This window comes from Kitasatospora sp. NPDC001095 (genome assembly GCF_053598615.1).
The window spans coordinates 1-53,085 of the sequence record NZ_JBSFKQ010000054.1 but is presented as its reverse complement, the minus strand read 5'-3'; the positions used below and the strand labels follow the sequence as shown (position 1 = coordinate 53,085).

43 protein-coding genes, 2 tRNA genes and 1 rRNA gene are annotated in these 53,085 nt (G+C 72.9%); 12 read left to right on the top strand and 34 right to left on the bottom strand.

From position 1 onward, the window contains the following. Nucleotides 1-146: 146 nt before the first annotated feature. The 4 genes from ACWDBB_RS30830 to ACWDBB_RS30815 form a co-directional block, all read right to left on the bottom strand. Complete coding sequence (locus tag ACWDBB_RS30830; RefSeq protein WP_392884317.1) at nucleotides 147-809, bottom strand: ATP-dependent Clp protease proteolytic subunit; 663 nt, start codon at nucleotides 807-809, stop codon at nucleotides 147-149. Nucleotides 810-866: 57 nt separating this feature from the next. Continuing rightward, a complete protein-coding gene (locus ACWDBB_RS30825) occupies nucleotides 867-1,487 on the bottom strand; it encodes an ATP-dependent Clp protease proteolytic subunit (protein ID WP_392884367.1) in 621 nt (206 codons plus the stop codon). A 267-nt stretch (nucleotides 1,488-1,754) separates the two neighbouring features. Next, nucleotides 1,755-3,137 (bottom strand): trigger factor, encoded by a 1,383-nt coding sequence (gene tig / locus ACWDBB_RS30820; protein ID WP_449792696.1) that lies wholly within the window; start codon nucleotides 3,135-3,137, stop codon nucleotides 1,755-1,757. Between the two features lie 303 nt (nucleotides 3,138-3,440). Beyond that, nucleotides 3,441-3,514: transfer RNA gene (locus tag ACWDBB_RS30815), tRNA-Pro, on the bottom strand. Nucleotides 3,515-3,705: 191 nt separating this feature from the next. On the opposite strand from ACWDBB_RS30815, the gene ACWDBB_RS30810 reads away from it, so the two are divergent. Continuing rightward, nucleotides 3,706-3,776, top strand: a tRNA-Gly gene (locus ACWDBB_RS30810). 83 nt (nucleotides 3,777-3,859) lie between these two features. Here the strand turns inward: ACWDBB_RS30810 and ACWDBB_RS30805 are convergent. Further along, a complete protein-coding gene (locus ACWDBB_RS30805) occupies nucleotides 3,860-4,417 on the bottom strand; it encodes a DUF6197 family protein (protein WP_449792695.1) in 558 nt (185 codons plus the stop codon). Between the two features lie 190 nt (nucleotides 4,418-4,607). Here ACWDBB_RS30805 and ACWDBB_RS30800 point away from each other — a divergent pair, with 190 nt between their 5' ends. Further along, nucleotides 4,608-5,399 (top strand): DUF6348 family protein, encoded by a 792-nt coding sequence (locus tag ACWDBB_RS30800; protein ID WP_449792694.1) that lies wholly within the window; start codon nucleotides 4,608-4,610, stop codon nucleotides 5,397-5,399. Nucleotides 5,400-5,456: 57 nt separating this feature from the next. Here the strand turns inward: ACWDBB_RS30800 and ACWDBB_RS30795 are convergent, their stop codons facing one another. The 4 genes from ACWDBB_RS30795 to ACWDBB_RS30780 all read right to left on the bottom strand — a co-directional run bounded on the left by ACWDBB_RS30795 (nucleotide 5,457) and on the right by ACWDBB_RS30780 (nucleotide 8,946). Then, nucleotides 5,457-5,654 carry a hypothetical protein gene (locus tag ACWDBB_RS30795; protein ID WP_359914825.1) on the bottom strand — a complete coding sequence of 66 codons (198 nt, stop codon included), beginning with the start codon at nucleotides 5,652-5,654 and terminating at the stop codon, nucleotides 5,457-5,459. Nucleotides 5,655-6,132: 478 nt separating this feature from the next. Further along, nucleotides 6,133-7,359 carry a PP2C family protein-serine/threonine phosphatase gene (locus ACWDBB_RS30790; protein WP_449792693.1) on the bottom strand — a complete coding sequence of 409 codons (1,227 nt, stop codon included), beginning with the start codon at nucleotides 7,357-7,359 and terminating at the stop codon, nucleotides 6,133-6,135. Between the two features lie 356 nt (nucleotides 7,360-7,715). Beyond that, a complete protein-coding gene (locus ACWDBB_RS30785) occupies nucleotides 7,716-8,201 on the bottom strand; it encodes a ribose-5-phosphate isomerase (protein ID WP_392884322.1) in 486 nt (161 codons plus the stop codon). Between the two features lie 145 nt (nucleotides 8,202-8,346). After that, nucleotides 8,347-8,946, bottom strand: coding sequence for a biotin transporter BioY (locus ACWDBB_RS30780; protein ID WP_449792692.1), 600 nt, complete (start codon nucleotides 8,944-8,946; stop codon nucleotides 8,347-8,349). Nucleotides 8,947-9,211: 265 nt separating this feature from the next. Here ACWDBB_RS30780 and ACWDBB_RS30775 point away from each other — a divergent pair, with 265 nt between their 5' ends. Next, nucleotides 9,212-10,639, top strand: a complete 1,428-nt coding sequence (locus ACWDBB_RS30775; RefSeq protein ID WP_449792691.1) for an amino acid permease — start codon at nucleotides 9,212-9,214, stop codon at nucleotides 10,637-10,639. Nucleotides 10,640-10,770: 131 nt separating this feature from the next. Here the strand turns inward: ACWDBB_RS30775 and ACWDBB_RS30770 are convergent, their stop codons facing one another. Beyond that, a complete protein-coding gene (locus ACWDBB_RS30770; protein WP_449792690.1) occupies nucleotides 10,771-11,403 on the bottom strand; it encodes a mycothiol-dependent nitroreductase Rv2466c family protein in 633 nt (210 codons plus the stop codon). Nucleotides 11,404-11,628: 225 nt separating this feature from the next. On the opposite strand from ACWDBB_RS30770, the gene pepN reads away from it, so the two are divergent. Further along, nucleotides 11,629-14,220, top strand: a complete 2,592-nt coding sequence (gene pepN / locus ACWDBB_RS30765) for an aminopeptidase N (protein ID WP_449792689.1) — start codon at nucleotides 11,629-11,631, stop codon at nucleotides 14,218-14,220. A 146-nt stretch (nucleotides 14,221-14,366) separates the two neighbouring features. On the opposite strand, the gene ACWDBB_RS30760 is transcribed toward pepN, so the two are convergent. Together ACWDBB_RS30760 and acnA are read right to left on the bottom strand one after the other, a co-directional pair. After that, nucleotides 14,367-15,674 carry a glycoside hydrolase family 18 protein gene (locus ACWDBB_RS30760; RefSeq protein ID WP_449792688.1) on the bottom strand — a complete coding sequence of 436 codons (1,308 nt, stop codon included), beginning with the start codon at nucleotides 15,672-15,674 and terminating at the stop codon, nucleotides 14,367-14,369. 171 nt (nucleotides 15,675-15,845) lie between these two features. Further along, nucleotides 15,846-18,491: an aconitate hydratase AcnA gene (gene acnA / locus ACWDBB_RS30755; RefSeq protein ID WP_449792687.1), complete on the bottom strand. Its 2,646-nt coding sequence runs from the start codon at nucleotides 18,489-18,491 to the stop codon at nucleotides 15,846-15,848. 697 nt (nucleotides 18,492-19,188) lie between these two features. Between acnA and ACWDBB_RS30750 the strand changes: the two genes are divergently transcribed. Together ACWDBB_RS30750 and ACWDBB_RS30745 are read left to right on the top strand one after the other, a co-directional pair. Beyond that, on the top strand, nucleotides 19,189-19,596 hold the full coding sequence (locus tag ACWDBB_RS30750) for a type II toxin-antitoxin system VapC family toxin (RefSeq protein ID WP_449792686.1): 408 nt from the start codon (nucleotides 19,189-19,191) through the stop codon (nucleotides 19,594-19,596). A 96-nt stretch (nucleotides 19,597-19,692) separates the two neighbouring features. Beyond that, complete coding sequence (locus ACWDBB_RS30745; RefSeq protein ID WP_449792685.1) at nucleotides 19,693-20,226, top strand: superoxide dismutase family protein; 534 nt, start codon at nucleotides 19,693-19,695, stop codon at nucleotides 20,224-20,226. A gap of 135 nt (nucleotides 20,227-20,361) precedes the next feature. On the opposite strand, the gene argF is transcribed toward ACWDBB_RS30745, so the two are convergent. The 3 genes from argF to ACWDBB_RS30730 all read right to left on the bottom strand — a co-directional run bounded on the left by argF (nucleotide 20,362) and on the right by ACWDBB_RS30730 (nucleotide 25,842). Further along, the gene (gene argF / locus ACWDBB_RS30740; protein ID WP_449792684.1) at nucleotides 20,362-21,363 is read right to left on the bottom strand and encodes an ornithine carbamoyltransferase; all 1,002 of its coding nucleotides are present in this window, start codon (nucleotides 21,361-21,363) and stop codon (nucleotides 20,362-20,364) included. A gap of 178 nt (nucleotides 21,364-21,541) precedes the next feature. Then, nucleotides 21,542-24,259 (bottom strand): polynucleotide kinase-phosphatase, encoded by a 2,718-nt coding sequence (locus ACWDBB_RS30735; protein WP_449792683.1) that lies wholly within the window; start codon nucleotides 24,257-24,259, stop codon nucleotides 21,542-21,544. Further along, nucleotides 24,256-25,842, bottom strand: a complete 1,587-nt coding sequence (locus ACWDBB_RS30730; protein ID WP_449792682.1) for a 3' terminal RNA ribose 2'-O-methyltransferase Hen1 — start codon at nucleotides 25,840-25,842, stop codon at nucleotides 24,256-24,258. Before ACWDBB_RS30730 ends, ACWDBB_RS30735 begins: the two co-directional genes overlap by 4 nt. Before the next feature lie 141 nt (nucleotides 25,843-25,983). On the opposite strand from ACWDBB_RS30730, the gene dapD reads away from it, so the two are divergent. After that, nucleotides 25,984-26,988: a 2,3,4,5-tetrahydropyridine-2,6-dicarboxylate N-succinyltransferase gene (gene dapD / locus ACWDBB_RS30725; RefSeq protein ID WP_449792681.1), complete on the top strand. Its 1,005-nt coding sequence runs from the start codon at nucleotides 25,984-25,986 to the stop codon at nucleotides 26,986-26,988. Nucleotides 26,989-27,212: 224 nt separating this feature from the next. On the opposite strand, the gene ACWDBB_RS30720 is transcribed toward dapD, so the two are convergent. Beyond that, nucleotides 27,213-27,512: a DUF6087 family protein gene (locus ACWDBB_RS30720; RefSeq protein ID WP_449792680.1), complete on the bottom strand. Its 300-nt coding sequence runs from the start codon at nucleotides 27,510-27,512 to the stop codon at nucleotides 27,213-27,215. 135 nt (nucleotides 27,513-27,647) lie between these two features. Further along, nucleotides 27,648-29,804: an RNA polymerase recycling motor ATPase HelR gene (gene helR / locus ACWDBB_RS30715; RefSeq protein ID WP_449792679.1), complete on the bottom strand. Its 2,157-nt coding sequence runs from the start codon at nucleotides 29,802-29,804 to the stop codon at nucleotides 27,648-27,650. 465 nt (nucleotides 29,805-30,269) lie between these two features. Here helR and ACWDBB_RS30710 point away from each other — a divergent pair, with 465 nt between their 5' ends. Beyond that, entirely contained in the window at nucleotides 30,270-30,506 is a 237-nt protein-coding gene (locus ACWDBB_RS30710; RefSeq protein ID WP_449792678.1) for a hypothetical protein, read from the top strand. Here ACWDBB_RS30710 and ACWDBB_RS30705 read toward each other — a convergent pair. The 6 genes from ACWDBB_RS30705 to ACWDBB_RS30680 all read right to left on the bottom strand — a co-directional run bounded on the left by ACWDBB_RS30705 (nucleotide 30,452) and on the right by ACWDBB_RS30680 (nucleotide 36,095). Beyond that, on the bottom strand, nucleotides 30,452-31,168 hold the full coding sequence (locus ACWDBB_RS30705) for a DUF6099 family protein (protein ID WP_449792677.1): 717 nt from the start codon (nucleotides 31,166-31,168) through the stop codon (nucleotides 30,452-30,454). The genes ACWDBB_RS30710 and ACWDBB_RS30705 overlap by 55 nt on opposite strands. Before the next feature lie 165 nt (nucleotides 31,169-31,333). Then, on the bottom strand, nucleotides 31,334-31,708 hold the full coding sequence (locus ACWDBB_RS30700) for a nucleotide pyrophosphohydrolase (protein WP_449792700.1): 375 nt from the start codon (nucleotides 31,706-31,708) through the stop codon (nucleotides 31,334-31,336). Nucleotides 31,709-31,740: 32 nt separating this feature from the next. After that, nucleotides 31,741-33,246, bottom strand: coding sequence for an AAA family ATPase (locus tag ACWDBB_RS30695; RefSeq protein WP_449792676.1), 1,506 nt, complete (start codon nucleotides 33,244-33,246; stop codon nucleotides 31,741-31,743). A gap of 152 nt (nucleotides 33,247-33,398) precedes the next feature. Continuing rightward, on the bottom strand, nucleotides 33,399-34,238 hold the full coding sequence (locus ACWDBB_RS30690) for a putative RNA methyltransferase (RefSeq protein WP_449792675.1): 840 nt from the start codon (nucleotides 34,236-34,238) through the stop codon (nucleotides 33,399-33,401). 139 nt (nucleotides 34,239-34,377) lie between these two features. Then, the gene (locus ACWDBB_RS30685; protein ID WP_449792674.1) at nucleotides 34,378-35,193 is read right to left on the bottom strand and encodes an ATP-grasp domain-containing protein; all 816 of its coding nucleotides are present in this window, start codon (nucleotides 35,191-35,193) and stop codon (nucleotides 34,378-34,380) included. Next, nucleotides 35,190-36,095 (bottom strand): ATP-grasp domain-containing protein, encoded by a 906-nt coding sequence (locus ACWDBB_RS30680; protein ID WP_449792673.1) that lies wholly within the window; start codon nucleotides 36,093-36,095, stop codon nucleotides 35,190-35,192. The genes ACWDBB_RS30685 and ACWDBB_RS30680 overlap by 4 nt, the downstream gene beginning before the upstream one ends. Before the next feature lie 275 nt (nucleotides 36,096-36,370). On the opposite strand from ACWDBB_RS30680, the gene ACWDBB_RS30675 reads away from it, so the two are divergent. Then, nucleotides 36,371-37,240: a GNAT family N-acetyltransferase gene (locus ACWDBB_RS30675; RefSeq protein ID WP_449792672.1), complete on the top strand. Its 870-nt coding sequence runs from the start codon at nucleotides 36,371-36,373 to the stop codon at nucleotides 37,238-37,240. A 115-nt stretch (nucleotides 37,241-37,355) separates the two neighbouring features. On the opposite strand, the gene ACWDBB_RS30670 is transcribed toward ACWDBB_RS30675, so the two are convergent. The 4 genes from ACWDBB_RS30670 to ACWDBB_RS30655 form a co-directional block, all read right to left on the bottom strand. Beyond that, entirely contained in the window at nucleotides 37,356-37,751 is a 396-nt protein-coding gene (locus ACWDBB_RS30670; RefSeq protein WP_449792699.1) for a fic family toxin-antitoxin system, toxin component, read from the bottom strand. A 29-nt stretch (nucleotides 37,752-37,780) separates the two neighbouring features. Next, nucleotides 37,781-38,017 carry a toxin-antitoxin system HicB family antitoxin gene (locus tag ACWDBB_RS30665; RefSeq protein ID WP_355260484.1) on the bottom strand — a complete coding sequence of 79 codons (237 nt, stop codon included), beginning with the start codon at nucleotides 38,015-38,017 and terminating at the stop codon, nucleotides 37,781-37,783. Nucleotides 38,018-38,250: 233 nt separating this feature from the next. Next, nucleotides 38,251-40,884 carry a collagenase gene (locus tag ACWDBB_RS30660; protein ID WP_449792671.1) on the bottom strand — a complete coding sequence of 878 codons (2,634 nt, stop codon included), beginning with the start codon at nucleotides 40,882-40,884 and terminating at the stop codon, nucleotides 38,251-38,253. Nucleotides 40,885-41,051: 167 nt separating this feature from the next. After that, nucleotides 41,052-42,002, bottom strand: coding sequence for a LysR family transcriptional regulator (locus tag ACWDBB_RS30655; RefSeq protein ID WP_449792670.1), 951 nt, complete (start codon nucleotides 42,000-42,002; stop codon nucleotides 41,052-41,054). 326 nt (nucleotides 42,003-42,328) lie between these two features. On the opposite strand from ACWDBB_RS30655, the gene ACWDBB_RS30650 reads away from it, so the two are divergent. After that, nucleotides 42,329-42,523, top strand: a complete 195-nt coding sequence (locus tag ACWDBB_RS30650) for a hypothetical protein (protein ID WP_402417116.1) — start codon at nucleotides 42,329-42,331, stop codon at nucleotides 42,521-42,523. 138 nt (nucleotides 42,524-42,661) lie between these two features. Here the strand turns inward: ACWDBB_RS30650 and ACWDBB_RS30645 are convergent, their stop codons facing one another. Then, nucleotides 42,662-44,011: a class I SAM-dependent RNA methyltransferase gene (locus ACWDBB_RS30645; protein ID WP_449792698.1), complete on the bottom strand. Its 1,350-nt coding sequence runs from the start codon at nucleotides 44,009-44,011 to the stop codon at nucleotides 42,662-42,664. Between the two features lie 377 nt (nucleotides 44,012-44,388). Then, nucleotides 44,389-46,464 (bottom strand): APC family permease, encoded by a 2,076-nt coding sequence (locus tag ACWDBB_RS30640; RefSeq protein WP_449792697.1) that lies wholly within the window; start codon nucleotides 46,462-46,464, stop codon nucleotides 44,389-44,391. 248 nt (nucleotides 46,465-46,712) lie between these two features. Between ACWDBB_RS30640 and ACWDBB_RS30635 the strand changes: the two genes are divergently transcribed. Next, a complete protein-coding gene (locus ACWDBB_RS30635) occupies nucleotides 46,713-47,381 on the top strand; it encodes a potassium channel family protein (RefSeq protein ID WP_392884361.1) in 669 nt (222 codons plus the stop codon). Then, nucleotides 47,381-48,052, top strand: a complete 672-nt coding sequence (locus ACWDBB_RS30630) for a potassium channel family protein (RefSeq protein WP_359829049.1) — start codon at nucleotides 47,381-47,383, stop codon at nucleotides 48,050-48,052. The genes ACWDBB_RS30635 and ACWDBB_RS30630 overlap by 1 nt, the downstream gene beginning before the upstream one ends. Before the next feature lie 99 nt (nucleotides 48,053-48,151). On the opposite strand, the gene ACWDBB_RS30625 is transcribed toward ACWDBB_RS30630, so the two are convergent. The 5 genes from ACWDBB_RS30625 to rrf all read right to left on the bottom strand — a co-directional run. Then, a complete protein-coding gene (locus ACWDBB_RS30625) occupies nucleotides 48,152-48,880 on the bottom strand; it encodes a DUF3159 domain-containing protein (RefSeq protein ID WP_449792669.1) in 729 nt (242 codons plus the stop codon). A gap of 2 nt (nucleotides 48,881-48,882) precedes the next feature. Then, nucleotides 48,883-49,290 (bottom strand): OB-fold nucleic acid binding domain-containing protein, encoded by a 408-nt coding sequence (locus ACWDBB_RS30620; RefSeq protein WP_392884363.1) that lies wholly within the window; start codon nucleotides 49,288-49,290, stop codon nucleotides 48,883-48,885. 65 nt (nucleotides 49,291-49,355) lie between these two features. Then, nucleotides 49,356-50,036, bottom strand: coding sequence for a response regulator (locus ACWDBB_RS30615; RefSeq protein ID WP_049657530.1), 681 nt, complete (start codon nucleotides 50,034-50,036; stop codon nucleotides 49,356-49,358). A 119-nt stretch (nucleotides 50,037-50,155) separates the two neighbouring features. Next, nucleotides 50,156-52,744, bottom strand: a complete 2,589-nt coding sequence (locus ACWDBB_RS30610) for an ATP-binding protein (protein ID WP_449792668.1) — start codon at nucleotides 52,742-52,744, stop codon at nucleotides 50,156-50,158. Between the two features lie 258 nt (nucleotides 52,745-53,002). Next, nucleotides 53,003-53,085: ribosomal RNA gene (gene rrf / locus ACWDBB_RS30605) — 5S ribosomal RNA — on the bottom strand; the annotation flags it as partial.

The window sequence follows — 53,085 nt, the reverse complement described above, 5'->3', positions numbered from 1 at the left end:
GCCGAAGCTCCGCCCTTCCCATGGCTCGAACCGGTCAGTGGACCGCGAGGCCGGCGTCAGCGCGCGGTTGACCGGCGTCAGCGTGCGGTCAACCCCGCCCCGACGCGCCCCTCCCGACCCGCTCGCGGGCTGGGAGGGAGCCGACCTCAGGAGGTCAGCGAGGTCTTGCGGGTGGAGATGATCTGGTCGACCAGGCCGTACTCGACGGCCTCCTCGGCGGTGAGGATCTTGTCGCGCTCGATGTCGTCGCGCACCTGCTCCGCCGACCGGTTGGAGTGCTTGGAGAGCATCTCCTCCAGCTGCTCGCGCATCCGGAAGATCTCCTTGGCCTGGATCTCCAGGTCGGACACCTGGCCGCGGCCGGTCTCGGTGTACGGCTGGTGGATCAGGATGCGGGCGTTCGGCAGCGCCATCCGCTTGCCGGGGGTGCCGGCGGCGAGCAGCACGGCGGCGGCGGAGGCCGCCTGGCCCATGCAGACCGTGGTGATGTCCGGCTTCACGTACTGCATGGTGTCGTAGATGGCCGTCAGGGCCGTGAACGAGCCGCCGGGCGAGTTGATGTACATCTGGATCTCGCGGTCCGGGTCCATCGACTCCAGGCACAGCAGCTGCGCCATGATGTCGTTCGCCGAGACGTCGTCGACCTGCGAGCCGAGGAAGATGATGCGCTCCTCGAACAGCTTGGCGTACGGGTCGTACTCGCGGATGCCCTGCGTGGTGCGCTCGACGAAGCGCGGGACGATGTAGCGGCCCTCGGCGCGCATGTCCTCGACGCGGGCCTGGGCGGCCGACAGGCTGGGGATGTTCATGGGGGTCCTTGTCCTCCGGGGCGTTGGGGGCTGTGGTGTCGCGGGCCGGGCCGAGGCTCAGGCAGCGCCCGTGCCGCCGCCGCCGGGGACGTCCGCGGCGCTGTGCATGATCGCGTCGATGAGGCCGTACTCCAGGGCCTCCTCCGGGGTGAACCAGCGGTCGCGGTCGGAGTCGGCGGTGATCTGGTCGAAGGACTGGCCGCTGTGGTGCGCGATCAGCTCGGACATCCGCTTCTTGGTGCGGAGCAGCTGCTCGGCCTGGATGCGGATGTCGGTGGCGGAGCCGCCGAGGCCGGCGGAGGGCTGGTGCATCAGGATGGTCGAGTTGGGCAGCGAGAAGCGCTTGCCCGGGGCGCCCGCGGTCAGCAGGAACTGGCCCATCGAGGCCGCCATGCCCATCGCGATGGTGACGACGTCGTTCTTGATGTACTGCATGGTGTCGTAGATCGCCATGCCGGCCGAGATCGAGCCGCCCGGGGAGTTGATGTAGAGGAAGATGTCCTTGTCCGGGTCCGCGGCCAGCAGCAGCAGCTGCGCGGTGATCTTGTTGGCGATGTCGTCGTCGACCGCCTGGCCGAGGAAGATGATCCGCTCGTTGAGCAGCCGGTTGTAGACCTGGTCGCCAAGGCCGCCGAGCACGTCACCAGCGGCGGCGTGCGGCGCCATCGGGCCAGGCATCTGCATCTGCGGGAACGTCACTTAGCCACCTGCTCAGTCGGTTTGGACGGTCGCTCCACGGCCGTCACGGTGTCGCACAGCTTCCGGGTATCACGTCGTGATTGTTGCTGTCCAAGGACCCTAACGCGCAGGCCGGGCCGCAGAATCCCTCACGCAGAACTGTTCGCTGTGAGCGCAGGGTCGCGGCGGCCGCGGGTGGGACGACAGCGGGCCCGGACACCGTACGGCGTCCGGGCCCGCTGCAGCCTGGAGGGGCTACCGGGGCGCTCAGGCCTCGGTCTTCTCCTCGGCGGCGATCTCCTCGGCGGCGGCCTCGGCCGTCTCGTCCTCGTCGTCGAAGTTGATCTCGTTGCCCTCGGTGTCGACGACCTTGGCGGCCTCGACCACGGTGGCCAGCGCCTTGCCGCGGGCGACCTCGCCGACCAGCAGCGGAACCTGGCCGCCCTGGACGACCTGCTGGGCGAACTGGTCCGGGGTGAGGCCCGAGCCGGCGGCGCGGCGGATGAGGTGCTCGGTCAGCTCCTCCTGGTTAACACCCAGCTCCTCGTTGGCGACGATCTGGTCCAGGACGAACTGGGTCTTGATGCCCTTCTTCGCCTGCTCCTCGATCTCCGCGTCCCACTCCTCGCGGGTCTTGCCCTGGGTCTCCAGGAAGGCGTCGAGGGTGAGGCCCATCGGCTGGAGCTGGTGGTGCTCCACGTTGTGCTTGCGGGTCTCGACCTCGTCCTTGAGGAGCTTCTCGGGGTACTCGATCTCAACCAGGGCGAGCAGCGCGTCCAGGACCTTCTCCTGGGCCTGGGTGGCCTGGTCGTACTCCTTCATGCGCTCGAGGCGCTTGCGGGAGTCGGCGCGCAGGTCCTCCAGGGTGTCGAACTCGCTGGCCAGCTGGGCGAACTCGTCGTCCAGCTCGGGCAGCTCCTTCTCCTGGACGGCGGTGACGGTGACGGTGACCTCGGAGGTCTTGCCCGCCTGGGTGCCACCCTTGAGCTCGGTCTCGAAGGTCTTCTGCTCGCCGGCCGACAGGCCGATGACGGCCTCGTCGATGCCGTCGATCAGGCGGCCCGAGCCGATCTCGTAGCTGACGCCGTTGGCGGTGCCGTCCTCCGGCACCTCGCCGTCGACCTTGGCGACCAGGTCCACGACCACGATGTCGTCGGCCGTGGCGGCGCGCTCGACGTCCTTGACCGAGGAGAAGCGCTCGCGCAGCTGCTCCAGCGACTTCTCGATGTCCTCGTCGGAGACGGCGATCGGGTCGACGGTCACCTCGATGGAGGAGAACTCCGGCAGGGTGATCTCCGGGCGGACGTCCACCTCGGCGGTGAACTTGAGGTCGCCGCCGTCGGCGATCTTCTCGACACCCTCGATGTTGGTGATGTCGGGCTGTCCGAGGACCTCGATCTTGCCCTCGTCGACGGCCTGCGTGTAGAAGCGCGGCAGGGCGTCGTTGACGGCCTCCTCCAGCACGGCACCACGGCCGAAGCGCTGGTCGATGACCCGGTTCGGGATCTTGCCCTTGCGGAAGCCCGGGACCGAGACCTGCTGGTTGATCTTCTTGTACGCCGCGTCGAGGCTGGGCTTGAGCTCCTCGAAGGGCACCTCGACGGTGAGTCGAACCCGGGTCGGGTTCAGAGTCTCGACGGCGCTCTTCACGGTTAGGTCTCCTATGGGCTTGCGGTCAGGTTGTCTCCGCCCGTCCCCGTCACCCGGCCGGAGCCGGAAGGGGTCGGACGAGACGGGCGATGGGCGGTTGGAGCTGCATCTCCCGTGGGGTGGACGGTGAGCTTGACTCCTCGCCCTCGTGCGGTTGACCTGGGTGGACGCCACAGGGACTACCGCCAGCGCCCCATCCTACCGGTACCACGAAAGGCGGACGCCAGACGCCACCGTACCGCCGCCGTGCAGCTCCGATACAGAACAGGGCCCCGCCCCGGTGGGCGAGACCCTGCCGCACTGTCGGGGTGACCGGATTCGAACCGACGGCCTTCCGCTCCCAAAGCGGACGCGCTACCAAACTGCGCCACACCCCGTGGTGCCGAGAGGAAGCGTACACGCCGGGCCTGCACGGCTCGCCGAGTTGTTCAGCTTGTTCCGCGCGGGCGCGACGCGCCCGAACCGCGCGGGCGCGCAGGAAGGCGTGCGCGATGGGGTGTGCACTCGGGCGCCCGGACCAGGTAGGCTGTCCCCCGAACTTCCGGCCGGTGACGGCTGGGAGCGTCGTGCGGGCGTAGCTCAATGGTAGAGCCCTAGTCTTCCAAACTAGTCACGCGAGTTCGATTCTCGTCGCCCGCTCTCCGGTCCGGCCCCGGTGTGCTCAGCACACCGGGGCCGTCGGCGTTTCCGGGCCGGGCGGGCGGCCGAAGCCCGGAGCGTGCTCAGAGCCCGAGCCGGGCGGCCCGGGCGGCGGCCCGGTCCAGCAGCCGGTGGACATCGCCCTCCCGGGTGGTGGGGCGGTCGTTGTACTCGTCCGGGGAACGCGCCGGGCGGCCGGTGGCGTGCAGCACCTCCATCAGTTGGACCCGGGCGGTGCGCACGGTGGCCGGGGTGCCGTAGCCGTGCGCCAGGACGGCGGCCTGCGCGCCCAGCAGGCAGACCCGGCCGGCCTCGTCCCACATCGCGCCCTGGAGCCAGCCGTGCGCCCCGATGTAGCGGGAGGCGAGCCTGAGGTGGTCGGCCGCGCTGACCGGGACGGGGCGGGCGGGCCGGCCGAGCGCCCGGTCGAGCAGGGTGGCCCTGGGCTCGGGGTGGCCGGCCTGCCAGGGCCGCGGGGTGCTGCCGTACGGGCAGACGTACGGCACCGGGGTGCGCGCGGGGGCGGGCAGCGAGGCGAGGTAGGCCTCGATCTCGGCGACCAGCCCGGAGCCCGCGGGGCCGGACGGCGCCGGCCCGGGGGCGAGGAGGACGGGTGGCGGCGGGGCGGTGGTGCGGGGCATGCGGGTCCTCCGGGCGGACGGCTTTCAGGTTCCGCTGCCCAAAGTGGGGCATACAGGACATTCTCGCGACCGGAGGACCGCGGGGTCCGCGCGGTTTCCCGGTGGGCTGCCGGGCCGATAGCCTCGGCGCGTTCGAGCGCAGTTCGAGCGCGACCCCAACCGCCGCGCTCCCCGAGGTGGAGGAGTCCCGGTGCGTCCGCAGGAGCGACTGGCCGTCATTCAGCGCTGCGTGGTCCGGGAGATGGCGCGACTGGGCCAGGTGTTCCGCCCGGACGGCGAGGTCGTCCGCGGCCCCGGCACCACGGCGGTGGCGGTCCGCGAGCACCCCGGGGACGACGGCGCCGGACACGTGGACCTCGGCTTCGTGCTGCACCTGGGCCGGGCGGACGCCCCGGTGGTGTGGGACTGCGCGGCCGGCCTCGGCAAGACCGAGGAGGAGAAGCTCGCGAACGCGGTGAAGATGTGGGCGACCACCACCGCCTCGGTGCTGGTCGGGTTCGCGGACGGCCGCGGGGGGCACGCCGACCGTCCGGACCTGCCCGGGCTCCCGGGCTGGCGCGCGGTGCAGGGGCCTGCCGCGGTGTTCGGCTTCGGCAACGAGCACCTGGCGGGCTGGCTGGCCGAGCACCGGGTGCTGCCCGCGCTGGCGCCCGCGCTGCGCGCGGAGTTGACCGGCCCGGGGCCGGTGGGCGTCAAGCTCTTCCTGGGCGGGAAGGCGGGGGACGACGTCGCCGAGGTCCGGGTGGGCGGCGAGGTGTCGGAGGCGGCGTCGGCGGCACTGCGCGCGCTGGACTGGCCGCGGGGTGAACGGCTGTGCTGGGCGCGGCTGTTCGTCCTGCTCACGGCCGAGCCCACGACAGCGGGGCAGCACACGTCGGCGGGTGCCGTGGCACCCGCACCGATGCGTGTCCCGGCCCCGGCGGCGGCGCGCCCCCGGGGACTGTTCGCTCGCTGGCGGGAAGCCAGACGGGCCGGCCGGTGACGGTGGCTCGCCCGATCACCTCCGGGCGTGCCGACGCCGGTGGTCGGCCCGGCCGGATCAACCGCCGGTGATGCCGGAGATGCTGTGCGCCAGGTTGGCCAGCAGCGAGTTGATGGAGCCCGCGACCGTGGTCTCGTGCAGCATGAAGCCGAACAGGGCGGCGACGATCGCGTGCGGGATCTTCATCTGCTTGTTGCGGATGAAGATGATGCACAGGATCGCGAACAGGACCAGTGCGGAGACGGAGAGTGCCACCCGGACTCACTTCCTCGTTTTCATAGCGGGGTGCCACCACCCGGCGGCACCTGCGAAAGCCGGACCCCGGCCTGTCCGACGGTCCCGAGGCGGAATCGCGGACCGTCCGGCACGCCGCCGGCGAGGGAGCCCAGAGTCGACCGCTGTCTGTCGTGCCGCACGTGACGCCCCCCATCCCCCGAATCCTGAACAGTCCCGCCCGGACTCAGTGTGGTCGACCGTGCCGATTGCGTAAAGGTCTGAAAGTCAGCCCAACGCCGATACCCTGCGGTGCGAGACGACTTTCCGCCGACCGGGACGATAGCGGAGCCATCCTGACGAATCGTCGGCGGGGCCGGGCTGAGCGGCCGGAAAACGGTCGGGGGCGGGTAGCGGAAGCCCCTGGTCCGGTCAGTCGACGGGCCGTCCGATTTGGCTGAAGATCAGCTGCCAGGCTTGACAGCGGCGGGCGCCCCCGGCATGTGCCCCGGGACGGACGTCAGTCCCGCCAGAGCAGCAGCACGGCGCGGTCGTCGTTGATGTCCCGGGCGACCGTCTCGATCAGCGCGGCCGCGGCGCCGGCGCCCGTGCCGGGTCCGCCGCCGGGCACCAGCCGGTCCGCCTCCCCCATCAGCCGGTCCATGCCCTCCGTGAGGTCCCGGCCCGGCGCCTCGACCATGCCGTCGGTGCACAGCATCAGCACGTCGCCGCGGTTCAGCCGGCCGCGCACGCCGTCGAACTTGGCGCCGTCGTAGATCCCGAGCAGCGGGCCCTCGGCCTGCTTGACCTCCCAGCGGCCCTCCCCCGCCAGCCGCTGCATGCCCGGCAGGTGCCCGGCCGAGAGCAGTTCGTACTCGCCGGTGTCCAGGTCCAGCACCAGGTGGACGGCGGTGGCGAAGCCCTCCTCCCAAGACTGACGCAGCAGGTAGCCGTTGGCGGCGGGCAGGAAGTCGTGCGCGGGCAGCGAACCGACCAGGCCGCCGAAGGCGCCGGAGAGCAGCAGCGCCCGGGAGCCGGCGTCCATGCCCTTGCCGGAGACGTCCGCGAGGACCACCTCCAGCAGCCGCTGGCCGGGGCCGGTGCGCGCGGCGACCACGAAGTCCCCGGAGAAGGACTGGCCGCCGGCCGGGCGCAGCGCCATGTCCGCGTGCCAGCCGTCCGGCAGCTCGGGCACCCGGCTCTGCACCCGCAGCCGCTCGCGCAGGTCGAACAGCATGGTGGAACCGCCCCACCAGGGCACGCCGACCCGGGCCCGGAACTGGGCGAGCAGCAGGCCGCCCACCCCGGCGGCGCCGACCACCAGGGCCGCGCCCGGGGTCACGCCGTAGAGGTAGGCCTCGGGGTTGTCGCTGGCGACCCGCTGGCCGGTGTGGATCACGGACTCGGAGGAGAGGCCGAGCGCGGCCAGCGCGTAGAGCACGACCAGGCTGCCGGGGCGCAGCAGCAGGGCGCCGGCCAGGATCGGCAGGACCAGGGAGGTGGGCGGGGCCCAGTCGGGCATCCAGATGTTGAGCAGGATCAGCAGCGGCACGAGCAGGGCGAGCGCGCAGAGCACCGGCCAGTCGGCGGCGCCGCCGCGGAAGTAGTCCACACCGGCTGTGCGCAGCCTTCGGCGGACCCGGCGGACCCTCTTGCGCAACCGGGCCGTCACGGACTCGGACGCCGGGGCGGCGCCGGGCCTCGTCGCAGTCGTCTGGGGCGGTGTGCCCGGCGCTCTGCCAGCCATGGGGTCCGACCCTATCCACGGGCACCGCCCGGCGTCGACGGGCCGGGGGCGGTCACGGGTGCCGGAGCGCGGGGCGCCCAGTGGGTTTCGGCCGATCGGCGGGGTTGCGGGCGCGTCGTCAGGAGGCGTACGCGGGTTGGGCGTACGGACCGCGTGGGCGGCGCGTGCGCCCCGCGTGCGGGGGTGTCGGCGAGCGGTGGCCTGTGGCCGATCCCACAGGCGGGGCGGGGTCGTCCCGGGCGCGTCACGCGGCTTCCGGGGGCGCCCGTCCCGCGGTTTCCGACGTGTCCGGAGACGGCGGCGGCCGGTCGCACGGGAGCGTGCGGCCGGCCGGCCGGGGAGGGTGGGTGGTGGGATCAGCCCTGGGGGTGGTGGGCCGGGATCGGCGGGAGCTCGCCGGTGGTCTCGTACTCGCTCAGCATCTCGATCCGGCGGGTGTGCCGGGGCTCGCCGCTGTACGGGGTCTTGAGGAAGACCTCGACGAACTCGGTGGCCTCCTCCAGGGTGTGCATGCGGCCGCCGATGGAGATCACGTTGGCGTTGTTGTGCTGACGGCCGAGCTCGGCGGTCTGCACGCTCCAGGCCAGCGCGGCCCGGACGCCCTTGACCTTGTTGGCGGCGATCGCCTCGCCGTTGCCCGAGCCGCCGATCACGATGCCCAGGGCGTCCTCGTCGGCGGCGGTGCGCTCGGCGGCACGCAGGCAGAACGGCGGGTAGTCGTCCTCGGCGTCGTAGATGTGCGGCCCGCAGTCGACCGGCTCGTGGCCGGCCCCCTTGAGCCACTCCACGAGGTGGTTCTTCAGTTCGTATCCGGCATGGTCGGAGCCCAGGTACACGCGCATGCCATGAGTGTGGCATGCGCGTGCGCCCGGGCCCGACAACGGGTGCGCCGACCGGGGTGGCCGGTGGGACCGGCCGGTGGAGTCGCCCGGTGGAGTCGCCCGGTGGGTCGGCGCCGGCCGGGCGGATCGGCGTCGGCCGGGCGGGTCAGCGCCGGCCGACCAGCCTCCAGGCCAGCGGCAGGGCGCCGGCGGCGAGGGCGGCCTTGAGGGCGTCGCCGACCAGGTACGGGTAGAGGCCGAGCTCGGCCGCCCGGGCGAGCGACACGTGCAGCGACAGGGCGAGGTACGGGACGCCGACCGCGTAGATGGCGAGGCTGCCGAGGACCATGGTGACGGCGGTGTTGACCGGCGTGCGGTCGGCGCCGCGGCGGGCCAGTGCGCCGGTCAGGGCGGCGGCCAGGACGAAGCCGAGCACGTAGCCGAAGGAGGCCGTCGCCCAGCCGGAGGTGCCCTCGGCGAACCAGGGCAGGCCCGCCATGCCGGCCAGCATGTACAGCACGAGCGAGGCGACGCCGCGGCGGGCGCCGAGCGCGGTGCCGACCAGCAGGGCGGCGAAGGTCTGGCCGGTGACCGGCACCGGCGAACCGGGGACGTTCACCGACAGCTGGGCGGCCACGCCGGTCAGCGCGGCGCCGCCGGCCACCAGGGCCAGGTCGCGGGCCTGGGCGCCGAGCCGGGTGGAGGCGGCGGGCAGCAGGTCGGCGAGGACGGCGCGGCGCGGTATCGGGGTGGTGGCAGTGGCCATCGGGGCTCCTCCGTGAGGTCCAGGTGAGTGAACACCTGTGAACCTACGCGGTGATCCACTGCGCGAACGGCACGGTTTCGGACAAACCCGGGCCGTCGGGCGTTGTCGGAACCGGCCCCGAACGACTCCTGGTCACAACATGATCACGTTAGGTTTCGACATGGTCCGCATCGTGAGCCCAAAGCGATCATCTTTGGCATGGACAGGGGCGCCGCCGGATATTGGACAGCTCATGTCGCATACCGCACAGTCTGGAACCGCCCCTATGGCCCCCACCCCCGCCCCTACGGCGACCGGGACCCCCGCAGGCCCCCGCCCGGCCGCCGATCCGGCGTCGGGTGGCCAGCAGCTCACCCACGGGCTGAAGCAGCGCCACCTGTCCATGATCGCCCTCGGTGGCGTGATCGGTGCCGGCCTCTTCGTCGGCTCCGGCGCCGGCATCGCGGCCGCCGGCCCGGCGATCATCCTGGCGTTCGTGCTCTCCGGCCTCCTGGTCATGCTGATCATGAGAATGCTCGGTGAGATGTCCGCCGCCCGCCCGGCCTCCGGATCGTTCTCGGTGCACGCCGAGAAGGAGATCGGCCCCTGGGCCGGGATCACGGCCGGCTGGATGTACTGGGTGATGCTCTGCTGCGGCGTGGCCGCCGAGGCCACCGCCGCCGGGAAGATCGTCAACGGCTGGATACCCGGCGTCTCCGCCTGGGTCTGGGTCGCCCTGTTCATGGTCTTCTTCTGCGCCAGCAACCTCACCGCGGTGAAGAACTTCGGCGAGTTCGAGTTCTGGTTCGCCGCGATCAAGGTCGCCGCCATCGTCACCTTCCTGGTCCTCGGCGGGCTCGGCATCGCCGGCGTGATCGGCCCCGGCGCCCCCGGCACCACGAACCTCACCGGCCACGGCGGCTTCCTGCCCAACGGCATCGACGGTCTGATCATCGGCCTGCTCGCCTCGGTCTTCGCGTACGGCGGTCTGGAGACCGTCACCATCGCCGCCGCCGAGTCCGACGACCCCAAGAAGAACGTCGCCAACGCCGTGCGCACCGCGGTGTGGCGGATCGGGATCTTCTACATCGGCTCGATGGCCCTGGTCGTCACCCTGGTCTCCTGGAAGGACCCGAAGGTCGTCACCGACGGCCCGTACGTCACCGTGCTGAGCCACCTCGGGGTGCCCGCCGCCGGAACGATCATGCAGGTGGTGGTGCTGGTCGCGCTGCTGTCCGCGATGAACGCCAACATCTACGGCGCGTCCCGGATGGCGTACTCGCTGGTCGGCCGCGGCCAGGGCCCCAAGGCGCTGGCCAAGGTCAGCGGCGGGGTGCCGCGCAGAGCCGTGCTGGCCTCCTGCCTGTTCGGCTTCGGCGCCGTGCTGGCCGCCAAGTTCTGGCCGGACACCGTGTTCACCTGGCTGATGAACACCACCGGTGTGGCGATCCTGGTGGTCTGGCTGTTCATCTGCGTGGTCCAGCTGCGGATGCGCCGCCGGCTGCAGCACGAGGCGCCCGAGCTGCTCACCGTGAAGATGTGGGGCTACCCGTACCTGACCTGGGTCGCGATGGCCGCGGTGGTCGGCATCCTCGCCCTGATGACCACCACCGAGGGCAACCGCGACCAGCTGTACGCGGCCGGCGTGCTGGTCGCCGGACTCACCGTCGCCGGGCTGCTCAAGCAGCGCCGGGACGCCGCCGCCCTGCGCTGACCCACCCGGACGCGCGGACGGCGAGGGCCCGGTACCGATGGGTACCGGGCCCTGCCGCGTTCCACGCCGCACTCACGCGTTCCGCGCGGTGCTCATGCGTTCCTCGCCGTGCTCACTCGAAGGAGCCGTGCTCACTCGAAGGAGGGGCCGGCCGTCCGGGTGCGCTTGATCTCGTAGAAGCCCGGGGTGGAGGCCACCAGCAGGGTGCCGTCCCACAGCCGGGCCGCGGCCTCGCCCTTCGGGGCGGGGGTGACCACCGGGCCGAAGAAGGCCACCCGCTCGCCGTCCGCGCCCTCGACCGCGATCACCGGGGTGCCGACATCCTCGCCGACCAGGCCGATGCCCTCCTTGTGCGAGGCGCGCAGGGCCTCGTCGTACGCGTCCGTGCCGGCCGCGTCGGCCAGCTCGACCGGCAGGCCCGCGGCCACCAGGGCGGCCTCGACGGTCTCCCGGTTCTGCGGCAGGCCCTGGTTGTGGAAGCGCAGGCCCAGCTCGGTGTAGAGCCGGCCGAGCACCTCCGGCCCGTGCTGCTGCTCGGCGGCGATGCAGACCCGCACCGCGCCCCAGGCGTTGTCCAGCAGCTCCCGGTAGCTCTCCGGGAGGTCCCGGTGCTCGTTGAGCACCGACAGGCTCATCACGTGCCAGTGCACGTCGACCGGACGCAGCTGCTGGACCTCGATCAGCCAGCGGGAGGTCATCCACGCCCACGGGCAGGCCGGGTCGAACCAGAAGTCGGCGGTCTTGCGCTCAGCGGCAGTCGTCACTGCGTGTCGTCCTTCGTGAGGTGGTCCGAGGCGGGGAGGAGTTCCGTCCCCGGAACGCCAACACCCGCCCGGCGCCGGTGATTCCGGTGCGAACGCGGCAGCCTGTGCAATGGTACTGACGGCGCGGACCGTGAAAGGATGACCCCGCGCGCGGAGCACACCCCGCGCCGAGACCGCACCACCCACAGGCGCACCACCGTGCGAGCCGGACAAAGGAGTACCGCCGTGCCGGGCAAGAACCTCAGCCGCGACGAGGCGCAGCAGCGGGCCAGCATCCTGGCCGTGGACGGCTACCAGGTCCGGCTGGACGTGACCTCGGCCCCGGACCAGGCGGCCGGCACCTTCCGGTCCACCACCACCGTCGCCTTCCGCTGCTCCCAGCCCGGTGCGGACACCTTCCTCGACCTGCTCGCCCCCGCCGTCCGCTCGGTCACCCTCAACGGCCGCGCCCTCGACCCGGCCACCGCCTACGACGGCGCCCGGGTGCACGTCGACGGCCTGGCCGCCGAGAACGTGCTGACCGTCGAGGCGGACTGCGCCTACAGCCGCACCGGCGAGGGCCTGCACCGCTTCGTCGACCCGGTGGACGGCGAGACCTACCTCTACACCCACTACGAGCCGGCCGACGCCCGCCGGGTGTTCGCGAACTTCGAGCAGCCCGACCTGAAGGCCCCGTTCACCTTCACCGTGACCGCCCCCGCGGCCTGGGACGTGTGGTCCAACGCCCCGCACGAGAACGTCACCGCCGAAGGCGACGCCCGTACCTGGGAGTTCGCGCCGACCAAGCCGATCTCCACCTACCTCACCGCCGTCGTCGCCGGCCCGTACCACGTCGCCCGCGACCACTACCGCCGCGAGCTGGCCGACGGCACCGCGCTGGAGATCCCGCTCTCCGCGATGTGCCGCAAGTCGCTGGCCCCGTACTTCGACGCGGACGAGATCCTCGGCGTCACCAAGCTCGGACTCGACTTCTTCCACGAGGAGTTCGACTACCCGTACCCCTTCGGCAAGTACGACCAGGCCTTCGTCCCCGAGTACAACATCGGCGCGATGGAGAACCCCGGCTGCGTCACCTTCCGCGAGGAGTTCGTCTTCCGCTCGAAGGTCACCGACGCCGCGTACGAGGGCCGGGCCAACGTCATCCTGCACGAGATGGCGCACATGTGGTTCGGCGACCTGGTCACCATGCGCTGGTGGGACGACCTGTGGCTGAAGGAGTCCTTCGCCGACTTCATGGGCTCCTACGGCCTGATCGGCGCCCGTACCCGCTACTCCTCGGCCTGGGTCACCTTCGCCAACCAGCGCAAGGCCTGGGCCTACCGGCAGGACCAGTTCCCCACCACCCACCCGATCACCGCGGACATCCGGGACCTCGAGGACGCCAAGCTCAACTTCGACGGCATCACCTACGCCAAGGGCGCCTCCGTCCTCAAGCAGCTGGTGGCGTACGTCGGTTCGGAGGCCTTCTTCGAGGGCGCCCGCCGCTACTTCAAGCGCCACGCCTTCGGCAACACCGAGCTGGGCGACCTGCTGGAGGTGCTGGAGGAGACCAGCGGCCGCGACCTCAAGGCCTGGGCCGCCGCCTGGCTCCAGACCTCCGGGGTCAACGCGCTCACCCCGCAGGTCACCACCGACGCCGAGGGCCGGATCACCGAGCTGGCCGTGCTCCAGGACGGCACTGCGGACGATTCCGCGACTCCGTCGCGTGGTCTGCGCCCGCACCGGATCGCGGTCGGCCTGTACGACCGGGACGCCGACGGCGCCCTGGTGCGCACCAGCCGGATCGAGCTGGACGTCACCGGCGCCCGGACCGTCGTCGCCGAGGCCGTCGGGCTGGCCCGCCCGGCGCTGGTGCTGCTCAACGACGACGACCTGACCTACTGCAAGATCCGCTTCGACGAGGAGTCGCTGGAGGGCCTGCGCACCGGCCTCGGTGACATCCGCGACGAGCTGGCCCGCGCGCTGACCTGGTCCGCGGTGTGGAACCTCACCCGGGACGGCCTGATGCCGGCCCGCGACTACGTCGCCCTGGTACTGCGGTTCGCCGGCCAGGAGGGCAACATCGGCGTGCTCCAGTCGCTGCACGCCCAGGCCAAGACCGCCGTCGACCTGTACGCCGACCCGGCCTGGCGCGGCGAGGGCGGCCGGCTGCTCGCCGACGGCGCCCTGCGCGAGCTGCGCGACGCCGTCCCCGGCAGCGACCACCAGCTGGCCTGGGCCCGCTTCCTCGCCCAGACCGCGGGCGGCGCCGAGCACCTCGGCCTGGTCCGCGGCCTGCTGTCCGGCAGCGCCCGGATCGACGGCCTGGAGGTCGACCAGGACCTGCGCTGGGCGCTGTGGCTGGCGCTGGCCGCGTCCGGCCAGGCCACCGACGAGGAGCTGGCCGCCGAGCTGGCCGCCGACAACACCGCGAGCGGCAAGCGGCACCACACCCAGTGCCTGGCCGCCCGGCCCACCGCGGAGGCCAAGGCCGCCGCCTGGTCGGCCGTGATCGACTCGGACGAGCTGCCGAGCGCCCTGGTCGAGGCCAACACCGCCGGCTTCTCGATCCCCTCCCAGCGCGACCTGAGCGCCCTCTACGCGGCGCCGTACTTCAAGCTGCTGGAGCGGATCTGGGCCGAGCGGACGATCGAGATCGCGATGCGGATCGTCGGTGGCTTCTTCCCGATCGCCCAGACCGACGGTCAGACCCTGGCCGAGGCCGACGCCTGGCTGGCCGGGCACCCGCAGGCCGCGCCGGCGCTGCGCCGCCTGGTGCTGGAGCGCCGGGACGACCTGGCCCGCGCGCTGCGGGCGCAGGCCTGCGACCGGGCCTGACGGGCAGCGCACACCGCGACGGCCGCGGGCCGCGACGGCCGTACGCCGCCGTGACCGGGCCGCCGTGACCGGGCCGCCGTGAAAGAGGGCCCCGGCCGCTCCTGGATTCCAGGGAGCGGCCGGGGCCCTCTGCCGTGGGAGGCCGGTCAGTCGCGGCGCAGGCCGCGGTCCAGCGCGGCGATCGCGCTGCCCTGGGCGTCGTCGCCGTCCAGCGACCAGACCATCACCCCGGCCAGGTCGTTCCAGCGCGTGTACCGCGCCTTCTGGGTGAGCACCTCGGCGGTGTCGTAGCTGTAGAAGGTGGTGCCGTCGTACTTCCAGGACGCGCCGTGGTCGCGGTCCAGGTGGACCTTGCCCGGCAGCTCGTTGATCTCCCGGTAGGAGCGGTCGGGCGCGGACGCGGTGGCGCTCTGGAAGAGGCCGCCGCGCTTGCCGGGGGCGACGCCGGTCCAGCCGTGGCCGTACAGCGGGGCGCCGAGGACGAGCTGCTCGGAGGGCATCCCGCGCTCCTGGTAGTGGGTCACGGCGGTGTCGGCGCTGCGCTGCCGAGGGTCCGGGTCGGTCGGGTCGGAGTACAGGTTGGCCTGGTGGTTGGCCGGACCCTTGCCCTCCCAGGGGCCGTGCAGGTCGTAGGTCATCACGTTCAGCCAGTCCATCGACTCGCTCAGCTGCGGCAGTTCGAGCCGGTCGGCGACGGTCTCGTTGGCGGCCACCGCGGCGGTCAGCAGGTAGTGCTTGCCCTTCCTACCGCTCAGCGCGTCCAGCTGGTCGCGGAACTCCCGCATCAGCAGGGTGAAGTTGTGCCCGTCCTCGGGGCGGACCACGTTTCCCGCGTCCCCGCCACCGCCCGGGTACTCCCAGTCGATGTCGATGCCGTCGAAGACGCCCGCGGCCGCGCCCCGGCCGCCCTCCGGTGAGTCGGCCAGGACCGGCAGGTCGCCCTTGAGGTAGAGGTCGATGCAGGAGGAGACGAACTTCTTGCGGGACTCGTCGGTGGCGGCCGCGTCGGAGAAGTACTTGGACCAGGTCCAGCCGCCCAGCGAGATGACCGTGCGCAGCTGGGGGTTCTTCGCCTTGAGCTTGCGCAGCTGGTTGAAGTGGCCCTTCAGCGGCTGGCCCGGGGCGTCGGCCACGCCGTCCACCGACTCGGCGGCGGAGAAGGAGCGCTGGTAGTCGTCGCGGGCGTCGCCCTGGCCGGGCTCGTTGCTCTCGAAGCAGGTGCCGTCGGCGGAGACGTTGCCGAAGGCGTAGTTGATGACGGTGAGCCTGGCCGCCTGGCCGGACTCCTGGACCCGCTTGGCGGAGCTGTCGGCGCCCCACTGGGTGAAGTAGCCGACCCGCTGGCCCTTCAGCTTCGGGCCGTGCCGTCCATCGGCGGCGTTGGCGGTGGCGGGGGCGGCGAGCAGCGCGGCGACGGTGGCGGCGGCGAGCAGGGCTGAGGCGCGAGTGGGCATACCGGACCTGTTCTCTGTAGCGACGTCAAATGGTCTGGACCAGATGCCACAGAGGTTTAGTCCATCCGCCGTTCACCGCACAAGGGGTCGACGGCAACCGGCGCAGTATGCAAAAGCGGAGGGGCCGGACCGCGAAGTGCGGTCCGGCCCCTCTCAGGCCTGTGCCGGGACTCAGCCGATCAGCGAGCGCAGCACGTACTGCAGGATGCCGCCGTTGCGGTAGTAGTCCGCCTCACCGGGGGTGTCGATGCGGACGACCGCGTCGAACTCCTTGTCACCGGCCTTGACCTTGACGGTCTTCGGGGTGCGGCCCTCGTTGAGCTCGGTCACGCCGGTGATGGAGAAGGTCTCCTCGCCGGTCAGGCCGAGGGACTCGGCGTTCTCGCCCTCCGGGAACTGCAGCGGCAGGACGCCCATGCCGATCAGGTTCGAGCGGTGGATGCGCTCGTACGACTCGGCGATGACGGCCTTGACGCCCAGCAGCGCGGTGCCCTTGGCGGCCCAGTCGCGGGACGAGCCGGAGCCGTACTCCTTGCCGGCCAGGACGACCAGCGGGATGCCGGCGGCCTGGTAGTTCTGCGAGGCGTCGTAGATGAACGACACCGGCGCGTCGGCCTGGGTGAAGTCGCGGGTGTAGCCGCCCTCGGTGCCCGGCGCGATCTGGTTGCGCAGGCGGATGTTGGCGAAGGTGCCGCGGATCATCACCTCGTGGTTGCCACGACGGGAACCGTAGGAGTTGAAGTCGCGCTTCTCGACACCGTTGGCGGTCAGGTACTGCGCCGCCGGGGTGCCCGGCTTGATGTTGCCGGCCGGGGAGATGTGGTCGGTGGTGACCGAGTCGCCCAGCTTGGCCAGGACGCGGGCGCCGGCGATGTCGGTCACCGGGCTCGGGGTCTTGGCCATGCCCTCGAAGTACGGGGGCTTGCGGACGTAGGTGGACTCGGCGTCCCACTCGAAGGTGTTGCCGGTCGGGACCGGGAGCGACTGCCAGCGGTGGTCACCGGCGAAGACGTCCTGGTAGCCCTTGTCGAACATGGCCTCGTCGATGGAGCCGGCGACGACGTCGGCGACCTCCTGCTCCGACGGCCAGATGTCGGCGAGGAAGACGTCGTTGCCGTCGGCGTCCTGGCCCAGGGCGTCCTTGGTGATGTCGACGTTCATGTTGCCGGCGAGGGCGTAGGCGACCACCAGCGGCGGGGAGGCCAGGTAGTTCATCTTGACGTCGGGGTTGATCCGGCCCTCGAAGTTGCGGTTGCCGGAGAGCACCGAGACGACCGCGAGGTCGGACTCGTTGACGGCGGCCGAGACCTCCTCGGGCAGCGGGCCCGAGTTGCCGATGCAGGTGACGCAGCCGTAGCCGACCAGGTTGAAGCCCAGCTTCTCCATGTACGGGAGCAGGCCGGCCTTCTCGTAGTAGTCCATGACGACCTTGGAGCCGGGCGCCAGGGTGGTCTTGACCCAGGGCTTGACGTGCAGGCCCTTCTCCACGGCCTTCTTCGCCAGCAGGGCGGCGCCCAGCATGACGGAGGGGTTGGAGGTGTTGGTGCAGGAGGTGATCGAGGCGATCACGACCGCGCCGTTGTCGATCTCGTAGGACGAGCCGTCGGGGGCGGTGACGGCGGTCGGCTTCGAGGCCTCGGCGGAGTAGGTCGGCAGCGCCGCGGCGAACTTCTCGGCGGCCTCGGCCAGGATCACGCGGTCCTGCGGGCGCTTCGGGCCGGAGATCGACGGGACGACGGTGGAGACGTCCAGCTCCAGGTACTCGGAGTAGACCGGCTCGTGCGACGGGTCGTGCCAGAGACCCTGCTCCTTGGCGTACGCCTCGACCAGGGCGAGCTGCTGCTCGTCACGGCCGGTGAGCTTCAGGTAGTTGATGGTCTCGGCGTCGATCGGGAAGATCGCGCAGGTCGAGCCGAACTCCGGCGACATGTTGCCGATGGTGGCGCGGTTGGCCAGCGGGATGGAGCCGATGCCGTCGCCGTAGAACTCGACGAACTTGCCGACCACACCGTGCTTGCGCAGCATCTCGGTGATGGTGAGCACCAGGTCGGTGGCGGTGGTGCCGGCCGGCAGCTCGCCGGTCAGCTTGAAGCCGACGACGCGCGGGATCAGCATGGAGACCGGCTGGCCGAGCATGGCGGCCTCGGCCTCGATGCCGCCGACGCCCCAGCCCAGCACGCCCAGGCCGTTGACCATGGTGGTGTGCGAGTCGGTGCCGACGCAGGTGTCCGGGTAGGCCTGGCCGCCGCGGACCATGACGGTGCGGGCCAGGTGCTCGATGTTCACCTGGTGGACGATGCCGGTGCCCGGCGGGACGACCTTGAACTCGTCGAAGGCGGTCTGGCCCCAGCGCAGGAACTGGTAGCGCTCCTTGTTGCGGCCGTACTCGATCTCGACGTTCTGGGTGAACGCGTCCTTGGTGCCGAACTTGTCGGCGATGACCGAGTGGTCGATGACCAGCTCGGCCGGGGCCAGCGGGTTGATCTTCGCCGGGTCACCGCCCAGCTCCTTGACGGCCTCGCGCATGGTGGCGAGGTCGACCACGCACGGCACACCGGTGAAGTCCTGCATGATCACGCGGGCCGGGGTGAACTGGATCTCCTGGCTCGGCTGGGCGTTCTCGTCCCAGTTGCCGAGGGCGCGGATGTGGTCGGCGGTGATGTTCGCGCCGTCCTCCGTGCGGAGCAGGTTCTCCAGCAGCACCTTGAGGCTGTACGGCAGCCGCTCGGAACCCTCGACGGCGGAGAGCTTGAAGATCTCGTACGACTCGTCGCCCACCTGCAGCGAGCTGCGGGCGTCGAAGCTGTTCGCGGACACGACTGACTCCTTCTGGGTGCTTCGTGCGGTATCCGGCCGTCACACGGTGGTAAGGTCAGCCTTACTTAGGCCCACCTTGCCCGCATCGCCGGCGAGCGCCTCTCGGCAAGTATCTTGATGTCGAGATATATCGTAAGGGGCAGTTATCTCGATGTCGAGATAAACCATAGTGCATGCCGTGCCTCACCGGTCGTCCGGGCCGCGCCGCTTGCGCTCCAGCCTGATCAGCCGGACCGCACCCGCCACGACGGCGGCCGCCATCGGCAGCACCACCACAAGCTCACCACCGGATCCGCCGGTCGGCGAGGGGGCGATGTCGGCCGGCAGGGTCGTCGTCGCTCTTCGTCCTCCGTTCGCGCCCGGTTCGCTCCCAGTTCCAGAACCGGCATCAACAGCACCGGGAACTCCAGATACGCGCGGTAACTCGCCGACGCCGCGTACACCGACCGGCCCTGGGCGTAATCCACGGCGAACAACAGGGCCGGCAGCGCACCCGCGCCCAGCCCCCAGGCCCCAGGCCCGCACTCCGCGGAGCTCCGGCACCCGGGCGTCGGGCGGAGCCCGCCACGACAGGGCGCGGCCAGGAACGTCCCGCCCGCCCCGCCCTGGGCGCCCCCGGGCCCGGCTCCGCCGGATGGGAGCCGCCCCGGTACCGTGGCCGGTGAGTTGACGTGCGGGGACGGGCAGGGGCCGACTGATGATCGTGGTGGACGCATCCGCACTGGTACTGGCACTCGCCGACCAGGGCCCGCGCGGGGCCAGGGCCCGCGCGGAACTCGCCTCCGGCGGCGAGTGGGTGGCGCCCGAGCACGTCGTCGTCGAGGTGATGCAGTCGCTTCGCGGGCTCTACCTGGCCAAGGAGCTGACCGCAGAGCGGGTCGCCGAACTCGCCGAGGAACTCGCGGCGGTGACGATCCGCAAGGTCGAGGTGGCGCCGCTGCTCGGCCGGATCTGGGAACTCAAGGACAACCTGACCCCGGACGACGCCGCGTACGTCGCGGTCGCCGAGCGGTACGGGGTACCGCTGGTCACCGCCGACCTGCGGCTGATGCGGGCCAGCGGGCCGCGCTGCGAGATCCGGGGGATCCGGCGGGACGCGGACTGAGGACGTCGCCGGTACGGGGAGGGCCGGGGGTGTCCTGGGAGCCCCGGCCGCGTTAGCAGGGCGACCGTCGCCCCGCCCCTGGAAGGCCCCGTCCCGATGACCGCTCCGCTCGCCGCCGCCCTGCTTCCGCTGGCCCTGCTCGCCCCCGCCGCCTCGCCGGCCTCCGTCACCGAGGCCGCCTTCGACCCGGCCACCGCCTTCGTCCCGCCCACCGCGATCAGCTACGCGAGCGACCTGGTGCCGTACGGCTCGCACGCCCGGATCGTCACCGACCGCTCGCTGCCCGGGCGGACGGTGCTCACCCTGACGGTCTCGGGGCTCGCCCCCGACCACGAGTTCCCGGCGCACCTCCACACCGGCGACTGCGGGGTCGACCCGGCCTCCTCCGGCCCGCACTACCAGAACGTGGTCGACCCGGTGCAGCCGTCCACCGACCCGGTGTACGCCAACGAGGGCAACGAGCTGCGGCTGGTGCTGCGGACCGACCGGCAGGGAGTGGGCAGCGCCGCCACCGCGGTGGCCTGGCAGCCGCGGCCGGGCGAGGCGCGTTCGCTGGTGCTGCACGCGGGCACCCCGGCCGGCCGGCACGCGGCGGGTGACCGGGTGGCCTGCGTCAGGCTGGACGGCTGAGGCCGGCACCGGCACCGGCGCCGGCGGCGCGGGGAGCCGCCCGTGGCCCGGGGAGCCGTTCGGGCCCAGGAGCCGTTCGGACCCAGGAGCCGTTCGGACGGGAAGGGTCCTCGCCCCTCGGCCAGGAGCCGGGAGTCAGGAGCCGAGGGTGGCGACCAGCACCGCCTTGATGGTGTGCATCCGGTTCTCGGCCTGGTCGAACACGATGGAGTGCGCCGACTCGAACAGTTCGTCGGTGCACTCCAGCTCGCTCATGCCGGTCGCCTCGTGCATCTGCCGCCCGACCACCGTGCCGAGGTCGTGGAAGGCGGGCAGGCAGTGCAGGAACTTCACGTCCGGGTTGCCGGTGGCCCGGACGGTGTCCATGGAGACCTGGTACGGCTTGAGCAGCTCGATCCGCTCGGCCCAGACCTCCTTGGGCTCGCCCATCGAGACCCAGACGTCGGTGTAGAGGAAGTCGGCGCCGGCCACGCCCTCGGCCACGTCCTCGGTGAGGGTGATCCGGGCCCCGGTCGTCTCGGCCAGGTCCCGCGCCGACTTCTGCACCTCCTCGGTCGGCCAGAGCGCGCGCGGGGCGACGATCCGGATGTCCATGCCGAGCATGGCGCCGGTGACCAGCAGCGAGTTGCCCATGTTGGAGCGGGCGTCGCCGAGGTAGGCGAGGGCGACCTCGGGGAGCGGCTTGGGCGTGTGCTCGGTGACGGTGAGCACGTCGGCCAGCATCTGGGTGGGGTGCCACTCGTCGGTCAGGCCGTTCCAGACCGGGACGCCGGCGTACTCGGCCAGTTCCTCGATGATCTCCTGGCCGTGGCCGCGGTACTCGATGCCGTCGAACATCCGGCCGAGCACCCGGGCGGTGTCCCTGATGGACTCCTTGTGGCCGATCTGGGAGCCCGTGGGGTCCAGGTAGGTGGTGGTGGCGCCCTGGTCGTGGGCGGCGACCTCGAAGGCGCAGCGGGTGCGGGTCGAGGTCTTCTCGAAGATCAGCGCGATGTTCCTGCCGCGCAGTCTGGGCTGCTCGGTGCCGGCGTACTTCGCCGCCTTGAGCGTGGCGGCGAGGTCCACCAGGAAGCGGAACTCCTGGGGCGTGAAGTCGAGCTCCTTGAGGAAGTGCCTGTTCCGGAGGTTGAAGGCCATGCCGGGCTCCTGGGGTGACGGGACTGGAGGAAGCGGCAAGTCTATACGATACTCGGAATTTCTATACAGGCCAGGGCCGGGACGGTCCCGCAGGAGGGGGTTCCGGAGGAGCCCACGGAGAGCCCACGAGGAGCCCGCAGGGAGCCCGCGAAGGGCTCCCCGCCTTCCGGCACCGCGCTCACAGTCGCGGATCGACCGGCTCCGACTCCAGCGCGAGCACCGCGAAGACCGGCTCGTGCACCCGCCACAGCGGCTCCCCCGCCGCCAGCCGGTCCAGCGCCTCCAGCCCCAGCGCGTACTCACGCAGCGCCAGCGAGCGCTTGTGGCCCAGCGCGCGCAGGCGCAGCCGGTCGAGGTGCTCGGTGTAGTCCGGGCCGTAGATGATCCGCAGGTACTCCCGGCCGCGCACCTTCACCCCGGGCTGCACCAGGCCGCCCGGCCGGCCCTCGCCGCGCACCGTGCGCACCAGCGAGGCCAGCGGCTTGACCACCATGCCCTCGCCGCCCGCCGCGGTCAGCTCCTCCCACCACGCGGTGGCGGCGGCCATCGAGGCCTCGTCCTCGGTGTCCACCAGGATCCGGCGGGTACGGTGCAGCACCGGCTCCTGGTCCTGCGGGTGCTCCGGGTGCTGGGGGTCCTGCTGCGGGTGCTGCGGGTGCTGAGGGTGTTCCGTGTCGTCGGCGGCGCCGGTCCCGTCGGCGGCCACCAGGCGGTCGATCCAGGCCAGGTGCTCGTCGTGCGGGCGCACCGCCAGGTTCGCCCCCTCGGCCGCGAGCAGCTGGAACGGTGCGAGCCTGATGCCCGACAGGCCCTCCGTCGGCCAGCAGTAACGCCGGTACGCCTCGGTGAACGCCTGCGCGTCGGCCGCGCGCTGCCGCTGGCGGGCGGTCAGGTGGGCCAGGTCCAGGCCGCGCCCGGCCGCCCGCTCCAGCGCGGACAGCACCTCCGGCAGGACGGCGCCCGCCGCCGCGCCGACCGCCGCGTACTGGCGGCGCAGCAGTTCCACCGCCTTCAGCGACCAGGGCATCAGCTCGGCGTCCAGCAGCAGCCAGTCGGTGGCCAGCTCCTCGAACAGCCCGGCGCGCCCGGCGGCCTCCCGGACCCGGCCGAGCACGGCGCCGGTCAGCTCCTCGTCGGCGAGGAAGGCGCGGCCGGTCCGGGTCCAGATCGCACCGGGGCCGGCCACGCCGAAGCGGCGCTCCAGCGCGGCCTCGTCCCGGGCGACCAGCAGCACCGCGCGCGAGCCCATGTGCTTCTCCTCGCAGACCAGGTGCTGCACGCCGTCGGCCCGGTAGCCGAGGAAGGCCTCCTCCGGGTGCTCCAGGTAGCCGTCCCGGCGGGAGGTGGCGCTCGGTGCCATGGTCGGCGGCAGGTAGGCGAGCAGCCGCGGGTCCAGCGCGAAGCGGCTCATCACCTCCAGCGCCGCGGCCGCGTTCTCCTCCCGGACGGCCACCCGCCCGTGCAGCCCGGTCTCGACGATCCGGCGCCCGGCCACGTCGGCGAGGTCCAGCGGACGGCCCTCGCGGGCGCCCGGCGCGTCGGTGACCAGCGGACGCACCGGGGCGTACCACTTGCGCTCCGCCTCGACGCTCACCAGCTCGCGCTCCGGGTAGCGCAGCGCGGTCAGGCTGCCGCCGAAGACGCAGCCGGTGTCCAGGCAGACGGTGTTGTTGACGAAGCTCGCGACCGGCACCGGGGTGTGGCCGTAGACCACCAGCGCCCGGCCCCGGTACTCCTCCGCCCACGGGTAGCGCACCGGCAGGCCGTACTCGTCGGTCTCGCCGGTGGTGTCCCCGTACAGCGCGTGCGAGCGGACCCGGCCGGAGTTGCGGCCGTGGTACCTCTCCGGCAGGCCGGCGTGGCAGACCACCAGGGCGCCGCCGTCCAGCAGGTAGTGGCTGACCAGGCCGCGCATGAACGCGCGGACCTCGGCCCGGAACTCCTCGCTCTCCCCCGCCAGCTGGTCCAGCGACTCCTGGAGGCCGTAGGCGACGTTGACCTTCTTGCCGTCCATCGCCCGGCCCAGCTTGTTCTCGTGGTTGCCCGGCACGCAGAGCGCGTGGCCGGCCGCCACCATGCCCATCACCAGGCGCAGCACGCCCGGGGTGTCGGGGCCGCGGTCGACCAGGTCGCCGACGAAGACGGCGGTGCGGCCCGCGGGGTGCGCGGCGTCCACCGGGCGGCCCTCGGCGTCCCGGGTGAGCGTGTAGCCGAGCCGGGTCAGCAGGGTCTCCAGCTCGGAGCGGCAGCCGTGGATGTCGCCGACGAGGTCGAACGGGCCGGTGAGGTGACGCAGGTCGTTGTAGCGCTTCTCCAGCACGATCTCGGCGGTCGCGACCTCGGCCTCGCCGCGCAGGACGTGCACCTTGCGGAAGCCCTCGCGCTCCAGGCCGCGGAGGGAGCGGTGCAGTTCCCGGTGCTGGCGGGGGATCACATGGGCCGGCAGCTGACGGTCCGGACGCGAGCGGTTGCGCTCGGCGCACACCCCCGGTGGGACGTCCAGGACGATCGCGATCGGCAGCACGTCGTGCTCGCGGGCGATCGCGACCAGCTGCCGGCGGGCCTCGGGCTGCACGTTGGTGGCGTCCACGACGGTCAGCCGACCGGCCGCCAGGCGCTTGCCGACGATGTAGTGCAGGACGTCGAAGGCCTCGGCGGAGGCGGACTGGTCGTTCTCGTCGTCGGCGACCAGGCCCCGGCAGAAGTCGGAGGAGACCACCTGGGTGGGCAGGAAGTGGCGGCGGGCGAAGGTGGACTTGCCCGCGCCGCTGGTGCCGATCAGGACGACGAGGGAGACGTCGGTGACGGGGAGGCGGCGGGGGGTGGCGCTCTTCGCACCGTCCTGGTCCCGGCTCTCGCCGGGGGTGTCGGTCGTGTCGGTCGCGTCATCGGTCATCGGGGCTCGCCTCCTTCGGGCGTCGTGGTCGGGATGGTCGTGGCGGTCGGGGTGGGCGTGGTGGGTGCCGTGGTCGTAGCGGTCGGAGTGGACGTGGTGGGCGTGGTGGACGTGGTGAACAGGGCCAGCTGGGTCGGGGCGCCGACCTCCTCGTCCTGTGGACCGACCGGGCGCAGCTCCACGGTGTAGCCGTACGCGGCGGCGACCTTCCCGGTCCAGGCGCGGAACTCGGCCCGGGACCACTCGAAGCGGTGGTCGGCGTGCCGGACGGCGCCCGCCGGCAGGCTGTCCCAGCGGACGTTGTACTCGGCGTTCGGCGTGGTGACCACGACCGTCCTCGGCCGGGCGGCGCCGAACACCGCGTACTCCAGCGCGGGCAGCCGCGGCAGGTCCAGGTGCTCGATCACCTCGCACAGCACCGCCGCGTCGAAGCCCTTGAGCCGGACGTCGGTGTAGGTGAGCGCTCCCTGCACCAGCGACACCCGGGCCGCCTGACGCTCCGACAACCGCTCCAGGCCCAGCTTACGACTCGCCACCCGCAGCGCCCTGGTGGAGACGTCCACGCCGAGGATCCCGGTGAACCGGGCGTCCTTGAGCAGCTCGCCGATCAACTCGCCCTGGCCGCAACCGAGATCGGCGACGCGGGCGGCGCCGCTCTCGCGCAGCGCGGTGAGGATCGCGGCGCGGCGCTGCTCGGCGAGCGAGGGCTGCCTGGGTTTCGGCTGTTCCCGCACCTCCTCCTCGGGCCGGTCGTCGACCGCGTTGTCGATCTCCTCGACCTCGCGGTCGTCGGCCTCCGCCAGCCGGGCCAGCTCCAGTCGCTCCATCGCGGCCCTGGTCAGCGACCAGCGCCGGGCCAGGTAGCGGCGGGTGATCAGGGCGCGCTCCGGGTGGGCCGCCAACCAGCCCTGGCCGGCCGCGAGCAGCTTGTCCACCTCGTCCGGGGCGACCCAGTAGTGCTTGGCGCCGTCCAGCACCGGCAGCAGGACGTACAGCTGCTGGAGCGCGTCGGCGAGCCGGACCGCGTCGGAGGAGAGCGCGATCCGCACGTGGCGGGACTCGCCCCACTCGGGGAAGGACTCGTCCAGCGCGATCGCCGTCGTCTCGACCCGCCAGCCCAGCGGCTCGAACAGCCGGGCCACCAGGGCCGCGCCGCCGCCCTCGCCCGCGCCGTTCACGGGCACGGCGGGCAGCTCGATCCGCAGCGGGCGCACCCGCTCCGGCAGTTCCGGGCGGGCCGGGCAGACGCCCTTCATGGCGGACCTGAACACCGTCCGCAGCGCCACCGCGAGCAGCGAGGACGCGGCGTACGGGCGGTCGTTGACGTACTGGGAGAGCGCGAAGTCGGGCGAGCCGCCGCGCCCCCTGCCGTCGCCCCGACCCTTGCGGACCAGTGCGATCGGGTCGATGTCCAGCAGCAGTGCCGCCGTGCAGAGCTCGTCCCCCGCCTCGGGGTAGAAGACGTGGGCCTCGCCGTGCGACGTGGTGAATTGCTGGACCTTGCCGGGGTGCTTGTGCAGCAGGAACCCGAGGTCCGTGGCCGGGGCCTCGGCGCTGCCGGTGGTGGAGATCGACATGAACACCCGCTGAAGTATTGCCCAGCACCGGAGCGCCGAGCACCGGGTTTTCCCGCCCCGCGGGCCGCCGACCAGCACGTCCGCCGGGCGCGTCCGCCCGGCGGGCGTGTTCGGCACCGGGGCCCCGCATTGGTTAACGTGCACGGTGTGACTGCTGAATCCACCTCGCACGAATCCACCTCCGCGGCGACCGGCGCCGTGGCCGCCGGCCTGGCCACCATCGCCGCCGACGGCACCGTCCTCGACACCTGGTTCCCCGCTCCCGCGCTGGCCGCCGAGCCCGGCCCGGCCGGCACCGTCCGGCTGACCGCCGAGCAGGCCGAGGCCGAGCTCGGTGCCGGCGCGGCCGAGGCGCTGCGCGCCGACGCGCGCCGCGGCGTCGAGGTGGTCGCCGTGCGCACCACCATCGCCTCGCTGGACGAGAAGCCGCTCGACACGCACGACGTGTACCTGCGCCTGCACCTGCTCAGCCACCGGCTGGTCAAGCCGCACGGCCAGAACCTGGACGGCATCTTCGGCCTGCTGGCCAACGTCGCCTGGACCAGCATCGGCCCCGTCCCGGTGGACAAGGTCGAGCAGGCCCGCCTGGCCGTGCGCGCCCAGGGCGGCCAGCTGGCCGTGTACGGGATCGACAAGTTCCCGCGGATGACCGACTACGTCGCCCCGACCGGTGTGCGCATCGCCCACGCCGACCGCGTCCGGCTCGGTGCGCACCTGGCCGCCGGCACCACCGTGATGCACGAGGGCTTCGTCAACTTCAACGCCGGCACGCTGGGCACCTCCATGGTCGAGGGCCGGATCAGCGCGGGCGTCGTCGTCGGCGACCACAGCGACATCGGCGGCGGCGCCTCGATCATGGGCACCCTTTCCGGTGGCGGCAAGCAGGTCGTCTCGGTCGGCGAGCGCTGCCTGCTCGGCGCCAACGCGGGCATCGGCATCTCGCTCGGCAGCGACTGCGTGGTCGAGGCCGGCCTGTACGTGACCGCCGGCACCCGGGTCACCACTCCGGACGGCACGGTGGCCAAGGCCGTCGAACTGTCCGGCCAGGACAACCTGCTGTTCCGCCGCAACTCGCAGAGCGGCGCGGTCGAGGTCATCGCCCGCTCCGGCTCCTGGGGCGGTCTGAACGCCGACCTGCACGCCCACAACTGACCTACGGGCAGGGGCTGTCGGGGTCCGGCGCCGGGTGGCGCCGGACCCCGCGCGCTTCCGGACCCCGCGCGCTTCCGGGGGCCGCGCGCTTCCCGGGAACCGCTCGTTCCCCGGGTTCGTCCGCGACCGGGGCGGCTCGTGGTCCGGGCGCGGCCGCGACCGGGACCGGTCGTGGTCCGGGCGCGGCTCGGGCACCGCTGCGCGTGGCCCTGCCCGCGCGGGCGTCAGGGCTTGCGGTGGCGCCCCGGCGCCTTCCTCGGCCGCCGGGCCTGACGCCCGGGCCGCGGCGCTCCCGCGCCCTCGATCCCGTACAGGATCCGTTGGGCGGTGGCGTAGTCCTCGGCCACCGTCTCCGGCAGCCACTGGTAGCCGTCCCAGCGCACGATCAGCCTCGGTTCACCCGGCGTCACATGGGCACCCCGCTGTCGTCCGCCCGTGAGCCGTACGGCCCGCAACTGCCCGACCGGCCGTAGCCGTTGCGCCCGCCTGGCCGCCCACGACGCCAGCTGTTCCTCCTCGTCCATCGCCCCAGTCTGGCCTCCCGCCGCCGTCGCCCGACACCCGCGCCACCCGACCGGGCGAGGCGCGTTCCAGCCCCTTCGCTCCCTTCTTCCACACCCCGCTCCCTCCGCCGCTCGCCGCCGCCCGACGCCGTCTTCTCACGTGCTCCTGAGGACCACCAGCCGTTGCGTCGCCCTGGTCATCGCGACGTAGCGGTCGACGGCTCCCTCGACGCCCCCGCCGAACGCCTCCGGGTCGACCAGGACGACCAGGTCGAACTCGAGCCCCTTGGACAGCTCCGGGGTCAGCGACCGGACCCGCGGCCGCGCCTCGAAGCCGGGGGCGCCGATCACACAGGCGATCCCCTCGGCGCGCTCGGCGAGCCAGCCGTCCAGGACGGCGTCCAGCTCCGCCGCCGACCCGTGCGCGACGGGGATGCCGCTGCTGCGGACGGAGGTCGGCACGTTGGCGTCGGGCAGCGCGGCCCGGATCGCGGGCTCGGCTTCGGCCATGACCTCTTCCGGCGTCCGGTAGTTGATGCTCAGCGAGGTCACCGTGCTCCGGTCGAGCCCGATCCGCTCCAGCCGCTCCTGCCAGGACTCCGTGAAACCGTGCCTGGCCTGTGCCCGGTCCCCGACGATGGTGAAGCTCCGGGACGGGCAGCGCAGCAGCAGCATCTGCCACTCCGCGTCGGTCAGCTCCTGGGCCTCGTCCACCACGATGTGCGCGAACGGCCCGGCGAGCGGTTCCGGGTCGGCGACGGGCAGGGCCGTCTCGTCGACCAGGGTGTCCTGGAGGTCGCGCCCGCGCAGCATCGTCACCGCGCCCTCGCCGTCGTCGTCGGCCTGCAGGAGGTCGCCGATGACGTCGGCCATCCGTTCGCGCTCGGCGGCGGCCGCGGCCTCCCGCCGGCGCCGGCGCAGGTCCGCCTCCGGATCGCCGAGCCGCTGCCGGGCCGCGTCCAGCAGCGGCAGGTCGGAGACCGTCCAGGCCTGGGGCGCGTCCTTGCGCTGGAGCCGGCGGACCTCTTCGGGCGCCAGCCAGGGCGCGCACATCCGCAGGTAGGCGGGCACCGACCAGAGGTCGCCGACCAGGTCGGCCGCGTCGAGCAGCGGCCAGGCCCGGTTGAGCGTCTCGACCAGCTCGCGGTCCTGCCGCAGGGACCGGCGGAACAGCTCCGGCGAGACGTCCTCGTCCTCGTCCAGCTTGTCCATCAGGATCGTGGCCAGCTCCTCCCAGATCTGCTCGCGGGCCTCGTTGTGCGGGGTGCCCGGGTCCGGCGCGTCGAAGGCGTCGGACCAGTCCTCGGCGCTCAGCCAGAGGTCGGCCCAGTGGGTGGTGACCTCCATGCCCTCGGCCGGCGGCTCCTCGTAGAACCGGACGGCCTTCTCGATCGCCTTCACCATGTCGACCGAGGACTTCAGGCGGGCCACCCCGGCGTCCCGCTCGGCCCCGGCCTTCGCCCCCTCGGCGACGAGGTCCCGCACGGTGCAGGTGCGCACCCCCTCCTCGCCGAGGCTGGGCAGGACGTCGGCGACGTAGGCCAGGTAGGGCTGGTGCGGGCCGACGAACAGCACGCCGCCGCGCCGGTGGCCGAGCCTGGGGTCGGAGTAGAGCAGGTACGCGGAGCGGTGCAGCGCGACGACCGTCTTCCCGGTGCCGGGGCCGCCGTCCACCACCAGGGCGCCCCGGGACCCGGCCCGGATGACGGCGTCCTGGTCCGCCTGGATGGTGGCCAGCACGTCCCGCATCCGGGCCGACCGGTTGCCGCCCAGGCTGGCGATGAACGCGGACTGGTCGTCCAGCGCGGCGTGCCCCTCCAGGGCCTCGGCGGTGAACACCTCGTCCCAGTAGTCGCCGATCCGGCCGCCCGTCCAGCGGTACCGGCGCCGGCTCGCCAGACCCATCGGGTCGGCGTGGGTGGCCGCGAAGAACGGCTCGGCGGCGGGCGAGCGCCAGTCGACCAGCAGTCGGCGCCCCTCACTGTCGGTGAGGCCGAGCCGCCCGATGTACACCGGCTCCGGGTCGTCCGCGAGGACGACCCGTCCCAGGCACAGGTCCAGCCCGAAGCGGCGCAGGGCACGCAGCCGACCGGTCAGCTTGTGCACCTCGACGTCCCGGTCCATCGCCTCCCGCCCGAGACCGCCCGGCGCGCGGCGGAGCGCGTCGAGGCGGTCGGACAGCTCGGCGATCGACTTCTCCAGGCTCTCCGCGACGGCCGCGAAGTGCCGCTCGTCCTCGCCGATCAGCTCGGGATCGGCCTTGGCGGCGAGGCGGGCGGGAAGGTCGAACGCGCTGGTGGTCCGGCTGTTCATGGCATCAGCTCCGATCTGAGGCCTGCGATTGTGCGCCCCCACGGGGGCCTTGCCGCAAGACCCCCCATGCGCTATACGTTGAGAGTGGCAAGGGGTGGGTTCTCCCCCGAGCCGTCTTCACCCCACCTCCGCTCCCCTCTCCGGACGTGTCCGCCGACGCCCCGCTCCACGTCGCCGACCACCACCCGGCTCCGCGTCACCGGCCGCCGTCTCGCTCCGTGCCCCGAGCCGCTCCGCGCCTAGCCGAGGCAGCGCCGCGACGGCAACCCCGCCTCACCCGGGAGGCTTACCGCGCGCCGGAGTTGGACCGCATCGGGTGGTGTCCGGGTGACGACATCCGGAGCGGTTCGTTGGGTGCAACGGCGGGGTGGGTGCCCCGGTGGCGGGCAACTGCCGCCTCCCGCCGTGCGGCCGAGCCACCGTCGGCCGCTCCACGCCGCACCACCGATCCGAAGAGGTCCCGTGATGTCCGAACCATCTGCCACGCCGCAGTTCCCGAGCAGCCCGACGGGCTCGGCCGACGGCACCTCGGCCGGACCCGCCGCCCCCAAGAGCCTGCTGGAGCAGATGCAGGAACTGCTCGCCTCCGTCACCGCGGACCTCGACGAACTCCAGGGCTCCGTCCCCGGGAGCGGCGATTCCACCGCCTATCCGACCGGCACGGACACCTCCGAGGCCTCGGACGCCCCGGGCTCCCGGTAGCCCGCCGACCGTTCCTCCTCGGCCGGCCCGCCCGCCCCGGGCGGGCCACCGTCGCCCGGCGGGCCACTGCCGGAGGGCGAGCCGCGGCCACTCGCCACGCCGCCGCCCGGCGGACCGGCCTCGCCCGGCGGGCCGAGCCGGACCACCAGTAACGGCGCCCCACCACCGACCCGCTCCCGTTCCGCCCCGCCGAGCACCGCGGGCCGCGCGTCTCCGCCCCGGACCGCCGCCTCGCGCAGCCGCGCGGTGAGGTCCTTGCACTCCGACACCGCGTCCACGCCGTCGATGCACGTCCAGTACAGGCTTTCGGTGTCCGCCCCGCAGGCCAGCACCACCAGCGTCTCGCCGACCTCCTGGAGCAGCCCGTCGAGCGCTCCGAGAGCGGGCTGCAAGTCCCCGAGGTCGGTGAGCCGCGCGGCCCGGCCGCCGCTCACCAGGGCGGCGCGGACCACGGAGCGGTCCAGGCAGACCGCCGCGTGCGCCCCGGCCTCGGACAGCTGCTGCCCCAGCCCGGTGAGCTCCTCGTCCTCCGACTCCGCCAGCCTGGCGCCCACCGCCTCGGTGAGCAGCGCGGCCTGCCGCGCCTCGGCCAGGACGTCCGGTACGTGCCTGGCCTCGGCCAGGGCGTGCCGGGCCGTCTTGATCAGTCGCAGCGCCTCCATGGCCACCGCTCCCCTCGCTCGTTGTCGCCGTCGCCCCGGCCGCCGGGAGGGCGGTCCGTGTGGTGACGGCTGGTCACGGCGAAAGCGTGCGAGGAAGAGCGCGAGCGCGCATCCACGTTGTCAGAAGCTGTGGACAAGTCGGGGGTTGTGGATAACTCCCGTCCCTCACAAGGGTTGGTCGTCCACCTCCGAGTTGACGCCGGCCACATTTTCACCTGGTTCGGCCGCGTCCACCGGCACCGGGAAGCGGAGCTCGTTCCGCTCGATCTTGGCCGCCAGGGCCGCCAGCGGATCCACCCCGACCGCTGTGCAGAACTGCAGCAGGTAGGCCAACACGTCCGCGACCTCGTCGTGCACCCGGTGCGCGCGCTCCGGGTCGGACATCACCGACGCCGCCTGCTCGGGCGTCAGCCACTGGAAGATCTCCAGCAGCTCCCCCGCCTCCACGCTCAGCGCCGCCGCCAGGTTCTTCGGGGTGTGGAAGGGCTCCCACCGCCGGGCCGCCGCGAATTCCACCAACCGCTGCCGCAGGGCCGCCACGGTGGGCTCCGCCGGCCCCGTCACTCGTTCGCTCACCTCTCCAGGTCTACCGCATCGCGGCCCACCGCCCCAGCGCCCGCGGTGGACGCCCCACCGCCCACCGGGGATCCGGCCGCCCCCGTCTGCTCCGCCGGCCACTCACCCGACGGCTCGTCCGACCGGTCCTCGTCCGCTGCCGCGCCCCCTGCCGGCACTCCGTCGAACGGGTCCGCCGTCTCCCCGGCCGCCTCCCCGTGTCCACCCTGGACCGGCACCCGCGCCGTCTCCGGCCGCAGCACCGTGAACCCGGAGTCCGGATCCCGGCGGCACTCGACCAGCACCATCCCGCCCCTGGGCGCGCCGCCCAGCACCTCCCGCGCCGCCGCCGGCTCCTGCAGGGCCGCGACCACCCGCAGCTGGCTGCGGTCCGCCATGTCCCGCGCCAGCCGCAGCAGCGTCGCGGTCTGCTCGCCGGAGAGCCCCGCTCCCAGGTCCTCGGCCAGCACGGTGAGCTGCCGGTGCGCCCAGGGCACCTCGGCGGCCACGTCGAGGTCGAGCACCCCGGCCCCGGTCAGCAGTACCGAGGCGAAGGCGAGGTGGCGCAGCATGCCGTCGGAGGCCTGGTCCGCGCCGGTGCGCCCGAGGACGCCCTCGTCGAAGACGGCGAGGACCCGCCGCACGCCCGCGCTCTCGCGCTCGGCGAGGGTGAGCCCGAGCAGCGGGTGCGGTGCGGCGGACTGCACGGCGCGCAGCAGTTGCCCGTACCGGCGCGGGCACTCGTTGCTCAGCCGGGCGACGACGGCGGAGATGTTGGCGGCGTTGCTGCGCAGCCGGGCCTGCGGGTCGGCCCGCGCCCAGCCGCGCATCAGCGCGGGGACGGGGTGCAGCGGGAAGACCTCGCGCAGGGCGGTGAGCAGGTCCTCGGTGGCGGCGAGGACGAGGCACTCCCCAGCCGACGAGCCCGCGACGCGCAGCGGCAGCTGGGCGGTGATCATCGTGCCGCTGGGGAACGGCGCGCGGATGTCGCCCTGGCGGGTGTCGTTGTGCCAGCACACGTTGACCCGCCGGTTGCGGACGTCCTGTTCGCCGGTGTCCATCAGGGTCCGGCCGTCGAGGGTGAGCGACTCCCGGGCGATCCGGACCGGGCCGTCGGTGCGGACGACCACGTCGAGCCGGATCAGGCCGTGCGGCGAGCGGACGGTGCAGCCGAGGATGATCGCGTCCCGTCCGTGCGGGACGCACCCGTCCAGGCCGCCCCGGACGGGTGCGGCGAGCGGGCCGGTGCGTTCGGGCAGCCCGTCCAGCGAGTCGGCGATCTCCTCGCCGAGGGCGAGCCGGGACAGCACGGCCAGCGCGTCGAGCGCGTTGGACTTGCCGACCCCGGCGGGCCCGTGCAGCACCGTGAGGGGGGCGAGCGGCAGCACCGCGCGCCGGTAGGACTTGAACGAGGTGAGCCGGAGCTCCTCGACGGTGGGGCGCGGCACGGGCGGCCGGTCGGGCCCCGGGGCGCCCGGTCGGAGCTGGGACGGCCTTGCGGGCCTGGTGGCGTCGCGGTTCACCCGTCGGACGTTAGCCGCAGGCCGAGCGGCAGAAACGTGCCTGCGCGGCAGATTCATCCCAACGTGGCGCTCGACGGCGGTGCGCGGCCGGCACCGCACGCAGGGGCGGTACGCGTCGGTGCTCAGCGCTGGCACGCGGCCCGCGTCGATGCTCAGCGCCGGTACGCGGCCACCGTCACCGAGGCCGTCACCTCGACCGGCTCCGGCAGCTCCGCGAGCGCGGCGCCCAGCCGCTCCGGGTCGGTGTGCCAGGCGCTCGGCCCCATGCCGACGACGGTGCGCACGTCCTGCGGGCCCAGCCGCAGGGTGAACTCGACCTCCTGCCGCCCCGCGGGCTCCAGGTGCGGCCCGAGCTTCTCGTCGATCCGCCGCTGCTTCTCCTCGTCCACCGACAGCAGCCCCAGCGCGTCGACGAGTTCGCGCAGGTGGCGGGCGGTCGGCGAGACCAGCAGCAGGGTGCCGCCGGGGCGCAGCACCCGGCGGATCTCGGGCCCGTTGCGCGGGGCGAAGACGTTGAGCATCAGCTCGGCCGAGGCGTCCCGCAGCGGCAGCGGGCGCCAGGCGTCGCACACCACGGCGCCGATCCGGGGGTGCGCCTTGGCGGCGCGGCGCAGCGCGAACTTGGAGATGTCGAGGGCCGCGCCGACGGTGCCGGGCAGGGCGTCCAGGACGTGTGCCAGGTAGTGGCCGGTGCCGGCGCCGAGGTCGGCGACCAGGCCGTCGGACTCGCCGGTGACCACGGCGGAGGCGGTCTGCGCCAGCGCCTCGGCGATCGGCCGGTAGTGCCCGGCGGCGAGGAAGTCCGCGCGGGCCGCGACCATCTCGGCGGTGTCTCCGGTGCCGGTGTGGGCGTCGCCGGCGAGGAGGCTGACGTAGCCCTGCTTGGCGAGGTCGAAGCTGTGCCCGGCCGGGCAGCGCAGGCTGCGGTCGTGCCGGGTGAGGGCCTGCGCGCAGTGCGGGCAGGCCAGGTAGCGCTCGATGTCCTGGAGCAAGGTTCCGTCTTCTCTCGCCGTACGCCCCGGCCGGTCGGGGCGCCAGCCAGCCTAACGACCTCGGCGGGTCGGCGCCCCGGGCCACCGCCCCGCCCCCGGCGAAGGGCCCCACCGCGCACCCCGGCCCCCGCCCCGTGCCCTACCGCACACCCCTCCCGAGCCCGAGCCCGGCGAGCGCCCGCCCCCGTTCCTCCCCCACCCGCAGCGCGAGCGCCACGAGCGCCTCCGGCGCGCCGGGCCGGCCGCGGACCCCGGGGAAGGCGTTGACGTCCACGATGACCGGCTCCGTCGGCCCGTCGAGCAGGTCCACCCCGTACACGTCGAGTCCGAACACCTCGCCCACGCGCAGCGCGAGCGCGGCCCGCGCGGCGGACGGCTCCCACTCCTCCGCCCGCCCCGACTTCCCTGTGCCGGTGGCGAGTTCGGACTGCCGCCGGGCCGCGAACACCTGCCCGTCGACCACCCACAGCTTCTGGTCCCAGCCCGTCCCCGGAACGAACGACTGGGTGACGACCGGCTCGTCGGGCCAGCGCCCGGCGAGTTCGCGCAGCCGGGCCGGCCCGTCCACCCGGGCGACCAGGTCGTGCCGCCTGCTGTGCCGGCTCTTGACCACGAACGGGTAGGCCGGATCGGCGAGTTCGCCCAGCCGCCCGACCGCCTCGGTCGCTGCGAAGGGCAACCCGGCGGCGCGGGCGAGGTCGGCCATCCGCACCCGGTCCTGGCACAGCCCGGTGGCCGCCGCCGAGTTGACCACCGGCGCGCCCCGCCGCTCCAACTCCCCCGCCAACGCCAGCGCCTGCGGCGTACGGGCCTTGAGCAGGTAGACGTCCGCCGGCCCGGCCACGGACCCGGCGGGCGGGACGACCTCGACCTCGTGCCCCTGCCGTACCAGCAGCTCGGCCGCGGCCGCCAGCACCGGGTGCCCCGGGTCGCCGGTGATCAGCCCGACCCTCATCGCAACTCCCCCTCGCCGAAGCCGAGTTGCCCGTACGGGTCGCCGCCGGCGGGCACCAGTTCGGCGGGCCCGCCGGGCACCGACACGGCCGTCCCGCTGCGCGCGAGCCGCAGCACCGCCCGGGCGACCCTGGCCACCGCGTCCGGTACCTGCCGGAAGCTTGGGAAGTCGTTGACGTCCACCACCACCGGCCCGTCCGGCCCCAGCAGCACGTCCACCCCGTACAGGTCCAGCCCGAACACCTCGCCGACCTGCGCCACGATCCGCGCGACGCTCCCCGGCAGCGGCACCCGCCGCTCCCGCACGCCCTGCCCGGGGTGCAGCGGGGAGGAACGTTCCGTCGCGAAGAGCTCGCCGTCGACGCAGTACACCTTGAGGTCGGTCCCGGAGTTGGGCACGTACGGCTGCGCGATCAGCAGCCCCTCCCCCGCCAGCTCGGGCCCGACCTCCAGCAGCCGGTCGGGGCTGCGCACCAGTCGGACGGCGCGCCCGGAGCTGCCGTCGGCGGGCTTGACCACCAGCGGGTACTCGGTGGCCGGGATCTCCGCCAGCCGCTCCCAGCGCGCGGCCGCGTACGTCACCGGGACGGGCAGGCCGCGGGTACGGCCGATGACCGCGGCGAGCGCCTTGTCCCTGACCCCGCGGATCGAACGCACGTCGTTCACCGTGGTGAGGCCGACGGCGGCGGCCGACTCCAGCAGGGTCAGCCCGGGTCCGCCGGAGACGGTCTTGAGCACCCAGGCGTCGTGGCTGCCGGCCCGGACCTCCTCGGAGATCGCCAGCAGCGAGTCCCCGGGGCGCAGCACGTCCACCCGGTGCCCCCACGCCGTGAGTTGGCGCGCCACGTCGAGCGGCATGCCGTCGTGCCGGTAGTGTTCCTCCACCAGAAAGCAGAGCCTCATCGGCCTGTCTTCCCCCTTGCCTCGCCTAGTGCAGACGTCCGCCGTCCCCCTCGGCAGAGCTGTAAAGGCTTCAGCATGCACGTCGTGTCCGCACAAGATCGCTGCGAGCGGGTAAGCGTTCGGCAACAATCGGCCCGGAACGACGACAGCGGACCCCGGGTCGACGGCGCGGACCCCGGGTCGAGGGCGCTGACCCCGCGCCCCCGACAGGAGCGGACCGCGCGACCTCGACAAATCGGTGGCACCGCACCGCCGCCCCTGCTTGGATGCACGCCGTGACCTCTGACGATCATGCTCCCGACCGCCCCCTGCTCGACGAGATCGAGCGCTACTACGACGCCGTTCCGCGCGGCGCCGCCCGCACCGAGGACTTCGGACCGCTGACCCTGTTCGTCCGCGAGGATGCCGGCTGGCCGTACTACGCCCGCCCGACCCTCGACCACACCGGCCCGGCCGCCACCGCCGAGGACGTCCGCCGGGTGCTGGAGCGGCAGCGGGAGCTGGGCGTGCCGGAGGCCTTCGAGTGGGTGGCCGAGCAGACCCCCGGGCTGCGCGCGGCGGTCGAGGCGGCGGGCCTGACGGTGCACGAGCACCCGCTGCTGGTGCTGGGCCCGCAGGACGAAGCGGCCCCGGTGCCCGAGCTGCCGGAGCGGGTGGAGGTCCGGGTGCTGGCGCCGGACGCGCCGGAGCTGGCGGCCGCCATCGCCGTCCCGCACCTGGCCTTCGACGATCCGGGCACCGCCGTCGGCCCGGCCGGTGCGGCTGAACTCGCCGAGTCCGCGGCGAAGTTGACGGCCGACGGCACGGCGGAGCGGATCGCCGGGCGGATCGCCGCCGGTGCCACCGTGCTGGCCGTGGCCGTCGAGGACGGTACGGCTCTGTGCGCGGGCCAGCACAACCCGGTGGGCCCGGTCACCGAGGTGGCCGGGGTGGGCACGCTCCCGTCCGCACGCCGGCGCGGGCTGGGCCTGGCGGTCACCGCGGCCCTGGTCGCCCACGCCCGGGCGAACGGGGTGCGGACGGTGTTCCTGTCCGCCGCCGACGAGGACGTCGCCCGGATCTACCGCCGGATCGGCTTCCGCCCCTTCGCGACCGCCCTGATAGCGGAGCCCCCCGCCCAGCAGGAACCCACCGACGGGCAGTGACCGGCAGCAACCGGCAGTAGCCGGCCGACCGGCAGACTTCGGCCGACCCCGGTCGGAGCCCGCCGCGTAGCAGCACCCCTGGGAGCCCCCCGGCCAGGAACGGGGGCGGCGCCGGTCAGTCGTCGTCCTCGTCCTCCTCGTCCGCTCCGGCGACCCCCTCCCCCTCCGCCTCGTCGACCACCCAGGCCGCCAGCCGCTCGGCCACGCCCGACACCCCGAGCCGCCCCTCGCGGATGGCCCGGGAGAGGCTGCGCACCTCGCGGGCGGTGGTGGCGACGGTGCAGCCGCTGGCGACCAGGTAGGCGTAGGCGACGGCGGTCGCGAAGAGTTCGTTGGTCTTCTCCAGTGCGGGCACCCGGATCAACTGGTGCATCAGCGCCGCGGCGCGGTCCGGCGGTTCGGGGTAGACCGCGATGTCGAATATCTCGGCCTGGTGGCGGGTGACGGCCGCGAGCAGTGCACCGTAGTCGGTGACCTGTGGGTCACCGGGGGTGTACTGCTCGGCGGTCATGAGCAACCACGAGAGGTCGACCTCCAGCTTCAACGGCGCACGTCCTGGAGGTCGCCCGGCTCCGCGAACTCGGCGAGGAAGGCCGACTCGTACTCCTTCATGAACTGCGCGGCCGCGTCCACGAAGGCCCGCCCGGACTCGCCCATGTCCTGTTGGACCAGGCGCTCGATGTACTGGTTCATGGAGATCCCCTGCTGCTCCGCCCGCTCCCGGGCCATCTCGGCGGTCGTGGCGTCGACCCGCACGTTCAGCTGCTTCTTACCCATGCCGTTCAAGCTAGCGCTCAAGCGCTAGCACAACAAGGGCGCACGCACACCGCCCGCACACCTGCGGCACGCCCCCGCGCAACCTCGCCGTCACCGGAACGCAGGAAACCGGGGGAACACCGGAGCATCGGAGCACCAGGACACCTGAACGCCGGAACGCCGGACGGCCGGGCCCGCGGCTGCTGCCACGGACCCGGCCCGCGCCCGGAGGACGGCGCACGGCGGACGACGGATCAGAACTGGGTGCTGACGGTCACCCCGCTGAAGTCGGTGTTCGCGTAGAGGCTCACGTACCGGTAGCCCGCTGTCGGGTTGGTCACCGTGATGCTCTGGGCGGTGCCCGGGTTGGTGGACGAGGCGGTGTACGCGCTCGGCGAGGCCCAGGTGCTCTCGTTGTAGTACAGGGAGACGGTGCCGGTGCCACCGGAGGCGGTGATCTTCAGGGTGCTGGTGCCGGCCGGCAGGTAGACGTACAGGTAGTCCAGGTTGCCGGCGGTGGCGGAGAGGTTGGCGCGCGAGCAGTTCTTGCCGAGCGCGTCGGTGCGCGGGTCGGTGCAGGCCGGCGGGGTGGTGGGGCCGCCGCCTCCGCCGGTGGTCACGGTGACGGAGGCGGGGGTGCTGGCGGTCCTGCCGGTGTCGTCGGTGACGGTCAGCGCGACGGTGTAGGTGCCGGCGGCCGCGTAGGTATGGGTCGGGTTCTGCTGGTCGGAGGAGCCGCCGTCGCCGAAGGTCCAGTGCCAGGCGGTGATCCGGCCGGACCCGGTCTGGACCGACTTGTCGGTCAGGGTGACGGTCGGGCCGCTCACGGTCTGGCCGAACAGCGCGGTCGGACCGGCCGCGTAGCATGCGCCGCCGGCGCAGGCGTCGAGCCAGGCGTCGAAGTCGGCATCGTAGCCGGTGCCGATGCCGTTGTAGACCGCGTAGCCGCCCTGGTAGTCGCCGGTGCGGAAGTGCCCGAGCATGGCGTCGACGTCCGCCGGGTGCTTCTCGAACATGTACCGGACCGCCAGGTAGCCCCACGGGTAGGTGCGCACGGTGTTCGAGTTGCCGTACGTGCTCTGGAAGAGCGTGCTCAGCTTGTACGTGTGCTTGGCGGCCTCGGCCATCGCCTGGGTGTCGGTGGTGCCGCGGTAGGCGTAGGACTCGTACTCGGCGACGCCCTCGATCCACCAGATGTCCGGGACGGAGATCTCGGTGGAGAAGTTGCCCTTGAGGTCGTAGATGTTGTCCAGGTAGTGCGTGTACTCGTGGTTGAGGTTCCACACGTTGGCGGTGAAGCCGTCGTTCCAGGACTTCTGGTACATCACGCACACCGCCCGGTTGTTCGGGTCGGTCGGGTCCATGACGGTCTGTCCGCCGTTGTCGGTGGAGTTGTTGAAGATCGCCCAGGAGTAGGTCAGGTAGTCGGCCTGGTTGGCGAAGACCGCGAGGGTCAGCTCCTTGTCGTACTGGCCGGGGATCGGGCCGCTGTCCTTGACCAGCTTGTGGAAGAAGGCGTCCTCGCCGCGCAGGCTGGCGCAGACCGCGGACAGGTCGGCGGGCGAGAGCGCCTCGGTCTGGATGGTGCGGTTGTCGCAGACCAGCTGGTTCGGCAGCACCGCGGCGGTCAGCTTGGCCGGCAGGTCGCAGGTGCCGTAGTAGGAGCACTGGCCGGGGTCGAAGCTGTTGGCCTGGTAGGCGGTGTGGACGTACAGCGGGCCGGTGGCGCCGGTGATCTGCGCGCCGTCGAGGACGGCCTTGACCTTGCCCTTGACCGCGGCCTCGACCGTCGGGCCGTCGCCGGCCATCCGGCCGAGGTCGTTGCCCGCGTTGACGTCCAGGTAGGCGTTGGCCGTGCCGAGCAGGTCCTTGTGGTTCAGCGCGAAGTCGCCCAGGGTGGCGCCGATGCTCGGGTCGGCGCCGACCGCGCTGACGAAGTCGGGGTTCCAGTTGCCCCGCCACAGCGGCGCGGAGAGGACCGCGTTGACCGCCTTGAGCATCTTCGGGAAGGCGTTGTACGAGTTGTCGTACGCCGTCAGGACCTGCTTGTAGACGCCCAGGTAGCCGCCCTGGAGGTTGGCGCTGTCGGTGAGCACCAGCACCTCGTTGAGCACGGTGCCGTTGGCGTCGCTGACGTCGGTGCGGTGGGCACTGGCGAAGAAGGCGTCGAGGGCGGCCTTGGAGGCGCCGGTCAGCGCCGCGTCGTACGGGCCCACCGCGCCCGCGTTGTACGACTGCACGTACCAGCCGGCCCGCTGGAAGAGCACCAGCTGCAGGATGCCGGTCGAGTTGTCGCCGGTGTAGCCGCCCGCCGCGGCCTGGAAGGCGTTGGCGACGGTGAGCATCTTCGACTCCTTGAAGATGCTGCCCGCGTCCGCGCCGGTGACGTTGAACAGGGTGTTGACGCAGTCCGGGGTCGAGGCCTCCAGGAAGGAGACCAGGTCGGCCCCACTGCGGCTGCCGAAGTCGGCCGGGGTGCAGCTCTGCCCGGCGGCGGCCGCACCGGCGGCACCGCGGGCGGCGAGGGCCGCCTTGGCCGGGGCGGCGGTCTTCGGATCGGCCGGGCGCGGCGCGGTCTGCACGGCGGTGCCGGCCGGCTGGCCCATCACGACCTGGCCGAGCAGGGCCGGGGGCAGCGGCTTGGCGACGGGGGCGGGCTCCTCGGCCGCACGGGCCTGCTCGGCCGGGTCGACCGTGAGGAAGGCGCCGAGCGGCTTCGGCAGGACGGAGCCCGGGTCGGCCGCGGGGGCCGCCGGCCGGGCAGCCGCGCTGGAAGCGGCGGAGGCGGCGGAGGCGGCGGAAGCGGTGGCCGGCAGCAGCGTGGCGGCGGCGCAGCAGCCGGCGACGAGGCCGGCCAGCAGGGTGGGGAGGGGTATCCGTGGACGCACTGGTGGGTCCTTCTCCTCTGGGGGAGGCGCTGGGAGGACTGCCGAGAGGTGGGGGAACGCGTCATGATCCTGCCAGCGACGGCAGCGCAGAACAATGTCACAGGTCATATGACATTGCCTGACCCTGCCATAACACCAGGCCCTGACCCGGCCCTGACCCGGCCCCGCTACGGCCGGTACGTCCGCGCCGCCCACGCCTGGAAGCCCGGCGCGGCCGCGATCAGGTCCCGGTACGCCGCGACCGCCGCCCCGAACAGCGCCTCCACGACCTCCCCCTCCACCCCGGCCGGCCGCCAGACCAGCAGCTGCCGGACCCAGATCGGCGTCCCGGCGAGCGGTTTGACCAGCACCTCGGCGAGCGGCCGGGTGGTGGCCCGGACGACGGAGACGCCGAGCCCGGCGGCGACCATCTCCTGGAGCTCCAGCCGGCCGCCGAGGAACTCGTGGACGCTCGCCGGGGTGAACCCCGCCGCGGCGCAGGCCCCGTGGAACACGCCGTGCCAGCCGGCCCCGTCGTCGGGGGCCAGGAGCCACTCCTCCTCCGCGAGGTCCGCCAGGGCCACCTCGGCGTGGTGCCGCAGCCGGTGGCCGGCCGGCAGCGCGACGAAGACGGGCTCGGTGACGATGCCGCGGTGCGCGACGGACGGCGAGCGGCCCAGTTCCCGGCCCGGGTAGTCCACGGCCACCGCGGCGTCCGCCTCGCCCAGCTCCAGCAACTCGACGGCGTCCGAGGGGCGGTGGACCGACGTCACGGTGAAGCGCTGCCCGGGCCGCTGGTGCCGGGCCCTGGCGACCAGCCCGGGCAGGATCGGCTCGTTGGCCGCCGCCAGCCGCAACTCGCGCGGGGCCGGCCCGGTCTGGGCCTCCGGTCGGCGCCCCAGACTGTCGGCGCGGGCGAGCAGCTCCCGGGCGGCGGCCAGCACCTCAACCCCGAATCCGGTCGGCGCGACCCCGGCGGCAGTGCGTTCGAACAGCGAGGCGCCCAGGTGGCGCTCGATCCGGCGCAGCTGGGTGCTGGTCGCCGGCTGCGAGGCGCCGAGCAGGGCGGCGGCCCGGCCGACGCTCCCGGTGTCGGCGATGGCGCACAGCACCCGCAGGTGCCGAAGCTCCAACTCCATGACGCTCCCCCTCACGCACCGGCCCGCCCCGGCCGGCGGCGTGGGGTGGCTGCCACCAGGGCGGTGCAACAGCACACATCACATGTCAATGGCTCACCTTCACCCCGGAGAATTGCCTCGTCAAGCCCCCTCCCGGGGTCCGACCGCCGCACCTGCGCCATCTTTTACCAGCGCATTGCCGGCACCTGACCTTCCGCCCCGGCCGGGGCCCCGTCCGCCGTGCCCCACCGGGAGGTGCGGGACTTGAAGACTCCCGCACCGTCCGGGACGCTGAAATCCCCCCTGCGTTCCCCCGAGCGGGCGCCGAACGGTGCGGAGGCCGACCGATGACAGACATGTTCGACCAGGAGCTGCGTGAGCAGCTCGCACAGGCCCGCCGCGACCTCGCCGCGGCCCGGGCAGAAGGGGACGCCGACGGCGTCCAGGCGTACGAGGGCCGGGTCGCCTCGCTCCTGCGGCTCGCCGCCCAGCACGGCATCGACCTCCCGCACAGCGCCGACGAGGAGGAGCACAACGAGTAGCCCCCGAACGAGACCACGCCCCGAACGAGACCGCGCCCCGAGCGAGGCCGCGCCGAACGAAGCCGCTCCCCGAACACACCGGAGGCGGTCACCCAGAACGGGTGACCGCCTCCTGCCGTGCGTGCCCGGGGCCCGGGATCACTCCCCGGCCGGCTCCAGGATCGCCACGCACTCGAAGTGGTGCGTCATCGGGAACAGGTCGAAGGCCCGCAGCGAGACCGGCCGGTAGCCGCCCTCGCGGAAGAACTTCAGGTCCCGGGCGAGCGCCGCCGGGTCGCAGGCCACGTACGCGATCCGGCGCGCCTCCAGGCCGACGAGGTGGGCGACGGTCTCACGGCCGGCGCCGGAGCGCGGCGGGTCCAGCACGATCAGGTCGGTGGCGGTGATGCCGGTACGCGGCAGCAGCGTCTCGACCCGGTCGCACTCGATCCGGACGTTGTCCAGCGCGGCCAGGTTGTGCCGGGCGTCGACCACGGCCTGCTTGGCGGACTCGATGCCGAGCACCGCGCCGTCCTCGCCGACCCGGTCGGCCAGCGCGCCCGCGAACAGGCCGACGCCGCAGTACAGGTCGAGCGCGTTCTCGCCCCACTGCGGGTCCAGACCGTCCAGCACCGCGTCGACCAGGGTGTCCGGCGCCTCCGGGTGGATCTGCCAGAAGCCGCCGTTGCTGACCCGCCAGGTCCGCCCGGCCGCCCGCTCGCGGACGAAGGAGCGCCCGTGCACCTTGTGCAGGTCGCCCTGCGCGTCCACCCGGGCGATCGACACCGGCTTGTCCAGCTCGACCAGCGGCAGCTGGGCGCCGTCCCGCGGAGTCAGCACCACCTGACGGTCCGAGGAGCCGCTCGCCGCGATCGCCTCGACGCCCGCCACGCCCGGCCAGTCCCGGGACTCGATGCCCAGCTCGGTGACGCCCTCGGCCGCGATCAGGCAGCGGTCGATCACCTGCACGTCGTGCGAGCGGTGCTTGCGCAGACCGACCTTGCCGGTCTCCGCGTCCACCGCGTACTGCACCCGGGTGCGCCAGGCCGGCACCTGCCCGGCCGGCAGCTTGCCGCCGACCGGCTCGACGCTGCCGTCCCAGCCCGCCTCGGCCGGGGTGAGCCCGGCCAGCTTGGCCAACTGCTCGGTCAGCACCGCCGCCTTGAGCTTGCGCTGCCCGCCCGGGGTGACGTGCTGCCAGTCGCAGCCGCCGCACTTGCCGGGACCGGCGAACGGGCAGGGCGCCTCGATCCGGTCCTTGGCCGGCTCCAGCACCTCCACCGCGTCGGCCCGCAGGAAGCGCGAGGTGGTCGTCCCGTCGGTCACCAGCGCGACGACCTTCTCACCGGGCAGCGCGTGCCGCACGAACAGCACCCGCCCCTCGTGCCGGGCCACGCAGTGCCCGCCGCCGTGCGCGACCGGGCCGACCTCGACCTCGTAGCGCTGCCCGGCCAGCGGCTCCCCGGAGGGCGCCTCGGGCCGCGACGGCCGCGCGGCGGCGGTGCGCAGCGCCTTGGGCGGCCGCACCGCCTGCTTGCGCGGCGCCTTCCGGCCGGCCCCGGCGGCGCCCTTCGGCGCGCCCTGGCCGGCGTCCTTGCCCGCGCCCTTCGGCGCACCCTTCGACGCACTCTTCGGCGCGCCCTTGCCGGAGCCCTTGCCCGCGGCGCCCTTGCCCGCGCCCCTCTCGGCGGCCGGCCCGGCGGGCCCGCGGTCCTCCCGCTCGCCCGGGACGATCGGCGCGGTGCGCGCGGTGAGGCCGTCGCGGTCGGTGGCCTCCGGACGGGCCGGCCGGCCCCAGCGCGGCCGGGAGACCTGCCCGGGCTGGGAGCCGCCCCGGCGGGCGCCCTTGCCGGAGGAGCCCGAGGAACGGGGCGGAGTGTTGCGGGTCACTGGGAGGAGTCCTTGCTGCGCTCGGAGGTGTCACCGGCGTTCGCACCGGTGGAGACGGAATCCTTCGACTCTACGGCCTTCGGCGCCCGCGGCTCGCCACGGCGGACGGCCCCCGGCGCCGACCAGGCCTTCTGCGGCTTGCGCCGCTCCGAGGACTCCAACTGCCACGGTACCGAGGTGACCATCACACCGGGCTTGAACAGCAGCCGGCCCTTGAGCCGCAGCGCACTCTGGTTGTGCAGCAGGTGCTCGTACCAGTGGCCGACCACGTACTCCGGGATGTAGACCGAGACGACCTCCCGCGGGGTGCTGCGCCGCAGGTTCTTCACGTAGTCCAGGACCGGCCCGGTGATCTCGCGGTACGGCGAGTCCAGCACCTTGAGCGGCACCTCGATGCCGCGCTCGTCCCACTCCCGCCGTAGCGCCGCCGTGTCCGCCGGGTCGACGTTGACCGTGACGGCCTCCAGTGTGTGGGCCCGGGCCAGCCGGGCGTACGCCAGGGCGCGCAGCGCCGGCTTGTGCAGCTTGGAGACCAGCACGATGGCGTGCACCCGGGTGGGCAGCACCACGTCGTCCGGCTCCTCGGCGGCGGTCAGCTCGTCCGAGACCCGGTCGTAGTGGCGCCGGATGCCCTTCATCATCACGAACAGCACGGCCATCGCGGCGATCGCGATCCAGGCGTGGCCGATCTTGGTGACCAGGACGACGATCAGCACGGCCATCGTCATCACCAGGCCGAAGGCGTTGATCGCCCGGCTGCGCTGCATGTGGCGGCGCTTGGCCGGGTCGTTCTCGCTGCGCAGCAGCCGGGTCCAGTGCCGGATCATGCCGGACTGGCTCATGTTGAACGCGACGAAGACGCCGACGATGTAGAGCTGGATCAGCCGGGTCGGGTCGGCGTCGAAGGCGAGGATCAGCAGGATCGCCGCGATCGCCAGCAGGATGATGCCGTTGGAGAAGGCCAGCCGGTCGCCGCGGGTGTGCAGCTGGCGCGGCAGGTACCGGTCCTGGGCGAGGATCGAGCCGAGCACCGGGAAGCCGTTGAAGGCGGTGTTGGCGGCCAGCACCAGGATCAGGCCGGTGACGGCGGCTACGAAGTAGAAGCCGGGCGTGAAGTTGTTGAACACGGCCTCGCTGATCTGCGCCAGCGCCGTCTTCTGGTGGTAGTCCGGCGAGGCGCCGACGAGCTGCTCGGTCGGGTTCTCGGCCATCTGGACACCGGTCAGCCGGGCCAGCCAGATGATGCCCATGAACATCACGACGGCGATGCTCGCCATCATCAGCAGCGTGGTGGCCGCGTTCTTGCTCTTCGGCTTGCGGAAGGCCGGCACGCCGTTGGAGATCGCCTCCACACCGGTGAGCGCGGCACAGCCGGAGGAGAAGGACTTCAGCAGCAGGAACACCATCGCGAAGCCGGCCAGCGAGTCGTTGCCGGGGGTGGCGGCGAGGTGGAACGTGGAGCTCTCGGCAGGCATGTCCTGGCCGAGCGCGAAGTGCCGGAACACCCCGTAGCCGACCATCCCGATCACGCCGACCATGAAGGCGTAGGTGGGAACGGCGAAGGCGCTTCCGGACTCGCGCACCCCGCGCAGGTTCATGCCCATCAGCAGCACGACCACGACCACCGACAGGACGGTCTCGTGACCGCGCAGCGCGGGCACCGCGGAGACGACGTTGGCGACGCCCGAGGTGGTCGACACGGCCACGGTGAGCACGTAGTCGACCATCAGCGCGCTCGCGACCACCAGGCCGGCAGCCGGCCCGTGGTTGACGGTCGCGACCTCGTAGTCGCCGCCACCGCTGGGGTAGGCATGCACGTTCTGCCGGTAGGAGGCGACCACGGCGAGCATCACGATCGCCACGACGACGCCGATCTGCCAGGAGAAGTGGATCGCCGAGGCGCCCGCGATGGAGAGGGTGAGCAGGATCTCCTCGGGGGCGTACGCGACCGAGGAGAGCGCGTCCGAGGCGAACACGGGCAGCGCGAGCCGCTTGGGGAGAAGCGTCTCGCCCAGCTTGTCGCTGCGTAGGGCGCGCCCGATCAGGATGCGTTTCGGAAGGTCAGTCGGCATAGGCACGTTAAGGAATCGTAGGGGCTCCCAGGTCAAGGCTCCGCCGTTTGTCCCCCCCTTCGTCGCGACTGCTTTCGGTGGACCGGCTAGCGTGTCGGATACGAGTCGGCGGGCAACACTCTGGTTGTCGAGCGTTGTCGGGCCGGCGCCCCCACGATGAACCTCGTCCCGGACGACCGGGCGGGAAACGGAGCTGAACGGTGTTTGCGCAGGTCAAGGCCCCTTCGGGACGGGTGAGGTAAGCGCCGGTGCACATCGTGATCATGGGCTGCGGCCGCGTGGGTTCCGCCCTCGCCAGAGCACTGGAGAAACAGGGCCACTCGGTGGCCGTGGTCGACCAGGACCCGACCGCGTTCCGTCGGCTGGGCGCCGGGTTCAACGGGCGCCGGGTCACCGGCGTCGGCTTCGACCAGGACACCCTGCGCGAGGCGGGCATCGAGGAGGCCGGCGCCTTCGCCGCGGTCTCCAGCGGTGACAACTCCAACATCATCGCCGCGCGGGTGGCCCGGGAGAACTTCGGCGTCGAGAACGTCGCCGCCCGGATCTACGACCCCCGCCGCGCCGAGGTGTACCAGCGCCTGGGCATCCCCACCGTGGCGACGGTCCGCTGGACCGCCGACCAGATGCTGCGCCGACTGCTGCCCAGCGGCGCCGAGCCGCTGTGGCAGGACCCGAGCGGTGGCGTGCAGCTCGCCGAGGTCGCGTACGACCCGCGCTGGATCGGCCACCGGATCAGCAAGCTGGAGGAGGCCTCCGGCGCCCGGGTGGCGTTCGTCACCCGGCTCGGCGAGGGAGTGCTCCCCTCGCCCCAGATGGTGGTGCAGGAGGGCGACCTGGTGCACGTGATGCTGCGCCGGACCGACCTGACGGCCGTCGAGGCCGCGTTCGCGCAGGGGCCGAAGGAGGAGGGTCACTGATGCGGGTCGCCATTGCCGGGGCCGGTGCCGTGGGCCGCTCGATCGCGGGCGAGCTGCTGGAGAACGGCCACGAGGTCCTGCTGATAGACAAGAACCCCAACTCCATCTCGGTGGAGCGGGTCCCGATGGCAGAGTGGCTGCTGGCCGACGCCTGCGAGATCACCTCGCTGGACGAGGCCGCGCTCCAGCGCTGCCACGTGGTCATCGCCGCGACCGGAGACGACAAGGTCAACCTGGTCGTCTCGCTGCTCGCCAAGACCGAGTACGCGGTGCCCCGGGTGGTCGCCCGGGTGAACAACCCCAAGAACGAGTGGCTCTTCAACGAGTCCTGGGGCGTGGACGTGGCCGTCTCCACCCCGCGCCTGATGTCCGCCCTGGTCGAGGAGGCGGTCAGCGTCGGCGACCTCGTCCGCCTGATGCGCTTCAGCCAGGGCAACGCCAACCTGGTCGAGCTGACCCTCGCCTCCGACACCGAGCTCGTCGGCACCCGGGTCGGCGACGTGGCCTGGCCGCAGGACACCGCGCTGGTGACCATCATCCGCGAGGGCCGGGTGCTGGTGCCGGGCAAGGACGACACCTTGGAGGGCGGCGACGAACTGCTCTTCGTCGCCGCGCAGGAGCGCGAGGAGGAGCTGGAGCAGCTGCTCTCGGCCACCTCGGGCGCCCAGTAGCGGGGCCCCTTCGCAGCGGAAGGGCCCGCACCCCTCGCCGGGGTGCGGGCCCTTCCGCTGTTGCCGGGGTCCGGTCCGGGCCGGTCCGGCCGGGAGCGGCTACTTCGCCGGCTCCTCCTCGTCGTCGTCCAGCTGCGCCTTGATCGGCGGCGGCGCCTTCAGCAGGATCTGCCAGGTCACGTACATCGCCAACAGCAGCGGCGGGATGCCGAGGGCGACCTTCAGCCAGCCCAGCAGGTTGACGTTGTGGGTGAAGTACAGCGGGAAGAGGATCACCGGCTTGAGGCCCATGATCAGCACCCAGGCCCAGGTCGCCTTGGTGTAGGCGGCCAGGCGGCCCGGGTTCTCCTTGCGCCAGGTGAACATCTCACCGGTGATCGGGCCGAGCATCACCCCGATCATCGGCCAGCGGGCCAGGGCGGAGGCCGCCAGGGCGACGCAGTACCCGACGTTCCAGAGCAGGCCGGGCAGGTAGAAGTCCTCGGCCTTGCCGCTCTTCATCGAGATCCAGGCACCGAGGGCGACGCCGAACACCCCGCTGAAGGCGTGCTGGATGGTCTGCCGCTTCGCCAGCCGGGCCACCACGAACAGGGCGCTCAGGCCCAGCGCGGCCCAGGCCGAGGTGCTGACCTGGTGGGTCAGGTTGTACGTGACGATGAAGACCAGGCCTGGCAGCGTCATGTCGATCATGCCGCGCACGCCGCCGAAGGCCTGGAGCACCGTGTCGGCGGCCTCCTTGGAGGCGGCCTTGCGGGCGGCCTCCGCGTCCGCGGGATCGACAGGCAGGTCGAGCTGGGCGGCGGCCTCGCCGCCTGGCTGGTTGCTCACGCTCATTCGCTCCCGTGTCCGACCGGACGCAGCTCATAGCGGGGGTTGAACAGCACGCGGCGCCCGCGTGCGTGGCTGATCCGGCCGCTGGCGATCAGCCGGCGGCCGGGCTCTATCCCGGCGATCGAGCGGCGACCGAGCCAGACCACGTCCAACGCCTCGGTGCCGTCGAAGAGTTCGGCCTCCAGCGCGGGCACCCCCGCCCGGGGCCGGAGCGTCACCGTGCGCAACGTGCCCGCCACGGTGACCAACTGGCGGTCCCCGCAGCCGGCGATCGGTGTGCAGCCGGACTCCGCGGCGCTCTCCTGGCGCAGCTCCTCGGCGTCCAGCTCCTCGGCCGACGAGGTCAGCCGGCTGAGCATGCGGCGGAACCGCCCCTGCGGCTGGCCGCTGCTGTTGTCACCACTCATGTCGGAAGGGTACCGGGTTCGGGCCCCCTGGCGGCAGGCCGTTCAGCCGCCAGGGGCACCCGCGGTCAGCTCTCGAACCGGTATCCCATGCCCGGTTCGGTGATGAAGTGGCGCGGGTGCGAGGGATCGCGCTCCAGCTTGCGGCGCAGCTGGGCGAGGTAGACCCGCAGGTAGTTGGTCTCGGTGCGGTAGGCCGGGCCCCACACCTCCTGCAGCAGCTGGGTCTGGCTGACCAGCCGCCCGGCGTTGCGGACCAGGACCTCCAGCAGGTGCCACTCGGTCGGGGTGAGGCGTACGTCGGCACCATCCCGGTTGACCTTCTTGGCCGCGAGGTCGACGGTGAAGGACTCGGTGACGACCAGCGAGTCGGCCTCCCCGGCCACCGGCTCGGCCCGCCGCACGGCGGCCCGCATCCGGGCCAGCAGCTCGTCCATGCCGAACGGCTTGGTGACGTAGTCGTCGGCGCCGGCGTCCAGCGCCTCGACCTTCTCGTCCGAGGCGTGCCGGGCCGACAGCACGATGATCGGCACCCGGGTCCAGCCGCGCAGACCGCGGATCACCTCGACCCCGTCCATGTCGGGCAGGCCCAGGTCGAGGACGACCACGTCCGGATGGCGGGCCGCGGCCAGCTCCAGGGCGCTCGCGCCGTCATGGGCCGCGTCCACCTCGTACTTGCGGGCCTTGAGGTTGATCACCAGCGCGCGGACGATCTGCGGTTCGTCGTCCACGACGAGGACCCGGGTCATTTACGGGCTCCGCCTTTCAGGCTGTCTGACTTACGGACTGTGGGACTGGCTCTACGACTTCGATGCGGCGTGCGCCCCTCGGGAGGGGCGACGGGCCCGGCCGGCGCGCCGCCGGGTTCTCAGGTGACCAGCTCCGGAAGCGGCTCGCCACCCTCGCCGTCCGGCTCCCCCGGCCCCGGCGGCCGTTCGACCACGGGCAGGCTGACCACCATGGTGAGCCCGCCCCCAGGGGTGTCCTCGGCGGTGACGGTACCGTCCATCGCCTCGACGAAGCCACGCGCCACCGCGAGCCCGAGGCCCACCCCGGCGCCGCGCGGCGCGTCCCCGTACCGCTGGAACGGCGCGAAGATCTTCTCCTTGGCGTCCTCGGGCACGCCCGGGCCGCGGTCCACGATCCGCAGCTCCACCCGGGCCGGCTGCCCCGGCTGCCGCAGCTCGTCGGCCTTGACCAGCACCCGCACCCCGTCCGGGCTGTACTTGACCGCGTTCTCCACCAGGTTGGCCAGCGAGCGCTCCAGCAGCCCGCCGTCGGCCCGCACCATCGGCAGCGTCTCCGGCACCTCCAGCCGGACGGACTCCAGCGGCACCCCGCCGAGCGCGAACGGCACCACCTCGTCCAGGTCGGTCTCCTGGATCAACGGGGTGACCGTCCCGGTCTGCAGGCGGCTCATGTCGAGCAGGTTGTTGATCAGGTGGTCCAGCCGGTCGGCCCCGGCCTCGATGCCGGCCAGCAACTCGGCCTCGTCCTCCGGGTCCCAGTCGACGTCGGCCGAACGCAGCGAGCTCACCGAAGCCTTGATCCCCGCCAGCGGGGTGCGCAGGTCGTGCGAGACGGCGGCCAGCAGAGCGGTCCTGATCCGGTTGCCCTCGGCCTCCCGGCGGGCCTCGGCGGCCTCCCGGGACAGCCGGCGGCGTTCCAGCACCACGGCGGCCTGCGCGGCGAACGCCCCCAGCAGGCGCCGGTCCGCCCCGGGCAGGACCCGGCCGCGCAGCACCAGCGCCAGGCTGTCGCCGACCGGGACGTCCACGTCGGCCTCCTCGGGCCGCTCCGGCGGGCGCGGTCCCGCGGTGGCCACCGGCGCCCAGGCCGCGAGCGGATCGGACCGCTCCAGCAGCGCGGCGCTCTCCTGCCCGAAGGTCTCCCGGACCTGCTCCATCAGCGCGGTCAGCACCCCGTCGCCGTTCGGCGCGCCGCGCAGCACCGTGCCGGCCAGCGCGCTGAGCGTCTGCGCCTCGGTCTGGCTGCGGGCCGCCTGCTGGGTGCGCCGCGCCGCGAGGTCCACCACCGACGCCACCGATATGCCGACGATGGTGAATATCGCCACCGCCATGATGTTCTGCGGTTCGTTGATGGTGAAGGTGTGCAGCGGCGGGGTGAAGTAGTAGTTCAGCACCGACGAGGCGACCAGCGCCGAGCCGATCGCCGGCAGCAGCCCGCCGACCAACGCCGCGCACACCGTCAGCGACAGGAACAGCAGCATGTCGGTGGAGAGCCCCAGCCCGCCGATCCCGGTCAGCACGATCGCCAGCACCGGCGGGCCGACCAGCCCGATCAGCCAGCCGGCGACGGTGCGGGTACGGCCCAGGTCGGTGATCCGGCGGACCGGAATCCTGCCGCGCCCGTGCCCGGCGTGTTCGTGGGTGACCATGTGGACGTCGATGTCCCCGGCCTCCCTGGTCACGGTGGTGCCGACGCCCGGCCCGTAGAGGTACTGCCAGGCGGGCCGCCGACTGGTGCCCAGCACGATCTGGGTGGCGTTCACGCCCCGGGCGAAGTCCAGCAGCCCGGCGGCCGGGTCGTCGCCGAGGACGGCGTGGAAGGAGCCGCCGAGGCTCTCCACCAACGCGCGCTGCTCGATCAGCGTCTGCGGCGAGCCGGTGCCCACCAGTCCGTCGGAGCGGGAGATGTGCACGGCGAGCAGCTCGCCGCCGGACACCCTGGCGGCGATCCGGGCCGCCCGACGGATCAGCGTCGCCCCCTCCGGCCCGCCGGTCAGACCCACCACGATCCGCTCCCGGGCCTGCCAGGTGCCCTCGATGCCCTGCTCGGCCCGGTACTTCTGGAGGTACTCGTCCACCCGGTCCGCGGTCCACAGCAGCGCCAGCTCGCGCAACGCGGTCAGGTTGCCCGGGCGGAAGTAGTTGGCGAGGGCCGCGTCGATCTTCTCCGGCGCGTACACGTTGCCGTGTGCCAGCCGGCGCCGCAGCGCCTGCGGGGACATGTCCACCAGCTCGATCTGGTCCGCCCGCCGGACCACCTCGTCCGGGACGGTCTCGCGCTGACGCACCCCGGTGATGCCCTCGACGGCGTCGCCGAGCGACTCCAGGTGCTGCACGTTGACCGTGGAGACCACGTCGATCCCGGCCGCCAGCAGCTCCTCGACGTCCTGCCAGCGCTTCTCGTTGCGGCAGCCGGGGACGTTGGTGTGGGCCAGCTCGTCCACCAGGGCCACCTGCGGGCGGCGGGCGAGCACGGCGTCCAGGTCCATCTCGGAGAACCGCGCGCCGCGGTGCACCACCTGCTGCCGCAGCACGACCTCCAGCCCGGCGACCATGTCCGCGGTCCGCCGGCGCCCGTGGTCCTCCACGAACGCGACCACGACGTCCGTGCCACGCTCCTGCCGCCGGTGCGCCTCGGCGAGCATGGCGTACGTCTTGCCGACCCCGGGGGCCGCCCCGAGGTAGATGCGCAGCCTGCCTCGTCCCATGAGCACCATTCTTGATCCGACGCTGCCCGGGTGACACCCCCGGACACCTGTTCCCCTCGCCTTCGAGACTACGGTGTGCGACGCGATTTTCCGCTGATCAGTGCGCTGATCAGGCGGTTTTAGCGGCATATTGACGGTGGACCAGCCACTCGGCGGGGGTCGTTCGGGAGGGCTGGAGGGGGTGGAGGCACCCGAGACCACCCCGGAAACGCGAATAACCCCCATCCGGATTCCGGATGGGGGTTATTCAGAAGAATTGTTCGGCGGCGTCCTACTCTCCCACAGGGTCCCCCCTGCAGTACCATCGGCGCTGTGAGGCTTAGCTTCCGGGTTCGGAATGT

Excerpts from the sequence above, each read along its gene's own strand:
- ACWDBB_RS30705 (WP_449792677.1), bottom strand. The coding sequence starts at position 31,168 with ATGGAGGCGCTGCGACTGATCAAGACGGCCCGGCACGCCCTGGCCGAG.
- ACWDBB_RS30670 (WP_449792699.1), bottom strand. The coding sequence starts at position 37,751 with ATGACCGCCGAGCAGTACACCCCCGGTGACCCACAGGTCACCGACTAC.
- ACWDBB_RS30745 (WP_449792685.1), top strand. The coding sequence starts at position 19,693 with ATGACCGCTCCGCTCGCCGCCGCCCTGCTTCCGCTGGCCCTGCTCGCC.
- ACWDBB_RS30720 (WP_449792680.1), bottom strand. The coding sequence starts at position 27,512 with ATGGACGAGGAGGAACAGCTGGCGTCGTGGGCGGCCAGGCGGGCGCAA.
- ACWDBB_RS30650 (WP_402417116.1), top strand. The coding sequence starts at position 42,329 with ATGACAGACATGTTCGACCAGGAGCTGCGTGAGCAGCTCGCACAGGCC.
- ACWDBB_RS30750 (WP_449792686.1), top strand. The coding sequence starts at position 19,189 with ATGATCGTGGTGGACGCATCCGCACTGGTACTGGCACTCGCCGACCAG.
- ACWDBB_RS30735 (WP_449792683.1), bottom strand. The coding sequence starts at position 24,259 with ATGACCGATGACGCGACCGACACGACCGACACCCCCGGCGAGAGCCGG.
- ACWDBB_RS30785 (WP_392884322.1), bottom strand. The coding sequence starts at position 8,201 with ATGCGCGTGTACCTGGGCTCCGACCATGCCGGATACGAACTGAAGAAC.
- ACWDBB_RS30780 (WP_449792692.1), bottom strand. The coding sequence starts at position 8,946 with ATGGCCACTGCCACCACCCCGATACCGCGCCGCGCCGTCCTCGCCGAC.
- ACWDBB_RS30710 (WP_449792678.1), top strand. The coding sequence starts at position 30,270 with ATGTCCGAACCATCTGCCACGCCGCAGTTCCCGAGCAGCCCGACGGGC.
- ACWDBB_RS30655 (WP_449792670.1), bottom strand. The coding sequence starts at position 42,002 with ATGGAGTTGGAGCTTCGGCACCTGCGGGTGCTGTGCGCCATCGCCGAC.
- argF (WP_449792684.1), bottom strand. The coding sequence starts at position 21,363 with ATGGCCTTCAACCTCCGGAACAGGCACTTCCTCAAGGAGCTCGACTTC.
- ACWDBB_RS30630 (WP_359829049.1), top strand. The coding sequence starts at position 47,381 with ATGCGGGTCGCCATTGCCGGGGCCGGTGCCGTGGGCCGCTCGATCGCG.
- ACWDBB_RS30830 (WP_392884317.1), bottom strand. The coding sequence starts at position 809 with ATGAACATCCCCAGCCTGTCGGCCGCCCAGGCCCGCGTCGAGGACATG.
- helR (WP_449792679.1), bottom strand. The coding sequence starts at position 29,804 with ATGAACAGCCGGACCACCAGCGCGTTCGACCTTCCCGCCCGCCTCGCC.
- ACWDBB_RS30680 (WP_449792673.1), bottom strand. The coding sequence starts at position 36,095 with ATGAGGCTCTGCTTTCTGGTGGAGGAACACTACCGGCACGACGGCATG.
- ACWDBB_RS30665 (WP_355260484.1), bottom strand. The coding sequence starts at position 38,017 with ATGGGTAAGAAGCAGCTGAACGTGCGGGTCGACGCCACGACCGCCGAG.
- ACWDBB_RS30775 (WP_449792691.1), top strand. The coding sequence starts at position 9,212 with ATGGCCCCCACCCCCGCCCCTACGGCGACCGGGACCCCCGCAGGCCCC.
- ACWDBB_RS30760 (WP_449792688.1), bottom strand. The coding sequence starts at position 15,674 with ATGCCCACTCGCGCCTCAGCCCTGCTCGCCGCCGCCACCGTCGCCGCG.
- ACWDBB_RS30640 (WP_449792697.1), bottom strand. The coding sequence starts at position 46,464 with ATGCCGACTGACCTTCCGAAACGCATCCTGATCGGGCGCGCCCTACGC.
- ACWDBB_RS30805 (WP_449792695.1), bottom strand. The coding sequence starts at position 4,417 with ATGCCCCGCACCACCGCCCCGCCGCCACCCGTCCTCCTCGCCCCCGGG.
- ACWDBB_RS30620 (WP_392884363.1), bottom strand. The coding sequence starts at position 49,290 with ATGAGTGGTGACAACAGCAGCGGCCAGCCGCAGGGGCGGTTCCGCCGC.
- ACWDBB_RS30685 (WP_449792674.1), bottom strand. The coding sequence starts at position 35,193 with ATGAGGGTCGGGCTGATCACCGGCGACCCGGGGCACCCGGTGCTGGCG.
- ACWDBB_RS30825 (WP_392884367.1), bottom strand. The coding sequence starts at position 1,487 with ATGCCTGGCCCGATGGCGCCGCACGCCGCCGCTGGTGACGTGCTCGGC.
- ACWDBB_RS30790 (WP_449792693.1), bottom strand. The coding sequence starts at position 7,359 with ATGGCTGGCAGAGCGCCGGGCACACCGCCCCAGACGACTGCGACGAGG.
- ACWDBB_RS30615 (WP_049657530.1), bottom strand. The coding sequence starts at position 50,036 with ATGACCCGGGTCCTCGTCGTGGACGACGAACCGCAGATCGTCCGCGCG.
- ACWDBB_RS30610 (WP_449792668.1), bottom strand. The coding sequence starts at position 52,744 with ATGGGACGAGGCAGGCTGCGCATCTACCTCGGGGCGGCCCCCGGGGTC.